Below are 57671 nucleotides of genomic sequence, written 5' to 3' on the forward strand. Positions count from 1 at the left end.
CACCTAGCACCTAGCACCTAGCACCTAGCACCTAGCTCTGGCCTCTTAGTTAAATGGATATAACGGCCCCCTCCTAAGGGGCAGTTACAGGTTCGATTCCTGTAGGGGCTACCAATAAAGTCAATGGGTTACGTGTTTTGTTTTTCTTCCGCCTGTTTTTTATAGCACATTTATAGCATCGTAAATTGAAATATAAAGAATTTAGCGTTGTCTTTTCATTAAAATAGCCAAATTACATTCAGGCTGCTTTGTGCCATCTATAGTCTTTGAACCTTAATAATCTATACTTTGAATTGTTGAGGTTATGTGCTCTTTACTTACGAATATTGTGCCAGCATCATTTAATGATCACCGCTTTTCTTTCGAAGTATTGAGTTACTTTACTCAAAACGAATACTCAGGGCTTGCCTTACAAACGCTGTCTATATTTCTTTCGAAGAGTAAAGAATGCATAACAAATTTCAATAATCGGAGATTTGGCATGAATACTAAAAATGATAACTTTTCTGCATATGTTGGCCTTGATTGGGCTGATAAAAAACATGATATATGTGTGCAGGTTAAAGACGAAGAGTCTCGGGCGTTCAGCGTAATTTCTCACTCACCTGAATCAATTAATGATTGGGTTGAGGCATTACATAAAAAAGTAAAAGGCAATATTGCTGTTGCAGTTGAGTTAAATAAAGGACCTATAGTATACGCCTTGCAAAAATATAGCTTTGTTACAGTTTATCCTATTCATGGATTAACCCTTGCTCGATACAGACAAGCTATGTTTCCCAGCGGTTCAAAAGATGATCCTTCAGACGCTGAATTAGCATTAGATATGATGCTGAATTATCCAAAGAAGATTACCCCCCTAAAACCAAGCAGCGAGAAAACGAGAACATTAGCCCTTCTTGTCGAACAACGTCGATTACTTGTAGACGACAAACGCAGGCATGCGAACCGAATCATTAATGCTCTAAAGCAATATTATACACAGCCCTTAGAGTGGTTTTCACATAGAGATACAGAGCTATTTTGTAATTTTCTAATTAAATTCCCAAACTTAAATGAATTGAAACGCGTTAGAACAAATACAGTTGCCAAACTATTAAACTCCAGAGGAGGGCCCACTGTTAAGAAGACCCCAGAGCGCATTGCATCTATAAAAGAGGCAATTCCTCTTACTAACGACGAATCTTTAATTATACCTTATCAAACGTTTGTCATCGCATTGGCTAAACAGATGTTGGTATTAATTAACAATATTCGAGAGTATGACTCACAAATAAGCTCAATTTTTACCAGTATGGATGACGCCTCAATATTTGCTTCACTTCCCGGCACAGGCCCTTGCCTTGCTCCTAGGCTTTTAGCTGCTTTAGGGGAAGATAAATCTCGTTTTAGTAGCGCACAAGAAATACAAAACTATGCAGGCTTATCGCCAGTTACAGAGCGTAGTGGTCAAAAGAGCTGGGTACATTGGCGCTGGCAATGTTCTAAATTTGTCCGTCAGAGCTTTATAGAGTGGGCTTCGAAAAGCGTAGGGCAATCTTATTGGGCGGGCATTTATTACGCACAGCAAAAAGCGAAAGGTAATTCACACCAATCGGCAATAAGAGCGTTGGCCTATAAATGGGTAAGGATCTTATTTAGGTGCTGGAAAACAGGAAAAGCTTATGATGAATCAAAATATTTAAAAGCACTAAAAGAGAAAGGTTCTCCTCTTTTAGTGGTAGAAAAAACTTGTTGAATGCCTCAGGGCGTGAAGCAGACATTGGTAACGCCTCGTTATACGCCAAATGCACTTATCTAAAAGCTTTAATTGCCTCATTAAGCTGCACATCTTTTCCGCTTTCAATATTCTCCACATCAAGAAATACAAATTCATGATCTACAGGCAATCCAATGTTTTCATAATTATCCCCATGAGAATTGAGATATCTTTCATTTGATAGTGTGATCCCCCAACCATTGGGCAAAGCTTTTGTTAACGCATCGCTAAAAGCTCCGTAGCTTCTTTCACCAATAAAAGTAACGTTGCCTCTTGCTTGTAAACCTAAAAGAAATACTTCAGCCGCACTAGGTGTTTTTTGACTAGTTAAAACAACAATGCTTCCTGTGTAATGATTAATTTTTGATGGGGCGACAACAATTTTTTGAAGTTCACTATAACCTGTCGATGTTTTAAATTGTTTCCCCCCCAAGGCTAATTCTGAATCTATTAAGTAAGATAAAATAGAAAATGCTACTAAGTCACTTCCACCCATACTAAAACGTAAGTCAATAATTAAACCATTGCTTTGTTTGATGATAGGCGTAAATATCTCCATAACCTCTTTTGTTGCTTTTACGTCATTATTTGAGAAATCATCAAAGTTACTTATTTTGAAATAGGCAATATTTTGAGGCGTTTTTGCTAAGGTAAAATTATCGTGATATTGAAGAGTGGAATAGTTTTTATCAATGTAATTTTTAATGTTTGCCTGAGACTTTTCAATTAATGCGGTATGTAATTCCCAGTAAGTTGAGTATTCAGGGTAGTTTTCTGAGTGCGCTTTTAATTCATCCCAAAATGACCACTTTCTTGGTGAGTAATGTGAAAGCCTATCAAGATCTTGATTGAGTAATATGGCATGACCGTCGCGTAATTCTTTAAGAAAGTCATCTATGATACTAAATAGCTCATCTTGCGTAGTTTTTGAGGTTATTCTTTTTTGCCAAAGTTTTCTCTGCTCAACCCAATTAATACTTTTATCTTTTGAAAATGCATAGTGCTCTTCAAAATTATTCATTAGAACGTCAAGAACAATACTGGCATTAAATTCATAGTTTTTGTCTTTAATACTAACAATTTTTTCGGATTGACATTGAGCGGGTAAACTATCTAATTTCGTTAGCTTTAACGGAAACAAACCACCAAAGTTAAGTAAGCGAGTATCTTTATTCACTTTTTTTGTTTCTTCAATGAACGAGATTTGTTCAAACTCATCGGTGATAAAGTGGTTTTCCAAACAATGCTTAGTTGTTAAATCAAAGGCTGTTGTTTTATTGTCCACAGTATGAAAAACGTAACCATAACCTTGGGTTTTCCAAGTTGTCTCAGTGGAGTTCGCAGAATTAATGGTACAAAGTACGGTGAGTAGAAATAACAAAATCCCTTTATTCAAAGTTTACTCCTAATAGTGAATCACAACCGAACTAGACTAAGCGTAGAATGCTGTCTTAAGCGGCAAATTGCTGTTGGCTAAAAGAACTGAGGTCCACCATTTTTAAAATTTGTAATTAATAGCTGATTTTACTGGTCGTCCACCTTAGGAGTACAGTTATTTACAGAACTCCAGATAAGACACTCTTTGCCAATGTTGCAAATGGCTAGCTAAAGGTAATTTTTGGCTTTGTATTGGTGTTTGATATGAGCTTTGCGAGCATTCGCCAGCCTCTTCATTTACATCGTAATGAAGTTTGATAGGTCTATTTTTTATCAATTTATCAGCCTCAGGTGTTTGCTTACTACATATTCACTATAGTAGAGCGGCAGGACAATATATTCCTTCTCCAGTGGTGATGAACCTTGCGTGCCGGTGAGTTTAATTGTTTTGATGGGCTGGCATTTATTTATGTACGATTGTAGTGATTTTGCTTTGGTGCGTTTACCACTTTTTACTTCGATAGGCAGTATGTTGCCTTCGTCATCAGAGGCCACAAATTCGATCTCCGCTCTTGCATCACCCCATGAATATGTTGGGTCAATGCCTTGTGCAGCAAGTTCTTGTTGTACAAAGTTTTCCGCCACAAAGCCTTTGTATTCATAGCCTTGTTGTTTTATTTCTTTATACCCAATATTTAGCATATGATTTAATAAGCCTACATCATAAAGAAATAACTTAACGATATTGTCTTTTTTATATGCTGCTAATGGGCTTTTAGGTGTACCGTCAATAGGGTGGTTTTTGAGTATCAAGCGGCACTTATTTAACCAAGAAATAGCGCTTTCAAAATCACTATAGCGAGATTTTTTATCGTGCATCCCTTTAAATTTAAAGCGATTAACCGATTCATCCATCACTGATGATAGCTGTGCTGGAACATTATTAAATACAGCTTCGATTAAACCTGCATCTACTTTTCCTGAGTATTTGCCGAAGTCTCGTTGATAGCCCAGTACTAAATTTTTATGAATGTCTGTTACAGCTTGAACGCGGTCAATGATACTGTGATCAGATAAATCGAACCATGTACTTACAGCCTCTGGCATACCACCCGTAAAGTAATAATCAGTGAGTTTTGAGAATAATTTACTATGTGCTGCACTTGAGTTTGTTTGTGCTGCAAATGCCTTAATTAGAGCGGTTTCTTTCGAGGCGATCAGAAACTCACGAAATGTGAGAGGGCGCAGATTATGTTGCTCCACTTTACCTACAGGAAAGGAGTTTAATAAACCGATATTAGAACCACTGGCGGCAATATGCATATGCGGCGCTTGTTCAGCAAAGTATTTGAGAGATGTGACTGCTTTAGGGCATTCGCCTATTTCATCAAGGATCAGTAGATCTGTATTAGGGTCAAACGTTTTTCCTGTAAGTAGCTCTATATTAGATAGTACGTTTTCGGGGGATAATGAATCTGCGAATGCTTCACTCATTTGCGGGGACTCTAAAAAATCGATTCGAATCACGTTTGCAAAGGTACTGCCTAATAGAGTTTGTAATAAATAAGTTTTACCTGTTTGGCGAGCGCCATCAATTAATAATGGTTTTCGTGTTGGTTTAGATTTCCAATCTAATAACTTTTCTAAAATTAATCGTTGCATGGCAGGTCTCACATTACTCATTAGATGATTAATTACACTTTATTGCGCGAATAAATGCAAGTTTTTACACTTTTACGCGCGAATAAATGCGATTTTCCACACTTTTATGCGCGAATAAGTGTAGTTGTGTTGTATGAATTAAATTTACTACCAATTTAAACGGTGATGTTTTACCTTGTTGTGTAGTAGCTTTTAAGGGATAGCGAAGATATGGCAATGCCTATTTCAGTCGATAACGCTGAACATTATAACTGGGGTGATGACTGTGATGGCTGGCATTTAGTGAAAAGTGCGGCATTGAGTGTGATCCAAGAGCGAGTGCCGCCGGGCTGTTGTGAGCAGTCGCATAAGCATGAGTTTGCAGAGCAGTTCTTTTTTGTACTTAATGGGCAGGCGACTTTGGTAGTCGACTCTGTTACCCATATATTAAACCCGCAGCAGGGCTTGCATGTGCCAGCAGGGGCTGTTCATCAACTATGTAATTATGGCCAAGATGACCTTGTGTTTATTGTTACTTCAACGCCGCCAAGTCATAGCGATAGAGTTAACCAATAACCCAGGTGGCCTAGACCTCCTGGATTATTGGTTATATTTTTATCCTAGCAAACTAGCTTCTAATTCCCTGGGCCACATTCCATACATTGATTAATGATGTCTGGGCCAAATTTAAGCTTGGCGTTTAAATCACGCAGTGCGGTACGTAGGCCTTCTTCTATCACTGGGTGATAAAATGGCATGTCGAGCATTTGTGGTACAGTCATTTTGTTTTGTACAGCCCATGCCAGTAGGTGGGCGATATGCTCAGCTTGCGGGCCAATAAACTCAGCACCTAAAAATAAGCCTGTGCCTTGCTCTGCGTATAAACGCATATGACCTTTATTTTTCAGCATTACGCGGCTGCGGCCTTGGTTTTCAAAGCTGACTTCACCAACTTCAAAACAACCACACTCACCATAACGAGCCGTTATTTGTTTGTACGTTTCACCGACCATAGCAATTTGTGGGTCGCTGAAAACGGCTGCAATTGGCGCTCGGCGCAGGCCAATACGTACATCAGGAAAACGGCCTGCATTTTGCCCTGCGATGGAGCCTTGGTCGCTCGCTTCGTGCAGCAGTGGGATCATGTTACTGGCGTCTCCGGCGATAAATATATTGGAGTCGCCACATTGCATTGTGTGTTTATCAGCGATTGGTACGCCACGTTCATCAAGCTTAATGCCGGTGTTTTCAAGACCGAGTTTGTCGGTGTTTGGTACGCGGCCCGTCGCGGCAAGTACGTAATCAAATTGCTCGGTTTGTTTGTTGCCGTTTTTGTCTACATAGGTAAGCTGCGCTTTATCGCCTACTTGTTTCATATCGGATACGTTTGAATCGGTATCGACAAAAAACTCTTCAGCAAATACGGTATTTGCGTAGTCTTTTATAACTGGGTCGGTAATTGGGCCAATCGCGCCACCCACACCAAATAGTTTTACCTTAACACCTAAGCGATGCAACGCTTGGCCAATTTCGAGGCCAATAACACCAGGGCCAAATACAGCAACTGACTCTGGCAAGTCTTGCCAATCGAAAACGTCATCGTTAATTATTAATCTGTCGCCAAAGTTATTAAATACGCCAGGGTAGGCAGGACGTGAGCCAGTGGCAATAACAAAACGCTTAGCGGTAATAATTGTATGGTCGTCAATTTGTACGCGATTGGTATCTAAAAACTTAGCATAACCTACAATTTTGTCATCAGCGGGTAACTCGTCTACGGCCTCAACCACAAAGCCTGCAAAGCGGTCGCGCTCGTTACGTACGCGCGCCATTACTTCAACACCGTTTATAGTTGGTTTTGAGCTGTGCACACCAAAGGCTGGCGCGACGTCAATTGCGTGGGCGGCTTCTGCGGCAGCAATCAGTAATTTACTTGGCATACAACCAACACGCGCACAGGTTGTGCCGTATGGGCCTGCTTCAATCATTAATACGTTAGACGTGTGTTGTTTTGCATTGCGGTAAGCGCTTAAACCTGCGGTGCCAGCACCTATTACAACAACGTCTGTGTTTAGTTCTTTCATGGTGATGTCCTCAATACCAATTTTATTAAAAAACTGGTTCATAAATAAGTTAATAAAATGGGTACGTAAAAAGGTAAAAGTAGGGGCATTAATGCCCCTAATTATGTGCTTAAGGTATTAGTTAATTAAGCAAAGTATTTTTCTAAATCGTCAGAGCCACCAATGTGCTTACCGCCGATAAATACTTGTGGCACGGTCTCACGGCCTGAAATAGCTTTTAGGCTAGTCAGTGATGCGCCAGCACCCATAGTGATTTCTTCGTATACTAGGCCTTTCTCTGTTAATAATGCTTTCGCTTTTTTACAGAAAGGGCAGCCAGGTTTAGTGAAAATGCTCACCGGCTCTGGTTTAACTTGTTTCGGGTTGATGTAATCAAGCATAGTGTCTGCATCTGATACTTCAAACGGGTCGCCAGGTAAATCTGGTTCGATGAACATTTTTTCAATTACGCCATCTTTAACCAGCATAGAGTATCTCCAGCTGCGTTTGCCAAAACCTAAATCGTTTTTATCAACTAACATGCCCATGCCGTCAGTGAATTCGCCGTTACCGTCTGGTAATAAGGTAATGTTTTGTGCTTCTTGATGCTCAGCCCATGCATTCATTACAAAGGTATCGTTTACTGATAAACACACAATGTCGTCAACGCCGTTTTGTTTAAGTACACCAGCTAATTCGTTGTAGCGTGGTAAGTGAGTTGATGAACAGGTTGGTGTAAATGCACCGGGTAGTGAAAACACAACCACTGTTTTACCTTTAAAAATGTCATCGGTAGTTACTGATTTCCATTCGTCATTTTGACGTGTTGCAAATGTAACCTGTGGAATTGTTTGACCTTCAATATTCTTTAACATGTTTTTTAGTTCCTCTTGATTTGTTGATAGCCATTATGTCGTGAAAGTTATAATAGCTCCAATCGTTTGTTTATATTAGTATGATAGGTATTACCGATTAATTGTGAGTTTGCAGTGAATTTAAAAGATCTTGAATACGTAAAAGCGATTGCGCACTTTAAGCATTTTCGTAAAGCCGCCGATGCATGTTTTGTCAGTCAACCCACTCTCAGTGGACAGGTTAAAAAACTTGAACAAGAGCTTGGTGTTACTTTATTTGACCGCTCCACTAAGCAGGTTACTTTAACGACTCAAGGTGAACGTTTGTTGACACAGATCAAAGTGATCTTAGAGCAAACCCAAATATTAAAAGAGCTAGCAGCAACGTCATCGTCGCCACTACAAGGTAAAGTAAGAATAGGTATTATTCCAACGATTGCACCGTATTTATTACCCACCTTACTCACCTCGATGAAAGAAGCGTTTGCTGATAGCCAATTTGCTTTTGTTGAGATGCAAACCGCGACTATATTAAGCGCACTGGATAACGGTGAGTTAGATATAGCTATATTAGCAGATGTGCCTGAACTTAAACTTTATCATACAGTTAAATTGTATAAAGAAGACTTTTTGGTCGCTATGTCAGCGCAAAATAGTTTAGCAAAACGCAGTAAAATAGCGTTAGATGAGCTACAAGAGTGCAGTTTATTGATGCTCAGCGATGGTCATTGTTTTAAAGATCAAGCCCAGCAATTTTGTTTTGCCGCTGGGGTTGATGTGTCCAATGAGTACCGAGGTAATAGCTTAGAAACCTTATTAGCATTGGTGGCTATGGATGATGGGGTAACCTTTGTGCCTAAGCTTGCGTGCACAGAGCGTGCAGGTATTAGCTACTTGCCAATCTTCCCAACTCAACAGCGAAGTGTGGTGTTGGCCTGTCGTAAACATTACCCGCATTTAGCGGGCATTGAATTACTTGCTAATTGGCTTATTGAGCACCCAAGCTTACACCAACAATTGACTAAGGCTCTAAATTAGTCAGTTCTACTACATCATTTATTTGAATATTAGGCAGTGGTTGTTGGTCAATACTGACGGCAACCGCACTTTGTTGATATACCTGCTCAACTTGTATTTGATTGAGCGTGGTGATCAGGTGTGGCATTTTATTTCCCGCTGCATCGGTTAAATAGTTATGATGTGCAATATTTAAGCGTTGGCCTTTTTCAATACCATGGGCTTTGCCTAAATTAATAATTAGCTTATTGTTTTCTATATGTAATATTTTACCTTGGGTTTCAAGGCAAGCCATTGCGGCTTGTAAGTCGTAACTAACGGTTTGGTTTATGTCAGCTATATTTTGGCCGTAATCTGAATTCCAAAATTTATCACTAAACACGTCAATAATTGCAGTTTTTTCAAATGGCCAGATAGCTTGACTGCGATAACTTTTTTGCCACATTCGCTCGTAAGTGGTGCCATCAAATAAGGCAAAATCTATTTTATATGAACGTTGGTAGGTTTCGTCCTGCCAAAAAGCATAACTGTTATTGAGTTTATCGCCATTTGAGATATCAACAATTTGACTTAACAATACATACTGAGAATTACTGCGGCTCGATATTTCTTCTAATAGGGCATTACTGTAATCGTATTGTTGATTAAAAAATTCGCCAACGCGGATCGGAAAGTTAAAATAGGCAGTTGGTTTAGCATTCATAGCTGATTGATTTAACGTTTTGTAGAGTGCTTCGCTGGTGGCTTTGTTAATGTCAAATATTTGACCCATCTTCGCTTGTTCGCGATTATTTAATTGTGTTTGGGTGATCGCAACAAATTTAGTAAATTGGTTCGCAGGGCAGTGTTCTTGTTGAGGGAAGATATCTAAGCGCAAAGTAATTGCAAATTGATCGGCTTTACGATCTTCGCTGATCATCTCTATTTTTTGAATTTCGCCATGGCTGTTTATTTTTAGCTGATCTTGAGTTAACACCCCATCTACTAAGGTTTGCATTGAGCTAACGCGTGCCCCTGAGAACACTAAAGCTTGGGTGATAGCATCTTTTATTGCCGCCGATTTTGCCGCACTTATATCATCATTTTTAATGCTTGCATGGCCGGTTGATTCATACCATTGAGCAACTGTATGGGAGGAAAATAGGCTAATACTCAGCCAACTGCTGGCGATTACTACCATTGATAAAATTCGCTTCATTACCCTGACCCCATGAATATACATTTGCTATTAACAGTGACAGAGCAAGGACTGTACCAATTGTTTTGTAAGGTTGCTTTAAAACCGTCATAGCAGTTAATTATGGCATTGATCGTGCATTGAGTTAGTTATTAATGTCTCTTTTAAAGCGTGAGAAAAGCCATGCGTATTGTGATTTCAATTTGTATATTAGCAAGCTTAGGTCTAGCTGGCTGTAGCAGTATTTTTGATAAACATGTGGAATATAAGTATATTGAGCCAGATAACTACCCAATTCTAAAAGCCGTGGGTTATGCGCCGATCAGTGCGCAACCGGGTGATAACCAATCACAACGCTCATTAATGGCGATTAAAGCATCAAAACTAGAAGCGTATCGTGAGCTTGCAGAGCAAGTATATGGGCAAAAAATTACCGCAGGTACCACAGTGCAAGGCAGTATTGCACAAAACGATCACTTGCAAGGGCAAGTACAAGGGATTATTAAAGGCGCACAAGTAATTAAAACCTATGCCGTAGGTGATACCTATGCCACTGAGTTACAACTTGATATGAAGCGGGTGCATGATTTATACATAGGTGAAATTAAACCACGCGAAGTTAAAAAAGTAACTTATTACTAAAACGCTTGATCTAATAAATTCGTTGTTATTTACGTTAGTAACTAACAAAATACACGCTAAAATATCTCACAGTGAATACTTCAGTGCTATGCTTTATTTAATGTTTTTTATTGAATAAAGCTTGTGGCACGTAAAAAAATAACTCGGTTTTTATTAATATACTTATGGTCGCGTCAGTGAGCGTTTTACACCTTGGCTGCGTGCTTTTGCGAAAGTTTAGTAACTGCCCGTTACTGCATTTTGCGCTATTGTTTATATTAGTTACCAGTGTGGTTTTTGCCGATCGTCTCCCCATCCAGTTTAATGTCTTTTTAGAAAAAATGAACCTGCAATTTGGACCAACGCGCTTAGCGATAGCACGTAATTGGCAAACGATGTTGGTTCAGTCACAGAATCAAACTGGCAATAAAAGTATCTAGCGAAAGGTAGCTATAAATGCAGGGTAAATCAATTAATCAGAAGTAGGCACAGGTGAAGCTCAAAGAAGGGGTTATGCTTTTAAGTTATGGACGATTTTACTGTTACCGTGAACAACACTACCACCTTGGTCATATGTTGTAGAGGTTGGCACACCAATTAAAATGTCTTTTAATTGTTTGACGGTTAATTGTGCATGGTGGGCTGCATGAGCATTAACATCATTTTTCTTTTTACATGACTCTAATAATTTACGCACATCACTAATTAAGTTTGTCACTTCGTCAGATTCAACGTCATTATTTGCAAGTAAGGTTTTGAGCTCTTTGTCTAAAGTTTGAATTTGACTCAAAAAGGCGAGTTTTTGTTTCGCGACATCTTTTAGACCCTCACCACGACGGGAAGCTATAGCGGTTAATTCATCTTCTAAGATATCAGCAAGGGATGTTAAGCAATTTAGCTGCATAACAAGTTTAGAACTGATCAGACTGTTGTGATCAGCCATACACATCAAACTCAAATGCAGCGATATTTTTTGCTAACTTTTCAGCATCAATCTGATATTTACCTTCAGTAATTGCTTTTTTTAGCTCAGCCACTTTGTTGCTATCAAAACCAGAAGACTGCTGTGCTTTGTCTTGCAAAGATTTTAACTGTTGCGCTTGTGGTGTTAAGCTTACTGAATCAGCAGTCGCTTTTGGCGTAGTTGCTTGCGCAGTATTAGCATTATTGTTTTGTAAATCAACTTTTTGCTGTTTTGCATTGGTCAACACATTAGCCTGTTGCTGACCTTTATTTACTTGGCTTACCATGATTTCAACCTATACATTATCCAACACATGCCTTGTTATCGGCAACCATGCTAGAAACTTTAGCATAAATACGAAAGTTTAAATAATTACCTGCACAGACTCAACACCGTCAACACGGGCATTTAAAACTTTCCCTGATTTTGCATTTTTAACTTTTACTTGCTCCCCTAAAGTACCATCTTCTAGGGCTAAACCGGAAGTTTTTATTTTCAATCCTCGAATTATTGCGAAAATAGTGACATTATCCCCTTTGCAGACCATACAGATTTGATTTAAAGCAACAGGGTAACCACTGCGGATATTGCGTTTGCTGCGGCTACCAATCAACAGTTCTTCATCTTGTAAGTACTGTGCTCTTACGAAATGTTTTGGTTTCATAATCAAACGTAAATGATGGGGTTCGATAACTTCACCCCGACTTAAATTTTCAGTGGCTATAATCACAGGGGATAGTTCAATCATACGTACATGAACATATTGACTCCAACCATTTAGGTCATCACATTTTATTTGTACGGTTATTTGGCGATTAAATGGCGGCTCAGTAGGAATATTAAATGCAAGGTCGCTGTTACAGCCACGATCTGGGATCCGGCTATCCAATGTTAAGGCGTTGAGTTCCTTATCATCGGCAGTATTAGGGTCTAGTTGATCATAGACATGAGATACAGCAAGTTCTTGCAATTGTTCTTTGCTATATGTTTGCGCATACAGTGGAGTTACTAGGCATAAGCTAGCAAGAAAATAAAAAACACTGTATCTTCGGCTTTTTTTTAACAAACTCATAATGTTTCGACTATGCTTATGGTTGAAAACAGGGTATAAATATTTAGCGTCAATAAACAGACGCTCCCGTGTAGTTATGTAGCTTTACAGAAAGAAAGCAATTATTGTTCCGTTCTTATTCGCTTTCTTCAGGAGATTGAAATGGCAGGCATTTTAGACTCAGTTAACCAACGCACTCAATTGGTTGGGCAAAACCGTCTTGAATTATTATTATTCAAGCTAAGAGGGCGGCAGCGCTTTGGCATCAATGTGTTTAAAGTGAGAGAAGTACTGCAATGCCCTCCTTTGACAAACATGCCAAAGTCAAATGCGTATATAAGAGGTGTCGCACATATACGCGGGCAAACTATTTCTGTTATCGATTTATCGATGGCCGTGGGTGGTCCTGCGATCGAAAATATTAAAGATAGTTTTATAATCATTGCTGAATATAACCGTTCCGTACAAGGGTTTTTGGTTGGTGGCGTTGAGCGAATTGTTAATATGAATTGGGAAAAAATAATGCCGCCACCGTCAGGGGCTGGCAGATATTCATATTTAACTGCAGTGACAGAAATTGAAAACGAGTTAGTCGAAATTCTTGATGTAGAAAAAATATTAAACGAAATTTGCCCGGTGAATACCGAAGTCAGTGCTGCAATAGCTAATGATGGTGAAATTCAAAAAGACTTAGGTGAGCGCATTGTGTTTATTGCCGATGACTCTGCCGTTGCTCGTAATCAAGTCAAACGTGCATTAGAGCCGTTAGGCGTGCAAACAGAGCTGGCTAAAAATGGTAAAGAAGCATTAATACGCCTTCGTGAGATTGCTGCACTTGATTGTAAGCATGATATTACCGAGCGAGTAGGATTGTTGATTTCTGATGTTGAAATGCCAGAAATGGATGGTTATACCCTAACCGCTGAAATAAAAGCAGATCCAAAGTTAGCCCCCTTACATGTTATTTTACATACATCGCTCAGTGGTGTATTCAATCAAGCGATGATTGAAAAAGTGGGTGCTGATGACTTTATAGCTAAGTTCAATCCGGATGAGTTAGCTACAGCAGTGAAAAAATGGGTTCATTGTGACTAATTTGAAAAGGCGGTGTTACTTTGGAAAATAAGCATTTACAGCAAAGCGAGTACGATCAGTTTCGCTCTTTTTTAGAGCAACAATGTGGCATTGTTCTGGGAGATAATAAGCTTTATTTAGTCAAAAGCAGGCTTGCTCCGCTAATGGTTCGTTTTAATGTTGAATCATTGTCACAATTGGTTAGTAAAACACTGAGTCCGCATGAGCGGCAGTTACGTGCCGCAGTCGTTGATGCTATGACGACCAATGAAACTTTATGGTTTCGGGATCAATACCCGTTTGAACTATTGCAAAGTAAGTTATTTCCGGAACATAAAGAGTTACGTCGTCCGTTGAAAATTTGGTCTGCGGCAAGTTCATCGGGACAAGAGCCATATTCTATTGCTATGTCGGTTGCTGAGTTTCAAGCTAAACAGCCGGGTGTATTAAAAATGGGCGCGCAGATAATCGGCACTGATATTTCTAATACTATGTTAGATATGTGTAAGCATGCAGAATATGACTCCCTTGCTCTAGCTAGAGGGCTGTCGGTAGAGCGCAGGAAAAAGTTCTTTAAAGATAGTGGCAACGGCATGGCGCAAGTAAACGACTCAATAAAAAAATTAGTGAGTTTTAGACATCTTAACTTATTAGATTCATACGCGCTAATGGGCAAGTTTGATATTATTTTTTGCCGCAACGTGCTGATTTATTTCGCACCAGAGGTTAAAGCTAAAATTATTGCTCAGTTTGCTCAAGCACTAAATCCTAAAGGGTATTTATTTTTAGGCGCATCAGAGTCTATGTCAGGGTTAAGTGACGAATTTGACATGGTACGCTGTAATCCAGGTATTATTTATCAAAAGAAATAGCTTACCAGCGTATTTAACGCGCTAAAACACAAGTTACTCAAATCTCATCGGTGGTAAAACCGAATCTTGAATACTATAAAACGATGTGGCTCCACATCGTTTTTCTTTTTAAATCAAATGATTAAACGAACCATAAAACATCAACCTAATTGGCTCAACTTTTGCATTAATCATCTTAAGTCAATTTTTTGGAGATGGTTATGGCTATCAGTTTTGATAAAGCATTTGGGGTTCATCCTCATGCAATGTTGATCCGTTCGCAACGTGCTGAGTTATTAGCAACCAATATCGCTAATGCTGATACGCCGGGCTATAAAGCGAAAGACATCGACTTTGCCTCAGCATTGAAAGCGGCAAAAAGCCACCAACAAGGCGGCAATAACATGGTAACAACTAACCCAAACCACATTGCCGGTGGCAGTCGTTATGTTGGTAATAGTGAAATGTTTCGCTCGCCAAATCAAGCAGATACAGGTGATGGCAACTCGGTTGACATACAAGTGGAACGAAACTTGTATACAAAGAACTCATTAGAGTATCAGGCAAGCCTGCAATTTATGAGTAGTAAAATTAAAGGCCTTAAAAAAGCCCTCGGTAGTCAAGGAGCCTAAGCATGAGTTTATATAACGTTTTTGATATTTCAGGTAGTGGTATGAGTGCGCAAAATGTGCGTTTGAACACAACCGCGAGTAATATTTCAAATGCTAATAGCATTAGCTCAAGCCAAGACAAAACTTACCGGGCGCGCCACCCTGTTTTTGCAGCTGAACTGATGAAAGCATCAGAATCAAGCGGTAATGTTCAGGGGTCGTCTGTTGGCGTTAAAGTGTTAGGTATTGTAGAGAGTAATAAACCATTACAAATTGAATATAACCCTAATCATCCTAGTGCGGATGAAAACGGTTATATCTACAAACCTAACGTTAATGTCGTTGAAGAAATGGCTAATATGATTTCTGCCTCACGCTCTTATCAAACCAATGTGCAAGTTGCTGATGCAGCGAAGCAAATGTTAAGTAAAACACTGTTGCTTGGGCAGCGGTAATTGAGGAAAGATTATGAGTAACGATATCAGCAGCACATCGTCAACTTATTTAGATTCGATTAAGTGGCAAGACAAACAGGTTAGCAGTGATAAGAAAAGTGATGCGTTAACCCAAGAAGATTTCTTCTCATTGTTAACACAGCAACTGTCGTTTCAAGATCCCAGCAAACCAGCTGACAATGATCAAATGATCGCGCAGATGACAAGTTTCACCATGGCTGAAGGTATCTCAAACCTTAATAGTAATTTTCAGTCATTAGCCGCATCGATGACATCTAACTCAGCACTACAAGCATCGACTTTAGTGGGTAAACAAGCATTACTAGAGTCTAATACATTAGACCTAAACGATGTTGGTAGCGCTAAAGGAACCGTGGTTGCAGAAGAGCCTGTAGAAAACTTATTTCTACGAATTGAAGATTCATCTGGTCAGTTGGTGCGTAGTATTGATTTAGGTGCGCAATCAGCGGGCGCTGTCCGTTTCGAGTGGGACGGCATGAATGATAATAAAGAACGTTTACCACCAGGTGAATATAAAATTAAAGCTGAAGGGCAGTTAAATGGTGAGTACACGGCTTTACCTATAGCTACTTTTAAGAATATCGAGAGTGTTAATATTAATGGTGCAAACGGCATTATTATAAATACTAAAGAAGGTGCGGTTAGGCTAGCTGACGTTGCAGAAATCGCGTAAAAATTTTAATTATTAGTTAGCCACAGGCTAAACATTGACAGATTAGAGGTGAATTATGAGCTTCAATATTGCATTAACTGGCATTGCTGCCGCACAAAAAGACTTAGATGTAACAGCAAATAATATTGCTAACGTAAATACGGTAGGCTTTAAAGAGTCACGTGCTGAATTTGCTGATGTATACGCATCTTCGGTATTTAGTTCAGGCAAGACAAAAAATGGTGATGGTGTACAGACAACTATGGTGGCACAACAGTTTCACCAAGGTTCACTAAAGTTCACTCAAAACTCATTAGATTTAGCTATCACAGGTGAAGGTTACTTTGCCATGAGCCAAGATTTAGGGGCACAAGATTTTACTTATTCGCGTGCAGGCGCATTTAAACTTAATAAAGATAACTTTATTGTTGATGCTAAAGGCAATTACTTGCAGGGTTTTCCTGTTGATGAAGCTACAGGTGATACAACATCGGTAAGTTTAAGCACGTCATCAGCGTTACAGATCCCTGATTCATCAGGATCACCGCGAGCTACGACGAATGTTTACTCGTCGTTTAACTTAGACTCGCGTGCAACCTCGCCGTCAATAACTACTTTTGATCCTACAACGAGCGCATCATATAATAGCTCAACATCAACAACAGTATACGACTCGTTAGGTGAGCCGCATGTTTTACAGTTTTTCTTTGTTAAAACAAATTCTACAGTAACGGGTAATGACAATGAGTGGCAAACTTATGCGACCTTAGATGAAAAGCCATTTAGCCCTGCAGGTGTTCAAGAGACTGCTCCTCCTTACACACCATTATCAACCTTTCAGTTTGATTCTAGTGGTAAGCCATTAAACACAGATGGTGTCGCGAATACAGATAACACATTCAATCCATTAGCAATTCCAAGCGGTGCTGGTGCGGCAGTAGGGCTATCTGATTTATTAACAAATGGTGCCAGCTTCCCTGAAAATGTTACTGTTAATTGGCGCGATGAAGCGGCCACCGATAATAAAGTCCCGACTCAATATGCTAGTCGTTTTGAAGTTAAAGCACTTGAGCAAGATGGTGCTACTGTTGGACGTTTAGCCGGTATTGATATTGGTAGTGATGGTAAGATTGTCGCTTCATACAGTAATGGAGATACCTCATTCTTAGGACAAGTAGCCATGGTGCGCTTTTCTAACTCACAAGGCTTACAACAAGCTGGTGATACAGGTTGGAAAAAAAGTTTGACGTCTGGTGAGCCAATCGCTGGCGAACCAGGTTCTGGTACTTTAGGTTCCATTAACTCTACAGCGCTTGAGCAATCAAACGTGAATTTAACGAATGAACTCGTAGATTTGATCAGTGCACAGCGTAACTTCCAAGCAAACTCACGTGCGCTTGAAGTGAATTCAACACTACAGCAAGCTATTTTGCAGATCCGCTAATCTCGTTCTAATATTTTTTATAATCCGACACCTAGGCTGCTATTTATTAGCAGCCTTTTTTATTTGCGATTGATTATTTTTTGTAACTTATCACGTCAGTTTATTGTGGCACTTATCTTGCATTTGTCATGTTATAGATTTTTAACGTGAGTCGATGTTATGGACAAGATGGTCTACATTGCAGCGTCTGGAGCTAAGCAAAGTTTGCGGGGCCTAGAGCTTAAAGCAAATAATTTAGCAAATGCCAATACCACAGGCTTTAAAGCTGACTTCGCACAAGCGCGTTCGATGCAAGCTTTTGGCGAAGGCCTGCCGACACGTGTATTTACCATGCAAGAGCGGCCTGGTTCCAATATGACTTCCGGCGGTATTGTTGAGACTGGACGTGATCTAGATATTGCTATGAGCGATAAAGGATGGCTTACGGTGCAAGATGCTTCAGGTAATGAGGCATATACAAAAGTCGGTACGTTGAATATCACTCCTGACGGCGCTTTGATCACCAGTCACGGGCGTCAAGTTATTGGCGAAGGTGGACCAATTATTTTGCCATTGCCAGTGGAGAAAATTGAATTTAGTGAAGATGGCTCTATCCAAGTTCGCCCGCAAGGAGCTCCAGCTAACTTTTTAGAAGTTGTTGATCGTTTGAAGGTGATCAAGGCAAATAATTCAGAGCTTGAAAAAGGTAATGATGGCTTATTTCGGCCAAAGCCTGAATTACTGGATAATGATATATGTGGATTTTGTGACATCTCTAATGATGTGAAAGTGATGAGTGGCACTTTGGAAATGTCAAATGTGAATCCGGTACACGAGATGGTGGATATGATAAACCATCAACGCCAATTTGAATTACAAGTTAAGTTAATGAAAACGGCTGAAGAAATTGACGAACGTCAAACTCAATTGCTGCGTATTGTTTAACTTTATTGAGAGGATATTAATATGAATCCTGCATTGTGGATAAGTAAAACGGGGCTTGATGCCCAACAAACTGACATTTCGGTTATCTCAAATAATTTAGCCAATGCCAGTACCGTTGGTTATAAGAAAAGCCGTGCTGTGTTTGAAGATTTACTTTATCAAAATATTAATCAGCCGGGTGGACGTTCATCACAAGATACTGAAATGCCCTCAGGTTTAATGCTTGGTGCTGGTACCAAAGTGGTTGCTAATCAGAAAAACTTTTCTCAAGGCAATATGTTAACCACCGAAAATTCATTGGATTGGATGATATCAGGGCCCGGTTTTTTTGAAGTTTTACAGCCTGATGGCAATATCGCTTACTCTCGAAATGGTCAATTTACCACGGATGAAGACGGCCGTATTGTTACTGCCGGCGCTGGTTTTCCCGTACAGCCAGAAATGAATGTACCTGATGACGCACAGTCCATTACTGTATCGCAAGATGGAGAGGTATCAGTACGTATCTCAGGGCAGCCAGAGAATGTGGTAATAGGTCAGTTAACGATCAGTGATTTTATCAATCCATCAGGTCTAGAGCCGGTAGGTCAAAACTTATATACCGAAACGGCAGTCAGTGGCGCACCTGTGCAAGGTAACCCTGGCCTAGAAGGATTAGGCACTGTTGTGCAAGGTGCACTTGAAACCTCTAACGTAAATGTAACTGAAGAATTAGTTAACCTGATTGAAACTCAACGGATCTATGAAATGAATTCAAAAGTGATTTCAGCGGTTGATGAAATGATGAGTTATATCAGTCAGCAACTTTAATTAATTCGGAGCAAAGTTATGCGTAATTTATCTATAGTCTTAACGGGTGCATTTATATTGAGTGGTTGTATGACAACTCAAAACCACAGCGTGGTTCAAGATGATCCATACTATGCTCCCATGTATCCAGAGCCTGCCGCAGAGCAAATCGTGCCGACAGGCTCATTGTTTGATAGTAATTTATCAAATGATTTATATTCAGATAAAAAAGCCTTACGTACTGGAGATATTATTACAGTTAAGCTGCAAGAATCGACGCAATCATCAAAAGCAGCTAAAACTGAAACGGATAAACAAAGTGATGCCAGCTTAGACCCTGTCATTGGGTTAGGCGGACTACCGGTTAATATTGGTGGTGATAGTATTCAGTTTGGTGTGGGCAGCGGTGCAAAATTCAAAGGTGATACTAAGTCAAACCAATCTAATAGTTTATTTGGTGATATTTCCGTGAATGTTATGCGTGTATTACCTAATGGTAATTTAGTGATCCGTGGTGAAAAATGGCTGACTTTAAACACCGGCGAAGAATTTATTCGTCTGGAAGGACTTGTGCGCCCACAAGATGTTACTGCAGATAATACTGTGACCTCTAATAGAATCGCGAATGCTCGGATTCAATATTCTGGTAAAGGGCAAATGCAAGAGACTCAAACGGCAGGGTGGTTAACTCGATTCTTCACCAGCTCTCTGTTCCCTTTTTAAAGGATGTTGATATGAATAGCTTGAAAGCGTTGCTGTGTATATGTTTATTAAGTTGGCACTTTAGTGCAAGCGCTGAACGTATTAAAGATGTCTCAATGGTTGAAGGCGTTCGCTCAAACCAGCTGGTTGGTTATGGTCTCGTGGTTGGTTTACCTGGCACCGGTGAGCAAAGTCGTTTTACTGAACAAAGCTTTAAAGCCATGCTAAATAGTTTTGGTATTACCATGGCATCGAATTTAAAACCCAAAATCAAAAATGTAGCTGCGGTTGCTGTGCATGCTGAGTTACCTGCATTTAGGAAGCCAGGGCAGACAATCGATATTACTGTATCGTCAATAGGTAGTGCGGGTAGCTTACGTGGCGGAACATTACTACAAACCTTTCTAAAAGGGGTTGATGGGAATACTTATGCTATCGCACAAGGTAGCTTAATTGTTGGTGGATTAGGTGTTGAAGGAGCCGATGGTAGTAAGATCGTAATGAACACGCCTACGGTAGGGCGTATTCCTAATGGCGCAACGGTTGAACGGGCAATTAAAAGTCCTTTTATGCAAGGTGATTACATAACCTTTAATTTAAATCGTCCAGATTTCACTACCGCTAAACGTTTAGAGCAAACTATTAATGAACTTATCGGCCCAGACAGTGCACATGCACTTGATGCCGCTTCAATACGTGTTATTGCACCGCGTGATGCGTCGCAGCGTGTTGCTTATTTATCTACGCTTGAAAATTTAGAGTTTAAACCAGCGGATACTTCGGCAAAAATTATCGTTAATTCACGTACTGGTACCATAGTGATCGGTAAAAATGTAAAGTTACAAGCGGCGGCAATTACCCATGGTGGCTTGACTGTTACGATTGCGGAACAGCAAAATGTATCTCAGCCTAACGCATTAAGTGAAGGGGAAACGGTCGTTACTAATCAAAGTATTATTGATGTTAACGAAGATGATTCTCGAGCCTTTGTATTCAACCCAGGTGTTAGTCTTGACGATTTAGTACGGGCAATTAACGAAGTCGGCGCAGCGCCCGGTGACTTAATGGCAATACTAGAAGCATTAAAAGAAGCGGGGGCCATCAGCGGTCAACTCGTGGTTATTTAACCATATTGACCCCCTAAGTTTGCGTTAACTCGCATTTAGGGGGGCTTGACTTGCATAATTAATCAACGCTTTTATACCTTCGCAAACTCGCAAACTCGCATTGGCTCAATTATTGCATTGTTAATAATATTATTAATCACTGTGTCAAATTGCTGATGGATACTAATCATCTCGATAAACAAAACTTCTTTGATTTAGGCAATCTTAATACGTTACGTCAAGATGCCTTAAAAAGTGGTGCCTCGCCTGAAGCATCGAAAGAAGCGCTAAAAAAAGCAGCGGCACAATTTGAATCTATTTTTACGCAGATGCTTCTTAAAAGTATGCGTAAAGCAAATGAAGCGTTTGAAGACGAAGACAGTCCTTTTAATTCCAGTGGTGTAAAGTTTTTTGAAGAAATGCATGATCAACAGTTATCAGTTGATTTATCTTCAAAAGGGTCATTGGGTTTAGCCGATCTCATAGTGCAACAACTTTCTCCTGATGGAAAAAACTTTACCCCTAGTTCAGTGCTGCGTACTGTTGATGATTTTACCAGTGATCAACGTGCAACAGGTACGAATACTGAAAACACGGCTGACACCAAGGCTGTTAATAGCAGCCCATCAACAGCGCAAAAACTTCAGTTTGAAAATGCAGAAGATTTTATTAGTAGTGTTTGGGAGCATGCAAAAACAGCAGCTGAAAAAATTGGTTTGAACCCTGCTGTGATGGTTGCACAAGCAGCTCTTGAGACTGGTTGGGGTAAGCATATTATTAATAAAAGTGATGGCAACAGCAGCTTTAACTTATTCAATATCAAATCAGATAGAAGCTGGCAGGGTGAGAAAGCCAATAAAATGACACTCGAATTTGAGCAAGGTACACCAGTAAAAAGACAAGCCAGCTTTAGAGCATATGATTCGATTAAAGACAGCGTGAATGACTTTGTGCAGTTTTTAACGGAAAACCCACGCTACCAAGAAGCATTACAAAATACCGCAAAACCGGCCGCTTTTTTAGACTCTTTACAAAAAGCCGGTTATGCCACAGACCCCAATTATGCCGAAAAAATTAAGCAAGTACTTAATCGTACAGAACTTAAAACACTGGCGACAACATTGGTTCGCCAAGGAGTAAATTAAGATGTCGTTTAATTTATTAGACATTGCAAATTCAGGCGTTCGCGCTAATTCAGAATTGCTACAAACGACCAGTAAAAACATTGCCAATATAAATACAGTTGGTTATGTACGTGAGCGTACAGAGCATATGACCATGATCGACAATCAAGTTGGTCGTGGTGAAACATATCGATTATTGAATGAATTTGCTCAAAAGCAGCTCAATCGCGATACTTCAAATAAAACCTTTTTTGATCAATTTGTTACAGAAGCAGGCCGGGTTGATAGCTTGTTTTCTCAAGAATCCAATAGCTTATCGAGCAGTATGAATTCGTTATTCAACAATGTGCAGGAAAGCTTAAATCAGCCATCATCAACAGTTGCACGTTCGTTGGTTATGACAGATGCAGAAAATTTGATTGATCAAATGGATCGTTTGTCAGGCATTGTATTTGATCAAAAAAACATCGTGAATGAGCAGTTAGAAATTTTTTCTGATGAAGCGAATACATTGATTCAAAATATTAGCAGTTTGAATAAGCAAATAGCTACGGTAAATGGTACGCGCAATGAGGCAAACTCAAGCACCATGTATAACGAGCGAGACCTTGCTATTCGTAAGTTATCGGAATTAATAGATGTAGAGACTCTTGATGGCCCCAACGGTGAAAAGCTGGTATTTATGGGCACCGGTGAATCACTCGTAATGCAAGACGGCGCATTTAATTTGTTTTCGATGGCGGGTGATCCGGATCCTAATTTTAAAGAATTACGTTTAGATATAAATGGCGGCAAAGCTGTGCCGCTTGATGTTGATGTAAGTAAACTTAAAGGTAAGATTGGTGGGTTACTAGCATTTCGTGATGATATTTTAGTGCCAGCACAAAACCAGCTTGGCCAAATGGGGCTTGCAATTGCTGATGCTTTTAACCAACAAAACCGTTTAGGGATGGACGGCAACGGTGAACTTGGTGGGGACATTTTTACAATTCCAACGGTTGGCGGTTACGCCTATCAAGCTAATACAGGTAACTCAAGCATGACGGCTACCCTAGAGCCTGGTAAAGGCAGTGAAATTCCTGCTAGTGACTTTATTGTTACTTATACCAGTGGTACAACGGTAGAAATACAACCTGTCGATAATAAAGGTGAACCATTAGGCTCTCCCTCAACCGCCAATATAGTTGCTGGCGTTATTGATTCATCGACTATGACCGGTGGGGAATCTTTTGGTTTACAATTAAATGTTACAGGAACCGGTAATGTTGGCGATCAATTTGCTGTAAAACTTAATGCAGAGGCTGCATCGAGTTTAACACTTGCCACCGATAGGCCTGAATCGTTAGCGCTTGCTTCACCAATCCGTACGGCTGATAACATAAACAACACTGGCAATGCCAATATTTCAGTAGGTAGTGTAAGTAGTGTGACTTCAGGTGGTTTTACAACTACGACACCTCCGGATCTTGCTAATGGCGATATCACGATAGTGAAAACTGCTAACCCAGATGAATACACAATATCAGATGGGGTCAATACAAGTACTTTTACAGTCACTCCGCCTGCTGAAAATATGCTTTCACAAGCTGGGAATGGTTTCGAATTATATGGCTTTGACTTTAATATTGAAGGCATACCAGCAACAGGCGATAGTTTTACACTGGAGTTTAATGAAGGTGGTTTTGATGATAACCGCAATGGCTTAATGTTGGCTGGGTTACAAAGTGGTGAGTTAGTTCGACAAAATGTGACCACAACTTCAACTGCAGATAATCATAAAACATTTAATCAAGCCTATGCAGGGTTAGTTACTGATATTGGTGTTGTAACCAATCAAGCGAAGACTAATGGCGCTGCTTTTGAGGCATTAGCTCAACAGTCTGAAGCCTGGTATGAGTCACTCTCGGGAGTAAACCTTGATGAAGAAGCAGCCAATTTATTACGTTTTCAACAATCTTATGCGGCGTCTGCACAAGTGCTATCAACAGCCCGTACAATTTTTGATACTTTACTTAATGCTGCGAGGTAATTATGCGTTTATCTAATAATTTGATGTACCAAAACAGTGTTAATTCGATTTTGAATAATCAGCAAAATGTCAATAAAGCACAAGAGCAAGTTAATACCCAAAAGCGAGTGCTTACAGCTTCAGATGATCCATCGGCAACAGCACGGGCGTTACTGTATACCGATCGTATACAAGCGAATGAGCAATACAGTAAAAATATTACTATGCTGACGAGTCGTTTAAATACCCAAGAAAGTGTACTTGAGAATATTAAAGGCTCGCTTGAAAAAGCACATACATTAGCAATTCAAGCTGGTAATGGTGTTTATACAGATATAGATCGTGAAGGTATTGCTGAAGAGATTAAATCTATACAAAGTAGTGTGCTTGATTTAATGAATGCTAAAACTGAAGATGGGAAGTATATATTTTCAGGTTATCAAGATAATACCCAAACCTATTCGCTTGATTCTTCAACTGGCAAATATGTTTATGGTGGCGACCAAGGCCAGCATAAAATTAAAGTAGCGGAAGGAGTTGAAATTAAATCCAGTGATAATGGGGTTGATACGTTTGAAAAGGTCAATGCACGTTTAGACGTCGCCTCGAATGATGGTGTTGCATCAGGAGGGATCACTAGTGCAAAAGTGTATGTGCGTGAACAAGCTCAGTTTGACTCTTTTCATAAAGCAAATTATAACGCTGATCCTGCTGCCGCAGTCGGAGCAAATACGTTTAATATTATAACGACAGCAGGTACACCTAATACTTATCAGGTTGAACAAGGTGGAAGTGTGATCAGCTCTGGCAGCTTTGAGGGATCACAAATTAAATTTGCAGGGTTGGAAATCGACATTAGCCCCGTGGCAAATGGGCAGGTAGACTTTACTTTAGAAGCACCGCAAAAAGAAAATATTTTAAACACCTTAAATGATTTGATCGCAGGACTGACTGATCCAACAATTAGCCAAGAAGATTATGAGCAAGTATTGGCAGCGGCCATGATCCAGATCGACAATAGTAAAAATCAGGTCTCTTTAACGCAGGCTGGTTTAGGTGGGCGGTTAAATACAGCTGAAAAAATCACGCAATCTAATAGTGACCTTGATGTAAATAACAAATCTTCTCGTGCAGATTTAATTGAACTCGATATGGCTGAGGCCATTACTGAACTCACGAAGCAAGAAACTGCACTACAAGCCTCGCAGGCAACTTTTGGCCGCTTGGCTAAATTATCACTGTTCGATTACTTATAAGTAAGTAAAGGAGTAAGGCAATATATTGCCTTACTCTCGTATTTCTCCAGCCTTTTAAGATCATCTCCTTACTATTTAACAGCTTAATAATTTCCTGAAGAAAAAGACCTGTACAATAATCTTTTATTCGTTTAATGGAATTCATTAATTAAACAATTTAAAAATTCATTAAATTACAAGAGCTTAAAAAATAAAGTTAAAAAAATTAAAAAAAAGCTAAAGGATTTTTTTGCTAGACCGATAACTTAATTAACCAAGCAAAGCGTTGAAAATAACAACCACTGCTTAATCTAGTAAGTTTGAGAGTAAATGATAAGTTTACTTCTGGAGAGACATCATGGCTTTATATGTAAATACAAATGTTAGCGCGTTAAACGCACAAAGACAATTAAATAATTCTGGTAATGCACTGGATACATCATTCCAACGTTTATCATCAGGTTTTCGTATTAACAGTGCGAAAGATGATGCGGCAGGTCTACAAATTTCTGACCGTTTAACATCACAAATTAACGGTTTGAACCAAGGTAACCGTAACGCGAACGATGGTATTTCACTAGCACAAACAGCTGAGGGGGCATTAGATGAAGTCACATCAATGTTCCAACGTGTACGAACTCTAGCACAGCAAGCCGCAAATGGTTCAAATACTGATGAAGACCGTTTAGCAATTCAGGAAGAAATCCGTTCACTATCTGAAGAGGTGAATCGTGTTGCTGCTGATACTACTTTTGGTGGGCAAAACTTACTTGATGGTACTTATGATGCTAAGTTTCAAGTAGGGGCTGATGCAGTGCAAACAATCGGCTTCAGCATGAAAGATATAGGAACAAATACGGCGAATACCGATGGTAGTGGTTATTCCATTGCAGGTCAGGGCGGATTTACACTTTCAGGTATTGCAGGTGTTGCAAGCTCTGTAACTGGAGATGGTTACAAAGATTTAGCTGCTGGTGTAAGCTCTATGGGGGGCGGTTCAACCGCTGCTTCAGCACTTACTTTTGCTAGTGTATTCACGGCTGATAAGATAAGCGTTTCATCACAAGCGAATGCACAAGCAGTATTTGCGGGTATGGATGCAATGATTGCTGTGGTTGATAAAAAGCGTGCAGAACTCGGTGCGGTACAAAATCGTTTTCAATCTACGATCCGTAACCAATCAAATATCTCTGAAAACTTAAGTGCTGCACAATCGCGTATTAAGGATACTGACTTTGCTCAAGAAACGGCAAACTTAACAAAAATGCAGATTCTACAACAGGCTAGCCAAACAATTCTTAGTCAGGCTAATCAACGTCCACAGGCTGCATTAAGTCTTCTAGGATAATTGGTTGGGAAGAGTCAATTAATTGACTAAGAATGTAGCGCCTTTGTCTAATGGGGTATTAACAAAGGCGCTGAAACGGATTGATAAAGCGGAGGTGCTTAAAAATCCTGTATTGTTCTAACATTTGTAAGAACATAATTGTTAAAGCACAAACTATGCCAATAGTAAGTGTTATACATACCCACTCTCAAACTTATCTTCAAAGGGCCTTATAGGCCCTTTTCTCGTTTTTTATAATTCAATGCAACTCTATCTATAAAGTTGGCCTAAAGATTGCTGAATACTTATTAAGTTTTTAAATTAACCTGCAAAGTGGCAGTTTTTTGCCCCAGGCCAACTTTAGTTTGCCACTGTAACGAGTCACTTTGTCAAAACACCATTCATTACAAGAATGGCTTTAATTTGACAGATAAGAAGAGAGTTTATTATGGCTTTATATGTAAATACTAATGTTAGTGCGTTAAATGCACAGCGTCAGCTATCAAATACGGGAAATGACTTAGATACGTCATTTAAACGTTTATCATCAGGGCTACGTATAAATAGTGCTGCTGATGATGCCGCTGGCTTGCAAATATCGGATCGTTTACAATCGCAAATTTTAGGCTTAAACCAAGGTAATCGTAATGCTAATGACGGTATTTCTCTAGCACAGACAGCTGAAGGTGCTTTGGAAGAGATTACTAATTCATTCCAACGAATAAGAACACTCTCACAACAAGCTTCGAATGGTTCTAATACCGATGAAGATCGCCTAGCTATCCAAGAAGAGATCAAGCAATTATCTGCCGAAGTAAACCGAATTGCCAGCGATACTACATTTGGTGGTCAAAACTTATTAGATGGAAGTTATTCGGCAAGTTTCCAGGTTGGTGCTGATGCTGTGCAAACGATTGGCTTTAGTATGCAGTCTGTAGGTGAAAATAGTGCCGGAGCTCCTAACTCAATTGTGGGTAATGATGGTTTTACGCTTTCAGGAATTGCGGGTATTGCAAGTGCTGTTAGTGGGAATGGTTACGGTGTATTAGCTGCTGGCATCAGCTCTATAGGCGGGGTTGCTGCTACAGCAATTACTTTTGCTGATATATTTACGGCTGATGGAATTACTGTTTCATCACAAGCTAATGCGCAAGCAGTGTTTGCTGGTATGGATGCATTAATTGCTGTTGTTGATAAAAAACGCGCTGAATTAGGTGCTGTACAGAATCGTTTTCAGTCAACCATTCGTAACCAAGCAAATATATCTGAGAATTTAGCATCAGCAAAGTCGAGAATTAAAGATGCTGATTTCGCCGCAGAAACAGCTAACTTAACGAAAAACCAAATTTTACAACAAGCGAGCCAAACAATATTAGGACAAGCAAATCAAAGACCTCAGGCAGCATTAAGCTTGTTACAGGGTTAAAATAGCATAACGTTGTTAAAAATTTATAAATAAAGCTAAAGTTTCCGTTTTATCTGACGATAACTGACTTAGAGAACTAAAAATCTAGGATTCTCAGTCTGGAGTAATAACAGGGTAGGGGTATCCCGTTGTTATTCTATTTAAAATGATAAAGCGGAGGCTATTATGGCTTTATATGTAAATACTAATGTGAGTTCATTGAACGCACAACGCCAGTTGATGAAATCTGGTAACTCGCTCGATACATCCTTTCAACGACTATCTTCAGGTTTTCGCATTAATAGTGCAAAAGATGATGCTGCAGGTATGCAAATATCGAATCGTTTAACTTCTCAGGTTAACGGTTTAAATCAAGGTAACCGAAATGCAAATGACGGTATTTCTCTTGCTCAAACTGCTGAAGGCGCCCTTGATGAAGTAACATCAATGTTTCAACGTGTTCGAACGCTTGCGCAACAAGCGTCTAATGGTTCGAATACCGATGAAGATCGTTTAGCGATCCAAGAAGAGATTCGTTCGCTATCAGAAGAGGTGAATCGTGTTGCTGCTGATACTACTTTTGGTGGGCAAAACTTACTTGATGGTACTTATGATGCTAAGTTTCAAGTAGGGGCTGATGCAGTACAAACAATCGGCTTTAGCATGAAAGATGTAGGAACAAACACGGCGAATACCGATGGTAGTGGTTACTCCGTTGCAGGTCAGGGCGGATTTACACTTTCAGGTATTGCTGGGGTTGCAAGTTCTGTTACTGGAGATGGTTTCAAAGATTTAGCTGCTAATGTCAGTACTATGGGGGGCGGAGTAACCGCTGCTTCAGCGCTTACTTTCGCTAGTGTATTCACGGCTGATAAGATAAGTGTTTCATCACAAGCGAATGCACAAGCAGTATTTGCGGGTATGGATGCAATGATTGCTGTAGTTGATAAAAAGCGTGCAGAACTCGGTGCTGTGCAAAATCGTTTTCAATCAACGATTCGAAATCAATCTAATATCTCAGAAAACTTATCTGCTGCTCAGTCTCGTATCAAAGATACTGATTTTGCTGCCGAAACAGCTAATTTGACTAAATCACAAATATTACAACAAGCAAGCCAATCTATTTTGAGTCAAGCAAACCAGCGTCCACAAGTAGCATTATCGTTACTAGGCTAGACGGTTAATTAGGTCATTATTGAGATATTGTCTCGATAATGACTTATACTTTGTTTGTATTTTGAAGGAGAGCTACTATGGCTGACTTAGGTGGAATAATTAAATCGAGTGAAAACGTCACCGCTAATTCATCTTTTACAAATAAAAATGAGTTAAACGAAGCAAGTAAAAAAGCAACTGTTGAACAAGCTGGTACAAAAATTGCTGGTAGAGAGCCCGCACTTGTTGATGATAGTCAGCAACTTGATTCTGAAAGTGAAAGAAAAGCACTGATCGACGAAGTGAAAGAAAACTTAGAGAAATTAAATAAATATATACCTGTGACGGCAACAAATTTGAAGTTTGAATTTGATGAGCAGGGCGATCCGCCAATAATCAAAGTGTTTGATAAAACAAGCGAAGAAGTTATTCGTGAAATTCCAACTGAAGAGTTTAGAGAAGTTGCTAAAGCTTTAGATGAATTTGCCGATAAACTTACTAGCAAAGGTTTGTTACTAAATCAAACCGTATGATATTTTTTGGAACAGATAGTAGGAGAGAAGTATGCCACTTATAACATCTGCAGGTATTGGATCTGGACTGGATCTCGAAAGTATCATTAAAGCAACTGTTGATGCCGAAAATGTTCCAAAAATGAATGCTTTTGCAAAAAAGGACAAGTCGTTAGAAGTTGAATTATCTTCAATAGGAGAGATCAAGTCTGCGTTATCCAAGCTACAAGACACAATAAAAAAGCTAGCAGATCCTGATAATTTCAATAAACGCATAGCCAATATTAGCCAACCGACTAGTGACGACGGCGATTTAATTGCTGTTACACCGACAAAAGATATTACGCCTGGTAATTTTAAAATTGAAGTTGTAGCACTTGCTCAAGGCAGTCGCGCAACGTCAAACGATGCCGTACCTCCTTTGTTTACATCTACTGACGATGTGGTCACTGCTTCTGGAGGCACCTTGTCATTTGCTGCTGGAGACAAAAGCTTTGATCTAACTCTCGATGCAGGTGCAACATTAGCTGATTTGCGTGACGCAATTAATGACTCGGATGATAATTTTGGTGTAACAGCAAATATAATAAATACTGGTACAGAGTCAAAGTTGGTTCTTACTTCGAGTGTAAGTGGCGCTAATAATGATTTGGTAATCACCAATGATAATGCTGAGCTTGATAATGTATCCACTGATGCTAATGGTGGAGCTCCTAATAGCGGTGGTATTGGTATAGCAGATGAAAATAAAGCAAAAAGCGCAGTAATTAAAGTTGATGGTATTGAGATTATTAATGACACAAATACCTTTAAAGATGCTGTGCAAGATATGACGATCACTGCTAAACGACAAAGCGTTGATGGAGAAACGGCAAAGTTGGCTGTTAGCTATGACCGTGAGAGCGTTACAACATTAATTGATGAATTTATTGCTAATTATAACAATGCTATAGGGCAGCTAGGTCTGCAATCGAGAGTCGGTAAACCTTTAAATAGCGATGCAACCATTCGTACTTTGAGCTCGCAAATGGTCAATATGCTTTCTACAAATTTAACGGATGCAGGGCCTTTCACAAGTATTTTCGATATTGGCTTGGGTGTTGACAAGAAAGGTTATCTAGAAAAATCAAGTTTAGTCCGTAGTTTAAATACAGCAATGGATGAGAATTTTGATGATATCGGAAAGGCTTTTGCTGGTGAAAATGGTGTTGCTAAACAGTTCGAATCTTTTTTAGATAATTACGTAAGTTCAAAAGGTATTTTAAAGCAAAGAGAAGATAATTTAAATACACAGGTCACTGATTTAGAAGATGATGTGCTAAAGCATGAATTTAGAATGACCGAATTAGAAGGCAGACTTAGAAAGCAATATGCGGGCTTGGATGTATTACTGGCGCAAATGCAATCAACACAACAGTACTTAGGAGCGCAGCTTGCAAGCTTGCCTGGATTTACAAGAAACAAATCATAAATGAATTTTGATTTAAAAGGGTTTTAATATGTATAACGCCAAAGTAAAAAATTATCAGAAAGAAGCACTCAAGACCCGTGTTGCCGGTGCTGATCGCTATGAAATAATTCAAATGTTAATGGCGGGTGCGATTGAAAAAATGGTGATGTCTAAAGTTGCTATTGAAAGAAAACACATGGAAGCGAAGGCCGAACATTTATCTAAAGCGACTGCTATTATTGAAGCCTTAAGGGGCTGTTTAGATTTTAAAGTTGGTGGTGAAGTGACTGATAATTTATATGCACTTTATTCTTATATGATAGATCGCTTAGTTGATGCAACAATAAAAAATGATCCTGCAATTGTTGACGAAGTATCTAATTTATTAAAAGAAATAAAGTCTGCTTGGGATGCTATTCCTCATGATGTTCGAGAAAAAACACTTAGTGAAAATGGTATAGATGCTAATGTCGGCTAGTTTATTGTCTCAGTTAGTCCCCGATTTGTCAGTAATTAATCAATATTTAGCTGAAGGTGATATAGAGTCAGCTCAAAGCAAGTTACTATCAATTGATAGAACATTGAAAGCACTCTTTGCCTCACCTGAGAACCTTAGCGAAAACGATATGTTATTTTTATCGGATTTTTCAATTAAACTGAATACTACGGTATTAGAAATAAGCCTCAAAAAACAGCAGGCTGCAAAAGAACTTGGTGTTCATATTAATACGCAAAAAAAAATAAATGTGTATAAAAATATCAAGTAGGTAACCGACATGATAAAGAATATAGATATTAATAACGAGCTTGAGCACATCTCAGAAAAACTTGAAAAAACTATAAAACATCAAGAAAGAGAGGCGATTTTTGCCACCGAAGCAAATGAGCGATTTGAAAAGAATTTTGAGTGTTTTGCTGATTTTTTCCCTGATATAGCAATAGCAATAAAAAACTTTAAAACCAAAAATGACTTTTGCTTACATGTTACAGATTCTGGGCATGGTAATTTTATACCAAGTGGTGGAAGTACTTTACTTTATTCACAAGACCCAATGGCCCAAACTAAAAAACAAATACATATGCAAACTTCAAACCCCGCGTTCAGTTTTACTGATTACACGGGCTATCCAGAAAACGATGATGATACTCGTATTCATATTCGATACATGACCAAATTAACTCAATTTATGAAAAATGTTAGGGCTGAAGATAAGCCTCGACTAGGTAAATTACCCTCTTCGTTTCCTTCTGCTATTATTTTTGGTATTGGACTCGGTTATCATGTTCCGCTTCTTTTGGAGCAAACTCAATTTGATTATACCTTTTTAGTTGAACCAGATTTTGAACAATTTTTTGCGAGTTTATTTTGCACTGATTGGTTTGAAGTTATAAATAAAGTCGATGCTGATGGGGGATGTCTATTTTTTCACTTAGGTGTAGATCATGAATCCTTTATAACGGATATTGAAAAAATAGCTGAAGATATCGGGGCGTTTTCCTTAGTTCGTAGCTTTTGTTATCAACATACACCAGGGGTTGAATTAAACGATTTAATTAAGCAATGGAGTAATGATTACTTTCGGTTTCAGTTTGGTCATGGTTTCTATAACGATGCAATAACAGGTCTAGCCCATTGTATCCACCATATTCGAAATAAAGCTGCGTTACTAACGAAGACGGCCCAGGAAATGGACTTTGATACGCCTATATTTATCGTTGGTAATGGTCCATCACTGGATGAGGCTGAAGTTTTTTTAAAAAATAACCATCAAAAAGGGATCGTAATTGCTGCGGGAACGGCCATAGCGTCATTATATAATAAGGGTATCCCAGTTGACTTCCACGTATTAGTTGAACGGCCATATTCGAACTACAAAATTTTTGGTGATATTTTCCCTGCTGATGAATATAAAAAAGTGAATTTGTTGGGTCTGAATACCTTATATCCCGATACCAATAAACGTTATAAATGGGCAGGAATAGCGGGAAAAGGTAATGAGGCGGGGACATGTTTAATGGAAGTTTTATGTCTTACCCATATATATCAAGGCTTGCCGCTAATTCCTTTTTGCAACCCTGTTGTGGCAAATGCAGCTCTTTCATTTTTTTTACACATGGGGTTTCGTAATATTTATCTGTTTGGTGTTGATAACGGCAAACAGTTATCTGGTTCTCATCATAGTAAAGATAGCATCTATAAAGTAAATAACGATGATGATACGCTAGGGTATACATGCTTAGAGTTCGATGGAAGATTGTTGAAAGGGAACCTAAGTGAGAGTGTAATAACAAATGATTTGTTTTTTGTGGCTCATGTGCAATTGGAGAAATTGTTAGCACATTATAAAGTAACAAGCTGTATTAATGTTGGTCATGGTGCCAAGCTTCAAGGGGCTATTCCGACAGCGGTAGAACATTTGATAGATATAGAAAGAGAGATAGATAAAGATCTGGCTATAAGCAATATAAAGAATGATTTTTTTACAGAATTGCCAATCGATGATGTTGAAGATAGGTTTATTGCTATTGATAAGCTTGAAGAGATCTGTGAACATTTATTATCAATTATTGATGAGAATATTACTGGACGTGCCACTGCGGCTAAACAGCTACAGCGTCAAGCAAGATATGTTTATTCGTTAAAAGGCACTACTCTTGGGCACATTTTTCACATTATAAAAGGCTCACTGTTATATTATCACTGCCCGATGATTACGCTTTTGTATCAATATGAAGACGAAGTATTTTGTTTAGAAAAATATAAACAGCTAAATAAGTTATGGAAATGTTATATCCAAGAGATAATGGCTGATTATAAAATCCACTATGATGAAAAATGTGACTTAGGAAAGGAATAATAGTGACAGATTACCAAGAATCAGAGGCTTTCTACAGTGAGTTATTTGATGAGCTTTTCCCTATCCTTCGTTCTATAACAGGTCCAGGCTTACGACAAAGTTATAGTATTCTCTCTCGGTATATGCCGCTTAATATTTCTTCAATTACTTCTGGTGAAAAAATATTTGATTGGACTGTACCTCAGGAGTGGCATTGTGAAGATGCTTATTTATTAGGGCCTGATGGAGAGAAAATTGCTGATATGCAACGATTGAATATTGAGGTCGTTAATTACTCAGAATCTGTAGAAAGAGAGCTTAGCCTTGAAGAGCTTCAAAAGCACTTATATAGCCTACCTGAGCAGCCAACGGCAATCCCTTATGTTACTAGCTACTATAAAAAGCGTTGGGGTTTTTGTATCGCTCATGAAATACGTGAACAACTTAAAGAGGGAACATACAAAGCTGTAATTAAGAGTCAGTTTGTAGATGGTTCGTTGGATATCGGCCAATCAGTTTTAAATGGTGAATCTAAACAAGAAGTATTATTAAGTTCATATCTATGTCACCCATCAATGGCGAATAATGAGCTGAGCGGCCCTTTAGTTCTTTTAGGCTTATTTAATCGTATTAAAAAATGGCCAAAACGTCGTTACTCCTACCGTTTTGCATTACACCCTGAAACAATAGGTAGTTTAGGATTGCTTCATTTAATGGGGGAGCATTTTAATGCAAACATGGTTTCTGGACTGGTTATTAATTGTATGGGTGGAGAACCTGAAAAATTAGTTTTTAAACATAGTCGGAATGATAATGGTATGCTAGATAAACTTCTATATCATCTAAATCAACATGATTATAACCATGAAAACATACAATTTAGTCCTTTAAGTGGTTCTGATGAAAGGCAATATAATTCTCCTGGCTTTCAATTGCCAGTGTGCTGCGTTAGCCGTAGTTTTCATTCTGGCTACCACCAGTATCATACTTCCCTTGATACTAAAGCGTTTATGGGAATAAAACCACTGCTTGATAGTATTGATAAATTAGAGAAAATATTTTTGGCGTTTGAACAAGCTGCGACTTTTGAGAATACACTACCTTTTGGTGAACCTAACTTAGGTAGTAAAGGGTTGTATCCAACGTTAAGTTTTTTTAGTAAAGAGCGTGTAAGCCAACTCGATGAGCTTAATCACATTAAGATGTTATTAAATTATAGTGATGGAGAGCATGACTCTATTGATATTGCGGATAAATATGGATGCAGTGTTTTAGATATGGCGTCTGCAATTGACAAGCTAGAGCAACAAACACTCTTGGTCATGAAGTGAAATGGGTAATTGGCAGAATATTTATCAGCAGGGCAGGCAATTAAATAAATACCCTTATGATGCAATCGTATCATTGGTGATGCGATTAAAGCGCACTAATTCAAGTTTAAGCGCATTAGAGTTAGGCTGTGGTGCTGGAAATAATATCGTTTTTATGGCTGAAGAGGGAGTTGATGTTGCTGGTATTGATATATCTTCAGCTGCTTTAGATTTTGCTCAAGAGCGTCTAACAAGGTTACAACTTAAAGCTGATTTAGTTAATGGTCATTTTACTCAGTTGCCTTGGCAAGATAATTCGTTCGACTTAGTGATAGACAGAAGCGCTTTAAACTGTGTTCCTCGCTCAGATATTTTAGTTGCCCTTAGTGAATCTTACCGAGTGTTAAAACCAGGTGGTTGTATATTTTCTATTATGTATGCTGATGCTCATCCTGCATTTATAAACTCAGAATATCAGCATGATGGGTTTGCGCGACAATTTTCGCCGGATTATTTCTCTGACATTGATGGCCTATTTTTTGCTTCTAAAGCAGATGTTTGCGAACTATTCAGTAAATTTACAATAACGCAGCAATCGTATGATGTTTCTTATGATCAGAACGATAAGATCACTTCTGCACAAAGAAGTATCGTTGCATATAAATAATCTATTGCTCAAATTACGTAATCATGAGTGGTTATTATATAGCTACTACTTAGTAGTTTCTGGAGAATTATTATGCGAGATTCAGCTATCGTTGTTGGTGGTGGGGTATGTGGTTTAATGGCGGCATTACTGCTCAAACAGTCTTTTAAAAAAGTTACAATAATTGAGCAAAGTGAGCGTGTTGGGGGATTATTTCGTTCTATAAAAGATGAGTTAGGTGCATATTATGATATGGGATCACATATACCGAACGCAACGGGCATAGAAGCGCTTGATACTCTGTTATTTGGCGAGCTAGAAAATCGTGATTACTATTGGCATGTAATAGAAAAGTTGCAATCTGGTAATTACTTTGCCGATGAATGGGATTTAAACTCTCCGTTTCCAGATAGTCACAAACTGCCAAGCGAAGAGTATTATCAAGGTTGTGCTGAGCTTATTCAAGCAACGTCCTCTAGTTGCAATCCACTGATACTTCCTTATTGTGAAGAAACATTGGGAAAAACGTTTACCCAACATATCATCACGCCTATTTTGTACAAGCTATATGGCAAGCACACAGATTTAAACACTTTAACAATGGCTGCAGGATTATTTGGCTTTACTCGCATACTTGCTTTTGAGCCCGATGTTGCAAATGCACTGAAAAATATCCCTACTTTTGATGCTAAAATTGGATATCAAACGCAAGCGCATTTTCATGAACGACAAACTAAAGACAACTCAAAAACCCCAAATTACTTTTATCCATTAGAAAATAAAGGGATTGAGGCTTGGGTTGAGTATTTAGTAACTAAACTTAAAAGCGCTGGAGTTGATATCATACTTTCTTCATCAATAGAAAAGATAGAAACTAATGAGCGGCAAATCACGGGAGTAAAGCTTACTAATAAAACAGAAGTCCTTGACGGTCAGTTGTTATTTTGGAGTGCCCCTCCATTTATTGCTTTAAAAGCATTAGGCTTACCTTTAATTTATAACAAGCCAGAACTTAGAACCGCTATTGTATTTCACCTGAATTTTGACTTGCTTTTACTTGACCAAAAATCGCATTATTTATGGGTGTGGGATCATCAAACGGATATATTTAGGTTGACGTTATACCCTAACCTCAGCACTAAAAGTCAGCATGCGAACTTGTCGGCAGAAATATTATGCAGGCCAGAAGAGGTGGAGCAGTATGACGTGGATGAAATTGTGAATACATTAAAGAAAATGCAAGTTGTCGGCCAAGATGCTACATGTATCAGTCATATTAAACAGGTCATACATGGCACTTTTCCTGTGCCAACTTTAGAATTTGAAAAAAATAATCAAGCTAATTTTGATACATTAAAAAACAGTGTCGATAATATGATTATTTCAGGCAGATCAGGCGGTAAACAATGGCGACAAGCTGATGTACTTGTTGCCGCATATAACGATATAAACAATTATTTATCGACAGAATAAGAGACTTCTTTTCCATTTTCAAAACGATATAGTTCAGATGGGTTACAGTTGAGCAATGCAAATTGGTTATCAGCAACAAAGTCTTTTACAAAATGATAAAGTTCTTTCATTTTTATTGTATAGATAAATGATCTTCCAAGTTGGGCTTGTTTCATAACCCCTGATTTTAATAATACAGTTTCTAATTTGGAATAGTCTTCCCTATAGGCATTATTTATAGGGAAGCAAAAGTGGTAAAAAGTACCGTTTGCTTCTTCTCCATTTGTGAGTGTTGTCACACCGGTAAAGGGCTTATTAAAACGATAGTTCAAACCTAACATTGCTTCTATTTGAACAATCACCGTGGCGACTCTAAGACCAATGCCTTGCAGTACAAGCACTGTATCTTGTTCTATTAACCTACTAAACGTTGAGTGCTCTGCAAAGGCATAATATTCAGGCTTTTTGGGTAAACAAATTTTTGCCGCATCAGGGCCTAAACCGCATATAGAGAACAAAGGGTGTCCAGAGCGTACTACATTTTTTTGTTGTCTAAACCACTCAGGCCAATACCCTAAGACACATTTTTGTGAGCGTAAATCTTCTTTGCGACTGCGTGGAAATTGATAATTAAACGCTGGCATAAATATATTACCGTTATCACCAACTGCAGTTTTAAAGCAGTTTAGGAGCGCCTTAGGCACTTCTTTTACTGAGTGATTTTCTATAGCGCCAAGTGTAAATAATGAAGAATGTATAAACACACTGTCATTCATGTTGATACCAACTGAATGTAATGTTGCAATAATTTGTTCTTGGCTGATACTTCTCACAAAAAGTCCTCATTGCCGAAAGCTGCTTTAACTTCGTCGTAGATAGTATCAATTCTTTTTGAAAACGCGGGATCTTTCCAAGGCTTGCCTGACAGAATCATCCATTCATATTTAGCAATAAACTTTTTTTTCTGTGATTCATCTAAGGTATCAATGAAGCCCCCCATTTTTTCTTTGAGGCGGTCTACAAGTTCCTTTAAACATCTAAAGATAAACACAACTTCCGGATCACGTAACAGTGGTTTCATAGAAACTGTAAGTTCACGTTTCAACTTTATGGCTTGCTCTCTAACTAGCGTACACTTATGGTTATTATCAGGATCACGGTAAAAAAGATCCATTAAAGCGGAGTACTCAAAGTCAATAACAGTACCAAACGCATCTACTATTGGGAAATAGGGATATATTCTGCAAACTAAGGGTCTGTGTCCATGGGGTTCGCATAAACCGCCACATTGGCAAGAGAGCAAATAGATACTGAAGCTTTTACCGTTTGAAAGCGTAAATGTACGCTTTTTAGCAGGTGTAGTAAGATTTTTAATACCGCCAATAGATTTATAGTACTCATACTCATTTTCGAGAAGAGGTAAAGATACACCACTTTTGTCTAGGATATTAAAATGCTCTCCGTAAAAATTTTTACAGCAGTAGCCACCGCATGTTTTCCAACACTCTGGGGCATTCACATATTCCGTATTATATATTTCTTGCCAATTCACTTTGTTAGGCATTAGTAGACTCACTAAGTAGCTTTATTAGGCCACTGTAAGATGTAAATTGCACAGGGTCAGCTTCTTCGAAATCAATATCAAGGTTTAAGCTGTTTTCTATTTCCATTAACATACTAATAAAATCAAGCGAATCTAAAAGACCTAAACTTATTAAACTATTTTTTTTATCTAATGATATGAGTATGTCCTGACCATGCTTTTCTATTAATTTATTATTGATAGCTTGTTCAATCGAATTTGTTAAGCTCATTATTTCTCCATCATGGTATGTAGGGCGCTTTTATCAATTTTACCATTACTATTTAGTGGCATGGAATCGATCCATATGATCTTTTTAGGCACCATATAACTAGGCAACTGCTGCTTTAAGTAATTAATTAGCATTTGTTCAACTTCTTTATCGGCTGGATTACAAATAAATAAAGTCAAACTTTGAGGTTGTTGCCTCGGAGTTGCGATAGTGTGTACTAAAGGGTTTGATAAAAAGTCTTGTGCTAATGTATTTACTTCAGATAACTCAACACGGTATCCCTGAATTTTAACCTGGTCATCTACACGGCTGATATAATGGAATATCCCCTTATTATCACACTTTACCAGATCACCACTACGATAATAGATAATATTATTTGTTGTAAGTAAGCATTGCTGAGTTTTAATACTATCATTCAAATACCCAGAAAATACTTGAGGCCCCGAAATCAAAAGCTCACCTTGTGCATCTAAATCAAAGCTCATGTTTTTAAGTGCTTTACCCAGGGGAATATAGCTACTATCACTATCATCATTACAATCAAATACATATCTACTGCATGCTATTGTAGCCTCAGTTGGTCCGTATAAATTAATAACCTTGCTGTTTGGTGCTGCTTTTTGCCATTGCAGAGCGAGTGTTCTAGGTAAGGGCTCACCACAAAACTGACTCACACGAAGGCTAGGATAGGCATCATTTTTAAGCATTCCTAGTTTAGCCATAATTGATGCAGTAGAAGGGACACTAAACCACACTGTAAGCCCGTGTTGTTTAATGAATTTACCTGGCGCAAATATAGCGGTTTCAGGCACTACATAAAGACAAGCACCTTGCAGCCAAGTAACAAATATATCATGCATGCTTAGATCAAACGTTGGATCAAATACTTGGCTTACCTTATCTGTATTACTGAGGGGTAAAGACTCACACATAGTATCAAGATAAGACTTAAGATTCGCAATGCCAATAGGCACACCTTTTGGTGAGCCTGTAGAACCTGAAGTAAATAAAACATAAGCGATATTGGATAGGCTGCGAGCTTGTAGTGATTTAGTTGATACAATGCTTTTATTGACTATATCGTCCAAACATACAAATACTCTATCTGGGAGTGCTTTTATTAATGCTTGGCTGATCGACAAATATTTTTTACTGTATAAAACATACTTTAAGTTGCCTTGCTTTATGATAGAAGCCAATCTAGCTATTGGCAGTTTTACCCCAAGCGGTATAAATGTTCGTGAATCTAAAGCGCAGGCAAGTACGGCGCTATAATAGTGAGTATCTCGGTAACTTAAAATTCCAACTTGCTCAGCTTCACTTATTTCGCTCGTGTTAATATTATTAGCGTAACTTGCAAGCTGTTTATAAGTAATGTATTGATTATCAACAAAAATTGCAGGAAGTTTTGCATGGCTTGCAATGCTGTTTTTAAGTTTTTCAGATAACTTCACTTTATATCCTAGTTTTTATTTATCTTAATATTAAGCAGGTTTGTTGATAGCCAGCAATTCAGTTTGAAGTTTATTATAAGCTTGTGGAGTGCCTATATCTATATATCTCAGATGGGTTTTATAGCTATAAAGACTGCCCAATAATAAAGGCACCATGTCGTGGCTAATTTCATAGAAGCTTTCCTGTTTAAAGTGTGAAAAGTATTTTTCATACACACCTTCAGAGAATAAAAACAGTGCACCGCTTGCTAGATTACTTGGTGGATTAGATACTTTTTCATGAAACCTTTGGATTGTATCGTCTGAATCAAGTTCAACAATACCACATGAGGAGGGAGAAGCCGATTCAAAAAGTAAAAGCGTAGCATCACACTTTTTAGGCCTTTTGTTATGGGCTTCTAAAAAACGAGTGAGGTTATCTTCACAATAGTTATCAGCATGAATGACCATTGTGGGACTACTCCGCCAAAAGTCTTTATTACTAATCAAAGTGCCGCCGGTACCGAGTAATTTTGTCTCTCTAACAATTGTTATTTTATCACGGTATTCGGAAGTTGATATAAATTCTTCAACTTGTTCAGCGAAATAATGTACATTAATGAGTATGCCGTTGACACCAAGTTTATCGAGCTTTTCTAACCAATAAGCCAATAAAGGCTTGCCATTAATAGGCACTAAACATTTTGGAATTGTATTAGTCAAAGGTTTTAACCGAGTGCCTAATCCTGCTGCTAGCAATATCGCTTTCATATATTTTTGAATGACTCCAGTACTCGTTGCTGGAGCGTGTTAAAAGACAGTGGCTGATTTCCTAGTGTATCTACTTGGCAAGCGGCTGCAATACTTGCAATATAAAATGCCTGCCACGGTGTCGCACCTGAGCACAAAGCAAGGCTACTGGCAGCTAAGAAGCAATCACCAGCTCCCGCAGGATCAACCGCATTACGGTTAATCGCAGGAAGCATATCATTTTCCCATTGGCCATTTTGATCTGGTAGATGGATAAAAATACCTTCTCCCGCAAGGGTAATAACCAACGACATCGGATTAGCTTTTTCACACAGTTTTTGCGCTAAAATAGGTAGACCATCATCAATGTTATTCAGAGCAACACGGACTTCTTTTTCTGTTGGTGTTATTAGCATCATATCTTTATAACGGGCAATGTCACCAACTTGAGAAGAAGTTTGGCTGTCTGCGACAACACGTACATTGTTTTCTTTGCATAAAGCAATGACTTTATCGACCAGAGTTTGAGGTAATAATCCATAATTAAAATCAGAAAATACCAGTAAATCGAAGTTGTTAATACTACTTTCAAGTTGCATGTATAAATCGGTTTGAATTTCTTTAGAAATTTTATGCTGTCGAACTTGATTGACCCTTAGAAGTGTTTTATTCCCAGCTCTATATCGTGATTTTAATGGTGTAGGGCGACTGCCATCATCGAAAAGTATAGTATCAATATTGTATGCGTTAATATGATTTTTTACGTAATCAGCTTTATCATCTTTGCCAAGTACCGAGAAAAGCGTAACTTGATTAGCTCCTAGCCCTTTTATATGACCTGCTGTAATTGCTGCTCCGCCTAAAAATGTATCCGTTCTATCTGGTGTCATCACTATGGTAGGATCCTCCTGAGATAAGCCTACCGCAGTACCTTGGATATATTCATCGACGATTATTTCGCCAATTACAGCAACACGGTTTTCACTAAACTGAGAAAATACCGTATTGATTGATTGATAATCAAACTGATGCCTTGTTGCATAACTTTGGCATTTTTTGTAATCAAAGTTATGACCATGGCTTATTGTTCTTGTAATATATTGTTCGGAATTAGATTCGAACTCACCAGAGCCAAAAATAAGCTTTCCTCCGTACATTTCAACAAGAGCATGCTCAGGATTGTGCCTACTTTCAAACTCTTTACCTTTCACGACAATATGAGGCTTGAGGCTCTTTACGGTTTCTGCTGGAGTTAAATCTGATAAAAATGCTTCATTCACACATTCGAGGGATTGAACCATCTCTAGGCGATGTTGTTCGTTTACCCGACTCTTTAACCCCATAGATTTGTCGCTGTTAACAGCAACAATTAGTTTATCACCACACTCTTTTGCAAAACGAAGTAAGCGAATGTGGCCAGGGTGTAAAATGTCAAAATTTCCTTGAACAAGGACTTGCTTATTCATACTTCAATATTCTCAAAAGTAATGATGGCTCTGGTAATTTCTCTTCGTTCGAGCGCCGATATTGCTTCATTGATTTGATTCAAAGAATAGCGATGGCTTATCAAAGAATTAATAGATATTTCAAGTTTTTGAATAATATCTGCAATCGATTTTAAATCTTTGTCTGGATTACAATTACCTCCCCAAGTTCCAAAAATTTGCTTTCCACAAATTAGTTGATGAGGATCTAACTTTATAAAATCGCCAGTTTTTGGATGTGAGGCAAAATAGCATTTACCGCTGTTATGTATATTATTAAAAGCGAATTCTATGGTTTCACATAGTCCAGCACTCTCAATAGCATAATCAAAGCCATTAGGGTGTTGCTCTTTGAGTAAAGCTAGGCTTGCTTCTTCATATAAATAAGCTTCATCGGCGCCTAGTTGTAGTGCTAAGTCACATTTAGATTGTTCAATATCTACAACTATGATTTTTTTTGGTCTGAAATGTTTAAGCATTAATAGTGCACTTATGCCTATACCACCTAGTCCGATTAATATCACATTACTATTAGAGTGTGGTTGTATCTGGTTTAGAACCATACCGGCTCCTGTGGGGAGGGCGCAACCGAGTAAAACAGCTAACTCATTTGAAATACCTTCAGGGCAAATGGTTACTCTATTCTCAGATATAACAGAGTACTCTGAAAAAGTCGTAACTGGACCTGCATTGATAATTTGACCCTCTTTGCTAATTAGATGTGTCCCACCGGAATCGATTCCACTGCCTTTTAGCCAACCAAGAACGACACGATTTCCTTGTTTAACCTTGGTAACACTATTGCCAACTGCTATTACTTCACCTACACCTTCATGACCCATTAAGTGGGGCAAATACTTGTCTTCTCCTCTAAGGCCTTTACTCTCCATCAGCTGGCTTCTACACAAGCCAGCCATATGCATTTTCACCAGAACTTGATTATCTTTCAAATACGGTATTTTTAAATCGAGTAGTTGAAGGGGCTGCTCTATATCTATTAATACACCTGCTTTAAAATAAGTTGGAATATTCATATTTTACCAAGGCATCTTATTTTTACTAGAAAGGAAAACACTACCTTCTCTATGACTTAGGGGTAATTCGGCAAGAGAGTTCACTTTTTTCCAATCATTTTTTTGAAGAAAAATATTTAAGCCGACTTGTAAACTGTAGTCGAAAATAGTTTTTGCATTTTTTTCGCCATTAATTTCCATCATAAAATCAATTTTTAAAGCGTCCTCCGAAGAAATTGAAGTTAATACATCTGCTTCTTGACCTTCAATATCAATTTTAATTAAGTCAAATTCTTTAGCTATATTACCTATGTTATTAACTTTAACTTCAAATTTATCTAGCTCTCCATAGGGATTACTTTTTGCGCCGCTCAAATGACTTCCAGTTAAGTTTCCACATACTCGTGTAAATTCAGCTTTGCCATCAAAACTTGCCGCGGCTTCATTTATTGGCTTAATCTTTTTACAATTATTTAATTCTAGGTTTTGTTTTAAAACGCGGAATGTTTCAGGGTCCGCTTCAAAACATGTAACTTGATAATCTAATAAGCTCAGCACTATTGAATGCAGACCGATATTAGCGCCAAGATCTAACACATTCTTATAGTTATTTTTATTTTTCAAGTAAAAGCTTAAAATGATTAGCTCATCAATACCAAACAAATGAGTCGTATTAATATTGCCCATATCGTAATACGGAAGAGAAAATGTAATATTATCCGTTAATAAAAATGTTGGTGTTGATGTCGTGTTATAAGCGCTGGCAATTACTTTTGATAGTTTTTTGTTAAGAAGCTGGTAATCACTGCTTGATTGTACGTGTGATTGTGTATTCCTAGCTAGCATAACCAGCTCTTGGTGTAAGTTTATCATTATAGATTTTCCTTCAAACTGGGTATAAGCATAGCTTTTTTTTGTTTTATGTAAGCAAGTTCAGGGCTCATATTCTCTAATGGATTGCCATACTTGATAATCGGTTCATATCTAAAGTTTGGGTTAATTACTAATTCGATAAGCTTTGGCCCTTCTTGATCCATGCGAAGGTGTAAACGTTCTACTAATAATTTTAATTGCTCATTATTTTCAACTTTTTCAGAGTCGATCCCATAAGCTTTAGCAACTTCAGAAAAATTTATGTGAGGCAAGCCATTATTACAATCAGCAGAAAAATAATTTGAGTCTAGCCAATCATCTTGGGTTTGTTTTATCATACAATGACCACTATTGTTAAATACAATAATAATGACTGGAAGTTTCAAGTGATTTAACGTTGAAAGTTCTTGGATATTCATTTGCAAACCACCATCGCCAACTATACAAAATACTTCTTTTTCTTTTGCTAGGGCAACACCAATCGATGCAGGTAAAGCATAGCCCATGGGGGTATTATTATATGAAGAAATATACTGCTGGCCTTTTTTCTCTTTACCGTAGACAAGAGTTAAAGGTAAGCAAGTACCTGTATCCACACATATATTTTGGTCATCACAGAAAGCACCACTAAACAACTCAACAGCTAAATATGGGTTTACACCACCGTAATTATATTCAGGTATGTAGTTAAACTCTTGTGTGACATCCGTAATATAATTTAGCCACACATCGTTATTTTTAAATATTTCAATTAAATCTTCACAATGCAGTGAAAAAGCATCTAAAAAAACTTGAACAGATACAGGAAATTGATAGTTGATTACTTTGCCTAATTGGGCAAATTTCTCTATTTCATTATGGTCAATATCCACCATTGCGATTTTAGCTTCACGTGCAAAAGTATCTAATTTTGCTGTGGCTTTTGAATCTAGTCTGCACCCAATAGAAATGATAAAATCACAATTTTGTAAAACGATATTATTCCCACGTAAAGAATGAGTTCCAAAATTCCCTAGATTTAGCTCGTCATCATGATTTGCAATCCCTTTGAGCGGCCAAGTCGATAGAAAGGGGATTTTTAGTTTTGTTGCAAGTGAAATTAACCGTTCTGCTGAGTTATGGCACCCAGCACCAAGAATAAATAAAGGTTTTTTCGCTTGTTTTAATGACACTATGAAGTTATTAAATATGTTTTCTTGAATTACTTTATGGTTTACAGTTGATTGATTAAAAGCTTCAAATGGTATTTTTTTTATATCTAATATCTCTCGCTGAAAGTCATCAGGAATATCTATTAACACAGGCCCTGGCCGGCCACTTAATGCTGCTTTTATAGCTTCAGGTAATACAGTGATAATGTCATTAGGTCTTTTTAATTGTATTGCGTACTTTGTTATTGGCTTTGCCATAGAAACAATATCGGTTTCTTGGAAACCATATTGGCGAACCCCTAATTTATGCGATTGCCTAAATGAAGCTACATTTCCAGTTATATGTAAAGTAGCTACAGAGTCAAAGTAGGAGCTTGCGATACCTGTTAATAAGTTTGTAGCGCCTGGGCCTGATGTGGCTATAGTCACGCCTAGTACATGGTGTGTTTTTGCATAACTATCAGCAGCCATCGCACATGATTGCTCATGTTGCATTGCAATAGCTGAAAGCGAAGGGTGTTTTTCAATTGAGTCAATTAAATGTAAAGCAGCACCGCCTTGCAGAACAAATACATGCTTGATATCTAATTGAGCAAGGTAAGATGCGATATAATCCGTTAGTTTCATTTATGTATGCTCTTTATTGAGTCTACGCAATTTGTAGATATTTGGGTTTTCAAGAGACTCCAAAAAATCCTCATGAAAAATTTCTTTGGATGCAATGCTATAGTTTCGTCCACTAAACTTACTATTTGCATTATCAAGAAGAAAAATTAAGGAGTCGATGACCAGTTGCATAGACACAAAGTCATTTTCCTCATATCTTCTGGCTGTTTCCTTATATGCTTCCGGCACTATTTCTTTTGCGTGGAGTGTTTGTTGGTGAATAGGTGTATCTACCCAGCCAGGACCAACATTTAGAAAGATTAAATCGGGATATTCAGCAGCTAAAACTTCAGTCATTTTTATTAATGCTACTTTCGCATTTATATAAGAGTTGAACTTCGTCGGGGCGCTATTGACGCCTCCGCCAGCAAAAGTCAGGATTTTGCAGTTTGATTTCATTTTTAGAACTGCTGAACTTAACACTTGCACTATAGATAAGTAATTAATTCTATATGCATTTTCCCAATCGTCATAAGAGCAATCTGATAGAGAACCGATTGGCTCGAGTGTGCCATGAACAAAAATTATACTATCATATATTGAAAAGTTCGTTTTATGGCACCAATCGTCAACGTTTTTTTGTGAGCTAAAATCAACTTTTGTTAGTTCAGCAAAATCTAAGTTTGATTTTCGCCCTCGATAAGTACCGTGAATAATCGTATTTTGGCTTAAGCGCTCAGCAAGTGCTTGCCCAATACCACTATTTATTCCTGTAATTAATACTCGATTCATTAAAACGGGCCTTTAAACCAGTTACCAGGAACATCGTGAGGAAATTCTACATCTTCGGTCATAAATATTTCCCTATCAAGGAGTTCAGATACAGCTTTAGTAATCTCAGTTCTGGTTTTGTAGTATTTTTTTGTTAATCCAAAGCTCGTAGGTTCAGGGTAAGAGGGGAGTGCTATTCGTTTTATTGGTTTTTTTAAGGAAGTAAAGCATGCTTCATATATTTTTGCTGAAATTTCACTAGAGACAGAAAATGAGTTATGTCCTATATCAGTGCATATGCAGGTTTGAGTCTTATTGACCGAGTTATAAATAGTTTGCCAATCAATATTTGTCGGTTCAGATACCTCAATTACCTCGCAGTTAACACCTTGTTTTTTTAGAAAGTTGTGGCAGTGTATGGCTTCTAGGAGCATATAGCTATTAGCGATGATAGTGACATCTTCACCTTCTTTGATGACTCTCGTTGTTTGCATGTTTGAGTTGTAATCGACGCACGTTTCTTTGTCGATGTTTTGGTTATGCAGCCATCGATGTTCAAGGAAAATAGTTGGATTATTATCCATTATACTTTGATAAAGTAGCTGTCCTACATTATCAGTTAAGCTTGGAGTAACAACTTTAAGTCCAGGGATATGTGCAAACCATGATTGCAAGCTTTGTTGATGAGTGGGTCCTTGACCCCAACCCCTACCTATGATTAAACGTATTGTTAAAGGTACAGTCATTTGCCCATTAAACATGTAGTGCCACTTAGCGGCATTATTTACAAGTTGGTCCATGGCAAGCAAGAAAAAATCGACTCGTTGATGGGTCATTAATACACGTGTGCCAGTAATAGCTGCGCCAATCCCTACACCCGTCATTGCATTTTCAGATGTTGGCATATCAAAGACACGGTCTGAGCCAAACTTTGATTGTAAGCCTGTAGTTGTACCAAAAATAGCTTTTGGATCATTAATACCTAATCCCATACAAATCATGCTATCGTCTTCAGCCATGGCACAGTGCTGTGCTTGGTTTATTTCTTCAGCGAATGTTGTTGTTTTATTTTGCATAAAGAAACTCTTCGTTTAACTGTGGATTTGGAAAAGGGCTATTTTCAGCAAAAAGAAAAGCATCTTCTATTTCATTTTTTATTTTGATAATCATTTCGTTATGAGTTTTCTCGAAATGTTGATCTGCTGATAGTTCCGCGAATAATAATTTTAACGGATCTTTTTCAAGCCATGTTTTGACTTCACCTGCGGCTCTGTAGTTTAAGTCATCATCAAAATTAGGACCGCAATGCTCTCTGTGACGATATGTATCAAGCTCTAAGAGTGCTGGGGCATTATTCTTTCTAATATATTCAATAGCACTCTCAACGGCATGGGTTAGTGGTATTAAAAGATTTCCATCAGCGTGAAAGCTTTCAACTCCAATTGATTGCGATAAATCCGTAATGCTTCTATTAACCGGCTGGCGAACTTCTAATGGGCTATACACTGAATAGCGGTTATTCTCACATATGAATAATATAGGAAGAGATTTAACTGCTGCAAAATTTAACGACTCGTAAAAAGCGCCTTCTTCCGTTGCACCGTCACCAAAATAACTTACGGTCAAAAAATTGCTATTTTGTAGTTTTTGACTTAACGCACTGCCAACCGCCAGTGGTATACTATTACCCACAATTGCAGTGCTAGCTATAAAACCGCAATCCAAGTCTGTTAAGTGCATAGAGCCACCTCTGCCACCTGTGCAGCCTGTCGCCTTGCCATATAATTCAGCTATCATTTTCTTTAATGATCCGCCTTTGGCTAGATAGTGGGCATGTGCTCTATGTGAACTGAAAGCCTTATCATCTTTAGATAAAAAATTAGAAACAACAACAGGTACTAGCTCTTGACCTATTGACAGATGTGTTGGGCATCTCATTTCTTGCTCAGGGTAGCGTAAGGCTATCATTTCTTCTATTTTTCGAATTCTTAATGATTCAAAATATGCATCAAGTTTTTTCATTAGGGTATAAACCAATAAAAATCGCCAGTGTAGCCTGTATCTTTGAAAAACTCTTTCCACTGATCAACATGCATCATTGTTTTGGCTGTTAGATTCCAGGCTTCCATGCGTTCTTTTTCTTGTTCATTTCTATATGCATCAACAGTAATAAATGCTTTAGCTTTAGAAACTCGCTCTATTTCTTGCAGTGCTTTTGCACAATTATTAAGATCTAAATTATGAATAGTGTTAATTGATATTACAGTATCAAAACTATTGTCTTCGAAAGGTAATTTAGTAGCGCAACCTTGTTGTAATAAGTGCTTTACTTCCTGTTTGGCATTGTCTAATGCGTAATGGGATATATCTATTCCACTTAATGTCATTGTTGGTAGCTGTTGTAAAATATCATAAAGCATAAATCCTTTTGCACAGCCTACGTCTAATAAACTGCTATTTTCTTGCAGGCCAAAGTGCGTAATAAAGTCAGGCACGACTGGCTGCCAAAATCTTGAATGATAGTTAAAACCACCATAGCCGTGCTCTCTATCACCATCAAAGAATTCCTCGTCAAATTGGCGCGCTATAGCTCTAACTGCTTCACTTTTGGCTTCTAATCTACCAGAAAGATCACGCTTAGACTTAGGGTAATTTTTTAGTAAATCTATTTCTTGTCCTATCATGATTACCTCAAGGTTTGTGAATATAGTCATGTTCTTGCTTGGCGAGTACATCTAAATTTTGCTTCATCCAATAAATTGTTCGTTCTAAGCCGTTTTCTAATGAAATAGAATCTTGCCAATTTAGCTCGGAGCGAATTTTTTTTGTGTCTAATAAATATGCTGCATCTTTTCCTAATCGATCTTCAGTCGATTGGCACACTTGTTCAAATGGGAGCTTAAGCATATTGCAGATTGTTTCAACGAGTACTCGAATAGAGATCATTTGCTCTGTTGAAATATGGTAAATATCACCATTTTTACCCTTTTCGCCAATAAGTTGTGTCGCTGAAGATACATCGTCAATATGTATAAATGATCGTGTTGAATGCCCTCCGCCATGCAGCTGTAATTTTTTGCCTAGAAGGGCATATAAAATAGTACGAGGGATTATGCGATAAAGCTGTTGGCCTTCACCATAAACATTGGCAGCTCGTGTAAATACCACTGGAAAGTCATAAACATCTGCAAATGTATGTAGACTCATATCTGCAGCAGCACGGGAGACTGCATATGGTGTACTGGGTTGATAATTAGTATGCTCTGGTACTAATCCGTTACAACTACCATAAACTTCGGGAGTTGATATATGGATGTATTTTTCAAGGAAATCTAATTGTCGGAGAGAATTGTGTAACTTGATCGTTGAAACAGTGTTAGTCATAAACCAATGTTCAGGATGTTGCCAGCTTTGACCAACCATGCTTTGTGCAGCAAAGTTATAAATTTTTTTAATTTTTTTCTGTTTAACAATATCAATAATTTTTTGCAGATGATGATTTATATCCAGTTGGCTAAATTGCAATTTATCTGCATTTTTTTGCCAACTATATGGTAGTAATGCTGAATTAGGTTCTGATGAGCGACTAACAGCAACAATTTGCTGATCATTTTTTAGCATATGCGCACAAAATGATGCCCCTGAAAATGAATTGCTTCCTAAAACTAAAATTGATGAGTCATTCATAGTTTAGATTGCCGCCTTATTTATTTTATTCTCAAGAAGAGAAAATTGAGTTTGAATATTTTCAAATGAATCATCCATCCATGCATTTATTTGAAATTCATTATCATTAAAGTAATGATTTTTTCCAACTTCAAAGCCGTGCATGCTATTTGTTCTGTCTGATAGATTTGGAATATCATTCGAACACCATCTAAAAATGATTGAGCGAGCCCCTTCAAGATAGCTAATCGGATAAAGAGGACCACTGTCAACACCCATATTTATATACGCTTCATGGTATAAGGCGAGCCTGATACTTAAATCTACAGCTGCAAGGGGATACGTTGTAAGCGATTGATATTTTTCTTCAAGGGGCTCACTTACTTTATAAGTATCTCTAATAATTAGCGGAAAGTATTCATTGAGGTCTAGTGATAATGCAAAATCAAGCCATGCCGTTGTATTGCTATTTCTGTGCTCGGAATTTGCCCAATATTCTCTCAATGTAATTGTTATTAGCTTTTTTTTGCCCACGTTATGTCTTATGAAGTCATTAACAATAGTATAAGCTTGTTGTGGAGGTGCTAAGTTACTTAATTTAATATTTTGCTCGGCATAAGATTTTAATAATTTAAAATCTCCAGCTGCTTGTCTAGGGTTTTGAAAGTAGTTATTTGGATATATGCTAGGGTTCAAGCTTTTATAGTATACAAGGCTACTTTGCGAAATCGGCTGATCAATACCTATGCATGAGGCAAGACAATTAAACATGGGTTTAATAACCTTTTCGATACGCCATTTAGCATCAACGTTATCGTGATATACATTTAATCCTGGAGTATCGTCACTATGGCTAGGGATAATTACAAATTGAATATTTTTTTTATTTTGTTTTTTTCGTTCTATTTCAGCTAAAACGATAAAAGTAGTTACATCAAAGCAGGGCAAATTATAAGAGAGATCATAAAAAGCATATAACGTTGATTTAGTATCAATATCAAATTGCATTTGTATACAAGGAATGAGCTTACCGCTCATGTGGTTAAAAAAAGAACATTGATTAGTGGTAATACCAATTTTATTTAAAGATTGTAAGATATCAAAGACAAATTCAGAACAAATTACTACTTGGAGCGTTTGTTTTTTTTCTAGTTTTGATAATTCTTCTAATGATTTTGCAGGCGTGCCTTTGTATGATTCGCCACCATTTGTACAAGCAAAAATATTATTGTCAGTATTATATTCTGATCGGATAAACATTTCTGTTGAGGCTGTAATTCCGTAGACAATGGTGGTCATTAATTAGCCTCACGTAATGCATTGTATAGAGCTTTCATTAAGATATGCCCGACAATAACTTGAGTATCTTCTGATATCTGCATATCTTGGACTTCGAAATGGAAAACTTGGTCAAGCATCGGCTTAACTTTACCGCCAGAAAATCCTAAAATGCCCACTGTTTTCATGCCAATGTCGAGTGCTTGTTGAGTCGCTCTAATTATATTTTCAGAGTTACCGCTACCAGATAAAACAAGTAAAATATCATTGCTGTTTGCTTTAACTTTTAGCTGATGTGCAAAAATATTTTCATAACCAATGTCATTGCCTAGGCAAGTTAAAACAGAGCTGTTTGCTGGTAATGCTTCAACTTTTAATGCATTACCTTCTGGGCTAATACCAAATGTAAAGTCATTTGCAAGGTGGATTGCATTTGCTGCTGAGCCGCCATTGCCACATAAATATAAAGTGCCGTTATTTGCCTTCATAGTAAGTAAGGTATCAACAAGACTCTTAACTTGTTCACTATCTAACTGTTTTAATACATCCGTTAGGGTGTTCACATAGTTTGTTGTCAGGTTTTTCACTGAATCCTTGGCTATAGTGGTTGCAGATTGGTTGTTAGTCATAAAACTTCTCTTTGCATCCATTTAAGGTTGTAAAAATGGTCTTCATCTTTAAGTAAGTCTTGTTTGTAAGCTGTAATAATTTCGGTAATGGCTGTGTCGACATTTTTATTGGGTGTAAAACCGGTAGATAGTAACTTATCTGAATTAATACGGTAACAACGAGGGTCATTTGAAGGAGTAACCTCAATCTCACATGCTATTTTAGCCTGTACCATTTTTGCTATATCCATAATTGAGATATTTTCAAACCCTGCATTAAAGACACCAGAGACTTTCTCTGGATTATCCAGCATATAAATATAGAGATCAGTAATATCGTCAATATGAATATTTGGTCTGACTTGATCGCCGCCAAACACTGTGATTTTTCCATTTTTTAGAGCTTGCATTGTCAGCATATTGACAGAAACATCTAAGCGCATTCGTTTAGATAAACCGCATACAGTTGCTGGGCGTACAATTTGTACCGCCATGTCGTCGGCATAACTAAGAAGTACACGCTCTGCAACCATTTTCGTTTTGTTGTATTCAGAAATAGGCTCAAGCGTTAAGTCCTCAGTTACTTGCTCTTCATCTTTAACGCCGTATACGCTACCCGATGACGCATAAATAAACTGTTTTATTCCACAGCGCTTTGCTTTATCGGCTAAGCGCATAGTTGCTAACGCACTCACTTCCCATGTTAATTTAGGGTTTAAATCACCACAGGGATCGTTTGCGATAGAAGCAAGATGAATAATAGAATCCACACCGTCTAAGTTAATCGTATCAGTGTCGCGTACGTCACCTTTAATGACTGAGAGGTTGTCATGAGAGGGCAAAAAATTACCAAACCATTGGATGTCAAACGCGATTACGCGATGGCCTAAAGCCAGTAGTTTTGGAACCAGTACAGTTCCTTTATAGCCAGTTGCACCGGTAACTAATATTGTTTTTGGATTCATTTAATATTCTCTAATTCTTTGGTAGTCATAAATATAATGTTCAATGACATACAATTATTATGCCTAACTTAAGTAGATTTTTGCTCTACATGTTTATTTATATCGGTGATGTGAGGGTTTTCCTTTAATGTTTTTATTAAATCATTATAGGAAAAATCTACTTTATTCAAAAAATGCTCATAAACAGCGGTAATTGCTTTGTAATCGTCTGGTTCATCAAGTGTTAGGCGAAAGTGGCTATAATCTTCATACGCACTGAATGTGTGAGTCGTTATAGTATTAAATTTTGCCATGCCTAACGTAACATGCTCACGATCGTCCGGTGATGTTGCTTTTAGATGGGTATTCTCTAGTAAATCAAATGAAAATGCGCAGCAGTCAAGTCCTCTAGGGTAACCACTATGAGGACCTAAATTAACCATGTCATAGGTTTGAGTCACTCTTTCATTAATCACTTTGTTACATAGCTCTTCATCAATCAGTGGACAATCACTCGTTAGCCTAACTATGGTTGTAGATGATTGAGCATTATAATGTTTAGCAGCCAGATAATAGCGGCTTAGTACGTCTTGTGTATCCCCTTGGTAGGTTTTAATATTCAGCTGTGTGCATAAATCCAAGATAGGCTGCTCAGTGCCATCATTAGTTGTTGCGACAATGATTTGATCGTGCCAGTTTGGTAAGCGTTCAAGCATAATTTGTAACACTGGTTTGCCACACAGCGGCAACATCACTTTGGCAGGCAATCTGGTTGATGTCATACGTGCTTGAATTATTATTAATACATCAGACATGGTCACTGGTAATCGTAATTATTATTGAGATAAATATAGCAAATCATTACACTCTTGCACATAACTTAAAAGTTAAAATCCTTTTGGATCAATATAGTTTATCAAATTGTAAGCTATTGTAGATAATTAGGTATGAAATTTGCTTTGATTTAATGATTTTTTGACAGTGCAATTTAAGGGGCGCAAATGGCGTTTAATTCTGAAATTACCATCGATGGTAGAAAAATTGGGCCAGGTCATCCTGTGTATATTATTGCCGAAATGTCAGCAAACCATGGTCAAAATTTAGAGCAGGCGAAAGCGTTAGTTAGAGCCGCAAAAGAGGCCGGAGCTGATGCGATAAAGTTACAAACTTACCGCGCAGATACTTTAACAATGGATTGTAAATTACCGCATTTTGAAGCAACAGGTCCATGGCAAGGACAATATTTATATGATTTATACGAAGGGGCATATATGCCATGGGATTTTCACGCCCCTTTAATTCAGCTGGCGAATGAAATCGGTATCACTATTTTTTCTTCACCATTTGATGATTCTGCAGTCGATTTATTGGAATCTTTTGATTCACCTGCATATAAAATAGCTTCGCCAGAGTTGATCGATCATGACCTCATTCGAAAAGTTGCTGCGACTGGAAAGCCGGTGATTATGTCAACAGGTGGAGCAACGCTTGCTGAGATTGACGAAGCTGTGAAAGTTGCTCACCAAGCAGGAGTAACAGATTTAGCTATATTGAAATGTACAAGTAGCTACCCAGCTCCCCCGCAAAGCATTAATTTAAAAACAATCCCTCATTTAGCAGATGTTTTTAAAGTACCAATAGGCTTATCGGATCACACATTAGGTAACCATATACCTGTCGCCTCTGTAGCTATGGGGGCGACAATTATAGAAAAGCATTTTGTGATGAGTAAAGAAGATGAAACGGCTGATAGCTTTTTTTCCATGACACCAGATGAACTTGAAGATTTAGTTCAAGGAGTTAGGCAAGTTGAGTTGGCTATTGGCAGTGTACATTTCCCTAGTGAGCCCAGTAAAGCAAGGCGTTGCCTATTTGCAGTGAGGGATATTGCTGCTGGTGAAGTTTTGAACAAAGAGAATGTGGTCAATCTAAGGCCTGGTGTAGGTGAGCTGATGCCAAAGGATTTAGGATTTATAACGGGCAGACTCGCAACGAAAGCGATTAAAAAAGGTATGCCTTTGACTTGGCATCACGTTGGAGCGATTAAATGAACTATCTAATTTACGGAGCGGGTCATTTTGGAGAATGTTTTTATAGAATTTTAGTAAAGCAAAAGCTACAAGTTAATGGGTGGATCGATCAACGTTTAGTTAGCCAGATGAAGTATAATTTACCTATTTTTGATGAGCATACAGCTGATCGTAATATGACAGTCATTGTTGCTGTAACGCCGTTAGTTAACTCTAATAGAGGGCAAATCAAAGAGCGCCTACAAGAGCTCGGTTATAATAATGTTCTTGGCTTTTTTGAGGCTGCACGAGAGTTCCCAGAAGTGTTTAAGGAATATGCACAGCTAGAGCATTTATGGATGCGCACAAGTCATCATGATATGTTGAATTTACCAAGTATTAAGTGGTTACGAGCGCGTTTGGGGGATGATAAAAGTAAAAATATATTAGATAAATTGTGTGCTTTTAGGGCATCCCTTTCTATTGATGACTACCCTGAACCGGATAGAAAAATTGAGTACTTCCCAGATGATATACCTTTCAATTTTCAATCACCAATTCGTTTTATCGATTGTGGTGCTTATACTGGGGATACAGTAGAGGCGTTTGTAGAACTTCATAAAAAAAATATTATAACACTTGAGCATATTTCCTCATTTGAACCCGATACAAATAATTATCAAACACTTACAAATACACAAAACAGGCTAAAGAAAAATAATCCTGAAATTTCTTTTCAAGCATTCCCTTCGGGGGTTTGGAAATGTGTTGATTTACTTAATTTTAATCAAGGGCAAACAAGCTCCAGCAATATTATACAAAGTGAAGTTATAAATGATTCTTCAGTATCTGTTGTTGATTTAGACTCAACTTGTCAAGCTATGGATATAAACTATATAAAAATGGACATAGAGGGGGCCGAATTAGCTGCTCTTGAAGGTGCCAAAAGTTTAATTCAAACCCAACAGCCTGTGCTAGCTATTTGTGTTTACCATAAACCGAAAGATTTATGGGAACTCCCTCAATTTATCGATCAATTGCAGCCTAATTACGATATGTATTTACGAGTACATGAACATTTAGGGTTAAGCACCGTTTTGTATTGTATTCCAAAAGGTTCTCATTAATGAAAAATCAACTTATTAACTTTTTATATCAGTTTTTTACAGACAGAGGTTGCGCTGTTGATATTGATAATATTTTAGAGCTTTCATTCAAAGATGATATAGCTTTGGATTCATTTGAGATTCTGACATTAGTAATGCAGATTGAATTGACTTTCGGTATAAAAATTGAACCTCAGGAATTGCTTGATCCAAAGACGAATTATGTGAGTGGATTTGTTGATATGGTTATGGCAAAGCAATAATTATGTTTGCAATTCGTATCACTAATAAGCAAGACAATGGCATTGGTCATTTAATGCGAATGAAACATTTGGCTTCTGCATTAAAACAGCATCAATTAGGTGTCCACATAATTCTTGATGATTTATGTAAGTTTAGCCAAACGCTGTATGCAGATTTTAAAGTGGCTGATGTTCATTGGCAAAATTATGAAGAGGACGCACTTTTAACAATTAATTATATGCATCAGAATAGTTTATCGCATTTAATAGTTGATAGTTATACTTTACCGCATGAATACGAGCAGT

58 protein-coding genes and 1 tRNA gene (1 of these 59 running past the window's edge) are annotated in these 57671 nt (G+C 38.1%); 33 read left to right on the forward strand and 26 right to left on the reverse strand.

Annotated features, from left to right (window positions below; all coding sequences use genetic code 11):
- Positions 1-39: 39 nt before the first annotated feature.
- Together H5203_RS05160 and H5203_RS05165 are read left to right on the forward strand one after the other, a co-directional pair.
- Positions 40-114, forward strand: a tRNA-Arg gene (locus tag H5203_RS05160).
- Between the two features lie 367 nt (positions 115-481).
- Positions 482-1738: an IS110 family transposase gene (locus H5203_RS05165; RefSeq protein ID WP_145239608.1), complete on the forward strand. Its 1257-nt coding sequence runs from the start codon at positions 482-484 to the stop codon at positions 1736-1738.
- 55 nt (positions 1739-1793) lie between these two features.
- Here the strand turns inward: H5203_RS05165 and H5203_RS05170 are convergent, their stop codons facing one another.
- A complete protein-coding gene (locus H5203_RS05170) occupies positions 1794-3155 on the reverse strand; it encodes a S41 family peptidase (protein WP_145239588.1) in 1362 nt (453 codons plus the stop codon).
- 314 nt (positions 3156-3469) lie between these two features.
- Positions 3470-4798, reverse strand: coding sequence for an ATP-binding protein (locus H5203_RS05175; RefSeq protein ID WP_182819460.1), 1329 nt, complete (start codon positions 4796-4798; stop codon positions 3470-3472).
- Positions 4799-5008: 210 nt separating this feature from the next.
- On the opposite strand from H5203_RS05175, the gene H5203_RS05180 reads away from it, so the two are divergent.
- Complete coding sequence (locus H5203_RS05180; protein WP_182760575.1) at positions 5009-5353, forward strand: cupin domain-containing protein; 345 nt, start codon at positions 5009-5011, stop codon at positions 5351-5353.
- Between the two features lie 59 nt (positions 5354-5412).
- On the opposite strand, the gene H5203_RS05185 is transcribed toward H5203_RS05180, so the two are convergent.
- Together H5203_RS05185 and H5203_RS05190 are read right to left on the reverse strand one after the other, a co-directional pair.
- Positions 5413-6861, reverse strand: a complete 1449-nt coding sequence (locus H5203_RS05185) for a dihydrolipoyl dehydrogenase (RefSeq protein WP_145239579.1) — start codon at positions 6859-6861, stop codon at positions 5413-5415.
- Positions 6862-6986: 125 nt separating this feature from the next.
- Positions 6987-7715 (reverse strand): glutathione peroxidase, encoded by a 729-nt coding sequence (locus H5203_RS05190; protein ID WP_145239576.1) that lies wholly within the window; start codon positions 7713-7715, stop codon positions 6987-6989.
- A gap of 114 nt (positions 7716-7829) precedes the next feature.
- On the opposite strand from H5203_RS05190, the gene H5203_RS05195 reads away from it, so the two are divergent.
- Entirely contained in the window at positions 7830-8732 is a 903-nt protein-coding gene (locus tag H5203_RS05195; protein ID WP_145239573.1) for a LysR substrate-binding domain-containing protein, read from the forward strand.
- Here H5203_RS05195 and H5203_RS05200 read toward each other — a convergent pair.
- Entirely contained in the window at positions 8716-9909 is a 1194-nt protein-coding gene (locus tag H5203_RS05200; protein WP_145239570.1) for a flagellar assembly protein FlgT, read from the reverse strand. The two genes, H5203_RS05195 and H5203_RS05200, sit on opposite strands and share 17 nt — an antisense overlap.
- Before the next feature lie 162 nt (positions 9910-10071).
- On the opposite strand from H5203_RS05200, the gene H5203_RS05205 reads away from it, so the two are divergent.
- Complete coding sequence (locus H5203_RS05205) at positions 10072-10530, forward strand: LPP20 family lipoprotein (protein WP_145239567.1); 459 nt, start codon at positions 10072-10074, stop codon at positions 10528-10530.
- Between the two features lie 490 nt (positions 10531-11020).
- On the opposite strand, the gene flgN is transcribed toward H5203_RS05205, so the two are convergent.
- From flgN to flgA, 3 genes are all read right to left on the reverse strand, one after another.
- On the reverse strand, positions 11021-11452 hold the full coding sequence (gene flgN / locus H5203_RS05210) for a flagellar protein FlgN (RefSeq protein WP_145239564.1): 432 nt from the start codon (positions 11450-11452) through the stop codon (positions 11021-11023).
- A complete protein-coding gene (flgM, locus tag H5203_RS05215; protein WP_145239561.1) occupies positions 11445-11759 on the reverse strand; it encodes a flagellar biosynthesis anti-sigma factor FlgM in 315 nt (104 codons plus the stop codon). Before flgM ends, flgN begins: the two co-directional genes overlap by 8 nt.
- A 78-nt stretch (positions 11760-11837) precedes the next feature.
- Positions 11838-12545: a flagellar basal body P-ring formation chaperone FlgA gene (flgA, locus tag H5203_RS05220; RefSeq protein WP_145239558.1), complete on the reverse strand. Its 708-nt coding sequence runs from the start codon at positions 12543-12545 to the stop codon at positions 11838-11840.
- 141 nt (positions 12546-12686) lie between these two features.
- On the opposite strand from flgA, the gene H5203_RS05225 reads away from it, so the two are divergent.
- From H5203_RS05225 to H5203_RS05340, 24 genes are all read left to right on the forward strand, one after another.
- The gene (locus H5203_RS05225) at positions 12687-13619 is read left to right on the forward strand and encodes a chemotaxis protein (RefSeq protein WP_145239555.1); all 933 of its coding nucleotides are present in this window, start codon (positions 12687-12689) and stop codon (positions 13617-13619) included.
- A gap of 20 nt (positions 13620-13639) precedes the next feature.
- Positions 13640-14470, forward strand: coding sequence for a protein-glutamate O-methyltransferase CheR (locus H5203_RS05230; RefSeq protein ID WP_145239552.1), 831 nt, complete (start codon positions 13640-13642; stop codon positions 14468-14470).
- 200 nt (positions 14471-14670) lie between these two features.
- Positions 14671-15081: a flagellar basal body rod protein FlgB gene (flgB, locus tag H5203_RS05235; protein WP_145239549.1), complete on the forward strand. Its 411-nt coding sequence runs from the start codon at positions 14671-14673 to the stop codon at positions 15079-15081.
- Positions 15082-15083: 2 nt separating this feature from the next.
- Positions 15084-15515, forward strand: coding sequence for a flagellar basal body rod protein FlgC (gene flgC / locus H5203_RS05240; RefSeq protein WP_145239546.1), 432 nt, complete (start codon positions 15084-15086; stop codon positions 15513-15515).
- Positions 15516-15528: 13 nt separating this feature from the next.
- On the forward strand, positions 15529-16209 hold the full coding sequence (locus H5203_RS05245) for a flagellar hook assembly protein FlgD (RefSeq protein ID WP_145239543.1): 681 nt from the start codon (positions 15529-15531) through the stop codon (positions 16207-16209).
- 55 nt (positions 16210-16264) lie between these two features.
- Entirely contained in the window at positions 16265-17632 is a 1368-nt protein-coding gene (gene flgE / locus H5203_RS05250) for a flagellar hook protein FlgE (RefSeq protein ID WP_145239540.1), read from the forward strand.
- 159 nt (positions 17633-17791) lie between these two features.
- Complete coding sequence (locus H5203_RS05255; RefSeq protein WP_145239537.1) at positions 17792-18556, forward strand: flagellar basal body rod protein FlgF; 765 nt, start codon at positions 17792-17794, stop codon at positions 18554-18556.
- Positions 18557-18577: 21 nt separating this feature from the next.
- Positions 18578-19366 carry a flagellar basal-body rod protein FlgG gene (gene flgG, locus H5203_RS05260; RefSeq protein ID WP_145239534.1) on the forward strand — a complete coding sequence of 263 codons (789 nt, stop codon included), beginning with the start codon at positions 18578-18580 and terminating at the stop codon, positions 19364-19366.
- 18 nt (positions 19367-19384) lie between these two features.
- Positions 19385-20068 (forward strand): flagellar basal body L-ring protein FlgH, encoded by a 684-nt coding sequence (gene flgH, locus H5203_RS05265; RefSeq protein WP_145239531.1) that lies wholly within the window; start codon positions 19385-19387, stop codon positions 20066-20068.
- Between the two features lie 11 nt (positions 20069-20079).
- Complete coding sequence (locus tag H5203_RS05270) at positions 20080-21174, forward strand: flagellar basal body P-ring protein FlgI (RefSeq protein ID WP_145239528.1); 1095 nt, start codon at positions 20080-20082, stop codon at positions 21172-21174.
- A 155-nt stretch (positions 21175-21329) separates the two neighbouring features.
- Positions 21330-22298, forward strand: coding sequence for a flagellar assembly peptidoglycan hydrolase FlgJ (gene flgJ / locus H5203_RS05275; protein ID WP_145239525.1), 969 nt, complete (start codon positions 21330-21332; stop codon positions 22296-22298).
- 1 nt (position 22299) lies between these two features.
- Positions 22300-24306, forward strand: a complete 2007-nt coding sequence (gene flgK / locus H5203_RS05280) for a flagellar hook-associated protein FlgK (protein ID WP_145239522.1) — start codon at positions 22300-22302, stop codon at positions 24304-24306.
- A gap of 2 nt (positions 24307-24308) precedes the next feature.
- Positions 24309-25541 carry a flagellar hook-associated protein FlgL gene (gene flgL / locus H5203_RS05285; protein WP_145239518.1) on the forward strand — a complete coding sequence of 411 codons (1233 nt, stop codon included), beginning with the start codon at positions 24309-24311 and terminating at the stop codon, positions 25539-25541.
- 337 nt (positions 25542-25878) lie between these two features.
- Positions 25879-26868: a flagellin gene (locus H5203_RS05290; protein WP_145239515.1), complete on the forward strand. Its 990-nt coding sequence runs from the start codon at positions 25879-25881 to the stop codon at positions 26866-26868.
- A gap of 427 nt (positions 26869-27295) precedes the next feature.
- Positions 27296-28273, forward strand: coding sequence for a flagellin (locus H5203_RS05295; RefSeq protein WP_145239512.1), 978 nt, complete (start codon positions 27296-27298; stop codon positions 28271-28273).
- A 165-nt stretch (positions 28274-28438) separates the two neighbouring features.
- Positions 28439-29428, forward strand: coding sequence for a flagellin (locus H5203_RS05300; protein WP_145239509.1), 990 nt, complete (start codon positions 28439-28441; stop codon positions 29426-29428).
- Positions 29429-29505: 77 nt separating this feature from the next.
- The gene (locus tag H5203_RS05305; protein WP_211183613.1) at positions 29506-29940 is read left to right on the forward strand and encodes a flagellar protein FlaG; all 435 of its coding nucleotides are present in this window, start codon (positions 29506-29508) and stop codon (positions 29938-29940) included.
- A gap of 31 nt (positions 29941-29971) precedes the next feature.
- Positions 29972-31390, forward strand: coding sequence for a flagellar filament capping protein FliD (fliD, locus tag H5203_RS05310; protein WP_145239507.1), 1419 nt, complete (start codon positions 29972-29974; stop codon positions 31388-31390).
- Positions 31391-31418: 28 nt separating this feature from the next.
- The gene (gene fliS / locus H5203_RS05315) at positions 31419-31847 is read left to right on the forward strand and encodes a flagellar export chaperone FliS (protein ID WP_145239504.1); all 429 of its coding nucleotides are present in this window, start codon (positions 31419-31421) and stop codon (positions 31845-31847) included.
- Positions 31837-32136 carry a hypothetical protein gene (locus tag H5203_RS05320; RefSeq protein ID WP_145239502.1) on the forward strand — a complete coding sequence of 100 codons (300 nt, stop codon included), beginning with the start codon at positions 31837-31839 and terminating at the stop codon, positions 32134-32136. Before fliS ends, H5203_RS05320 begins: the two co-directional genes overlap by 11 nt.
- A gap of 9 nt (positions 32137-32145) precedes the next feature.
- The gene (locus H5203_RS05325; RefSeq protein WP_145239499.1) at positions 32146-34227 is read left to right on the forward strand and encodes a 6-hydroxymethylpterin diphosphokinase MptE-like protein; all 2082 of its coding nucleotides are present in this window, start codon (positions 32146-32148) and stop codon (positions 34225-34227) included.
- A gap of 2 nt (positions 34228-34229) precedes the next feature.
- Positions 34230-35537, forward strand: coding sequence for a DUF4910 domain-containing protein (locus H5203_RS05330; protein ID WP_145239496.1), 1308 nt, complete (start codon positions 34230-34232; stop codon positions 35535-35537).
- A 1-nt stretch (position 35538) separates the two neighbouring features.
- On the forward strand, positions 35539-36183 hold the full coding sequence (locus H5203_RS05335) for a class I SAM-dependent methyltransferase (RefSeq protein ID WP_145239493.1): 645 nt from the start codon (positions 35539-35541) through the stop codon (positions 36181-36183).
- A gap of 72 nt (positions 36184-36255) precedes the next feature.
- Positions 36256-37635 (forward strand): FAD-dependent oxidoreductase, encoded by a 1380-nt coding sequence (locus H5203_RS05340; RefSeq protein WP_182819461.1) that lies wholly within the window; start codon positions 36256-36258, stop codon positions 37633-37635.
- On the opposite strand, the gene H5203_RS05345 is transcribed toward H5203_RS05340, so the two are convergent.
- From H5203_RS05345 to H5203_RS05430, 18 genes are all read right to left on the reverse strand, one after another.
- Positions 37617-38447, reverse strand: coding sequence for an AAC(3) family N-acetyltransferase (locus tag H5203_RS05345; RefSeq protein ID WP_145239485.1), 831 nt, complete (start codon positions 38445-38447; stop codon positions 37617-37619). The two genes, H5203_RS05340 and H5203_RS05345, sit on opposite strands and share 19 nt — an antisense overlap.
- Positions 38444-39178, reverse strand: coding sequence for a hypothetical protein (locus H5203_RS05350; protein ID WP_182819462.1), 735 nt, complete (start codon positions 39176-39178; stop codon positions 38444-38446). The genes H5203_RS05345 and H5203_RS05350 overlap by 4 nt, the downstream gene beginning before the upstream one ends.
- Complete coding sequence (locus H5203_RS05355) at positions 39171-39428, reverse strand: hypothetical protein (protein ID WP_145239482.1); 258 nt, start codon at positions 39426-39428, stop codon at positions 39171-39173. The genes H5203_RS05350 and H5203_RS05355 overlap by 8 nt, the downstream gene beginning before the upstream one ends.
- Positions 39428-40885, reverse strand: coding sequence for an AMP-binding protein (locus tag H5203_RS05360; RefSeq protein WP_182819463.1), 1458 nt, complete (start codon positions 40883-40885; stop codon positions 39428-39430). The genes H5203_RS05355 and H5203_RS05360 overlap by 1 nt, the downstream gene beginning before the upstream one ends.
- A gap of 30 nt (positions 40886-40915) precedes the next feature.
- Positions 40916-41635: a nucleotidyltransferase family protein gene (locus H5203_RS05365; RefSeq protein WP_182758298.1), complete on the reverse strand. Its 720-nt coding sequence runs from the start codon at positions 41633-41635 to the stop codon at positions 40916-40918.
- The gene (locus H5203_RS05370; protein WP_182758299.1) at positions 41632-43080 is read right to left on the reverse strand and encodes a PfkB family carbohydrate kinase; all 1449 of its coding nucleotides are present in this window, start codon (positions 43078-43080) and stop codon (positions 41632-41634) included. Before H5203_RS05370 ends, H5203_RS05365 begins: the two co-directional genes overlap by 4 nt.
- The gene (locus H5203_RS05375; RefSeq protein ID WP_145239471.1) at positions 43077-44132 is read right to left on the reverse strand and encodes an alcohol dehydrogenase catalytic domain-containing protein; all 1056 of its coding nucleotides are present in this window, start codon (positions 44130-44132) and stop codon (positions 43077-43079) included. The genes H5203_RS05370 and H5203_RS05375 overlap by 4 nt, the downstream gene beginning before the upstream one ends.
- A 3-nt stretch (positions 44133-44135) precedes the next feature.
- A complete protein-coding gene (locus H5203_RS05380; RefSeq protein WP_145239468.1) occupies positions 44136-44984 on the reverse strand; it encodes an FkbM family methyltransferase in 849 nt (282 codons plus the stop codon).
- A complete protein-coding gene (locus tag H5203_RS05385) occupies positions 44984-46762 on the reverse strand; it encodes a thiamine pyrophosphate-binding protein (protein ID WP_076923528.1) in 1779 nt (592 codons plus the stop codon). Before H5203_RS05385 ends, H5203_RS05380 begins: the two co-directional genes overlap by 1 nt.
- Complete coding sequence (locus tag H5203_RS05390; protein WP_145239465.1) at positions 46763-47533, reverse strand: SDR family oxidoreductase; 771 nt, start codon at positions 47531-47533, stop codon at positions 46763-46765.
- Positions 47533-48588 (reverse strand): alpha-ketoacid dehydrogenase subunit beta, encoded by a 1056-nt coding sequence (locus H5203_RS05395; RefSeq protein WP_076923526.1) that lies wholly within the window; start codon positions 48586-48588, stop codon positions 47533-47535. The genes H5203_RS05390 and H5203_RS05395 overlap by 1 nt, the downstream gene beginning before the upstream one ends.
- Positions 48578-49534: a thiamine pyrophosphate-dependent dehydrogenase E1 component subunit alpha gene (locus H5203_RS05400; RefSeq protein WP_169019240.1), complete on the reverse strand. Its 957-nt coding sequence runs from the start codon at positions 49532-49534 to the stop codon at positions 48578-48580. The genes H5203_RS05395 and H5203_RS05400 overlap by 11 nt, the downstream gene beginning before the upstream one ends.
- On the reverse strand, positions 49534-50226 hold the full coding sequence (locus H5203_RS05405) for a class I SAM-dependent methyltransferase (protein WP_253188782.1): 693 nt from the start codon (positions 50224-50226) through the stop codon (positions 49534-49536). Before H5203_RS05405 ends, H5203_RS05400 begins: the two co-directional genes overlap by 1 nt.
- The gene (locus H5203_RS05410; RefSeq protein ID WP_076923524.1) at positions 50204-51199 is read right to left on the reverse strand and encodes a GDP-mannose 4,6-dehydratase; all 996 of its coding nucleotides are present in this window, start codon (positions 51197-51199) and stop codon (positions 50204-50206) included. The genes H5203_RS05405 and H5203_RS05410 overlap by 23 nt, the downstream gene beginning before the upstream one ends.
- Before the next feature lie 3 nt (positions 51200-51202).
- Positions 51203-52477, reverse strand: coding sequence for a hypothetical protein (locus H5203_RS05415; protein WP_076923523.1), 1275 nt, complete (start codon positions 52475-52477; stop codon positions 51203-51205).
- Positions 52477-53085 (reverse strand): SIS domain-containing protein, encoded by a 609-nt coding sequence (locus H5203_RS05420; RefSeq protein ID WP_076923522.1) that lies wholly within the window; start codon positions 53083-53085, stop codon positions 52477-52479. Before H5203_RS05420 ends, H5203_RS05415 begins: the two co-directional genes overlap by 1 nt.
- Entirely contained in the window at positions 53082-54029 is a 948-nt protein-coding gene (locus H5203_RS05425; protein WP_145239453.1) for an NAD(P)-dependent oxidoreductase, read from the reverse strand. Before H5203_RS05425 ends, H5203_RS05420 begins: the two co-directional genes overlap by 4 nt.
- 68 nt (positions 54030-54097) lie before the next feature.
- On the reverse strand, positions 54098-54823 hold the full coding sequence (locus H5203_RS05430) for a cytidylyltransferase domain-containing protein (RefSeq protein ID WP_076923520.1): 726 nt from the start codon (positions 54821-54823) through the stop codon (positions 54098-54100).
- Between the two features lie 186 nt (positions 54824-55009).
- On the opposite strand from H5203_RS05430, the gene pseI reads away from it, so the two are divergent.
- The 4 genes in view from pseI to H5203_RS05450 are tightly spaced (at most 2 nt apart) and all read left to right on the forward strand, a layout consistent with a single transcriptional unit that may run on beyond the window.
- A complete protein-coding gene (gene pseI / locus H5203_RS05435; RefSeq protein ID WP_182718191.1) occupies positions 55010-56059 on the forward strand; it encodes a pseudaminic acid synthase in 1050 nt (349 codons plus the stop codon).
- A complete protein-coding gene (locus tag H5203_RS05440; protein ID WP_182718190.1) occupies positions 56056-57144 on the forward strand; it encodes an FkbM family methyltransferase in 1089 nt (362 codons plus the stop codon). The genes pseI and H5203_RS05440 overlap by 4 nt, the downstream gene beginning before the upstream one ends.
- Complete coding sequence (locus H5203_RS05445; RefSeq protein WP_076923517.1) at positions 57144-57386, forward strand: acyl carrier protein; 243 nt, start codon at positions 57144-57146, stop codon at positions 57384-57386. Before H5203_RS05440 ends, H5203_RS05445 begins: the two co-directional genes overlap by 1 nt.
- 2 nt (positions 57387-57388) lie before the next feature.
- Positions 57389-57671 carry the 5' portion of a hypothetical protein gene (locus tag H5203_RS05450; RefSeq protein WP_182758306.1) on the forward strand. The gene runs 1301 nt beyond the window's last position, so 283 of the gene's 1584 nt are visible here — the first part of the coding sequence; its start codon is at positions 57389-57391; its stop codon lies beyond the right edge, outside the window.

Source organism: Pseudoalteromonas sp. SG41-1 (assembly GCF_014164575.1).
Lineage (GTDB): Bacteria > Pseudomonadota > Gammaproteobacteria > Enterobacterales > Alteromonadaceae > Pseudoalteromonas > Pseudoalteromonas rhizosphaerae.

What these genes read in the sequence shown, in the direction of transcription:
- flgG (WP_145239534.1), top strand. Translation starts at nt 18,578, where the DNA reads ATGAATCCTGCATTGTGGATAAGTAAAACGGGGCTTGATGCCCAACAA.
- H5203_RS05200 (WP_145239570.1), bottom strand. Translation starts at nt 9,909, where the DNA reads ATGAAGCGAATTTTATCAATGGTAGTAATCGCCAGCAGTTGGCTGAGT.
- H5203_RS05380 (WP_145239468.1), bottom strand. Translation starts at nt 44,984, where the DNA reads ATGATAAACTTACACCAAGAGCTGGTTATGCTAGCTAGGAATACACAA.
- H5203_RS05430 (WP_076923520.1), bottom strand. Translation starts at nt 54,823, where the DNA reads ATGTCTGATGTATTAATAATAATTCAAGCACGTATGACATCAACCAGA.
- H5203_RS05415 (WP_076923523.1), bottom strand. Translation starts at nt 52,477, where the DNA reads ATGACCACCATTGTCTACGGAATTACAGCCTCAACAGAAATGTTTATC.
- H5203_RS05425 (WP_145239453.1), bottom strand. Translation starts at nt 54,029, where the DNA reads ATGAATCCAAAAACAATATTAGTTACCGGTGCAACTGGCTATAAAGGA.
- H5203_RS05180 (WP_182760575.1), top strand. Translation starts at nt 5,009, where the DNA reads ATGGCAATGCCTATTTCAGTCGATAACGCTGAACATTATAACTGGGGT.
- H5203_RS05350 (WP_182819462.1), bottom strand. Translation starts at nt 39,178, where the DNA reads ATGCCTAACAAAGTGAATTGGCAAGAAATATATAATACGGAATATGTG.
- H5203_RS05205 (WP_145239567.1), top strand. Translation starts at nt 10,072, where the DNA reads ATGCGTATTGTGATTTCAATTTGTATATTAGCAAGCTTAGGTCTAGCT.
- fliD (WP_145239507.1), top strand. Translation starts at nt 29,972, where the DNA reads ATGCCACTTATAACATCTGCAGGTATTGGATCTGGACTGGATCTCGAA.
- H5203_RS05175 (WP_182819460.1), bottom strand. Translation starts at nt 4,798, where the DNA reads ATGCAACGATTAATTTTAGAAAAGTTATTAGATTGGAAATCTAAACCA.
- H5203_RS05270 (WP_145239528.1), top strand. Translation starts at nt 20,080, where the DNA reads ATGAATAGCTTGAAAGCGTTGCTGTGTATATGTTTATTAAGTTGGCAC.
- pseI (WP_182718191.1), top strand. Translation starts at nt 55,010, where the DNA reads ATGGCGTTTAATTCTGAAATTACCATCGATGGTAGAAAAATTGGGCCA.
- flgB (WP_145239549.1), top strand. Translation starts at nt 14,671, where the DNA reads ATGGCTATCAGTTTTGATAAAGCATTTGGGGTTCATCCTCATGCAATG.
- H5203_RS05165 (WP_145239608.1), top strand. Translation starts at nt 482, where the DNA reads ATGAATACTAAAAATGATAACTTTTCTGCATATGTTGGCCTTGATTGG.
- H5203_RS05400 (WP_169019240.1), bottom strand. Translation starts at nt 49,534, where the DNA reads ATGAAAAAACTTGATGCATATTTTGAATCATTAAGAATTCGAAAAATA.
- H5203_RS05300 (WP_145239509.1), top strand. Translation starts at nt 28,439, where the DNA reads ATGGCTTTATATGTAAATACTAATGTGAGTTCATTGAACGCACAACGC.
- flgL (WP_145239518.1), top strand. Translation starts at nt 24,309, where the DNA reads ATGCGTTTATCTAATAATTTGATGTACCAAAACAGTGTTAATTCGATT.
- flgA (WP_145239558.1), bottom strand. Translation starts at nt 12,545, where the DNA reads ATGAGTTTGTTAAAAAAAAGCCGAAGATACAGTGTTTTTTATTTTCTT.
- flgK (WP_145239522.1), top strand. Translation starts at nt 22,300, where the DNA reads ATGTCGTTTAATTTATTAGACATTGCAAATTCAGGCGTTCGCGCTAAT.
- H5203_RS05320 (WP_145239502.1), top strand. Translation starts at nt 31,837, where the DNA reads ATGTCGGCTAGTTTATTGTCTCAGTTAGTCCCCGATTTGTCAGTAATT.
- H5203_RS05185 (WP_145239579.1), bottom strand. Translation starts at nt 6,861, where the DNA reads ATGAAAGAACTAAACACAGACGTTGTTGTAATAGGTGCTGGCACCGCA.
- H5203_RS05445 (WP_076923517.1), top strand. Translation starts at nt 57,144, where the DNA reads ATGAAAAATCAACTTATTAACTTTTTATATCAGTTTTTTACAGACAGA.
- H5203_RS05305 (WP_211183613.1), top strand. Translation starts at nt 29,506, where the DNA reads ATGGCTGACTTAGGTGGAATAATTAAATCGAGTGAAAACGTCACCGCT.
- H5203_RS05225 (WP_145239555.1), top strand. Translation starts at nt 12,687, where the DNA reads ATGGCAGGCATTTTAGACTCAGTTAACCAACGCACTCAATTGGTTGGG.
- H5203_RS05325 (WP_145239499.1), top strand. Translation starts at nt 32,146, where the DNA reads ATGATAAAGAATATAGATATTAATAACGAGCTTGAGCACATCTCAGAA.
- H5203_RS05395 (WP_076923526.1), bottom strand. Translation starts at nt 48,588, where the DNA reads ATGCAAAATAAAACAACAACATTCGCTGAAGAAATAAACCAAGCACAG.
- H5203_RS05375 (WP_145239471.1), bottom strand. Translation starts at nt 44,132, where the DNA reads ATGAATATTCCAACTTATTTTAAAGCAGGTGTATTAATAGATATAGAG.
- H5203_RS05365 (WP_182758298.1), bottom strand. Translation starts at nt 41,635, where the DNA reads ATGAAAGCGATATTGCTAGCAGCAGGATTAGGCACTCGGTTAAAACCT.
- H5203_RS05295 (WP_145239512.1), top strand. Translation starts at nt 27,296, where the DNA reads ATGGCTTTATATGTAAATACTAATGTTAGTGCGTTAAATGCACAGCGT.
- H5203_RS05355 (WP_145239482.1), bottom strand. Translation starts at nt 39,428, where the DNA reads ATGAGCTTAACAAATTCGATTGAACAAGCTATCAATAATAAATTAATA.
- H5203_RS05405 (WP_253188782.1), bottom strand. Translation starts at nt 50,226, where the DNA reads ATGACTATATTCACAAACCTTGAGGTAATCATGATAGGACAAGAAATA.
- H5203_RS05410 (WP_076923524.1), bottom strand. Translation starts at nt 51,199, where the DNA reads ATGAATGACTCATCAATTTTAGTTTTAGGAAGCAATTCATTTTCAGGG.
- fliS (WP_145239504.1), top strand. Translation starts at nt 31,419, where the DNA reads ATGTATAACGCCAAAGTAAAAAATTATCAGAAAGAAGCACTCAAGACC.
- H5203_RS05385 (WP_076923528.1), bottom strand. Translation starts at nt 46,762, where the DNA reads ATGAAACTAACGGATTATATCGCATCTTACCTTGCTCAATTAGATATC.
- H5203_RS05440 (WP_182718190.1), top strand. Translation starts at nt 56,056, where the DNA reads ATGAACTATCTAATTTACGGAGCGGGTCATTTTGGAGAATGTTTTTAT.
- flgM (WP_145239561.1), bottom strand. Translation starts at nt 11,759, where the DNA reads ATGGTAAGCCAAGTAAATAAAGGTCAGCAACAGGCTAATGTGTTGACC.
- flgN (WP_145239564.1), bottom strand. Translation starts at nt 11,452, where the DNA reads ATGGCTGATCACAACAGTCTGATCAGTTCTAAACTTGTTATGCAGCTA.
- H5203_RS05340 (WP_182819461.1), top strand. Translation starts at nt 36,256, where the DNA reads ATGCGAGATTCAGCTATCGTTGTTGGTGGTGGGGTATGTGGTTTAATG.
- H5203_RS05335 (WP_145239493.1), top strand. Translation starts at nt 35,539, where the DNA reads ATGGGTAATTGGCAGAATATTTATCAGCAGGGCAGGCAATTAAATAAA.
- H5203_RS05290 (WP_145239515.1), top strand. Translation starts at nt 25,879, where the DNA reads ATGGCTTTATATGTAAATACAAATGTTAGCGCGTTAAACGCACAAAGA.
- flgE (WP_145239540.1), top strand. Translation starts at nt 16,265, where the DNA reads ATGAGCTTCAATATTGCATTAACTGGCATTGCTGCCGCACAAAAAGAC.
- flgH (WP_145239531.1), top strand. Translation starts at nt 19,385, where the DNA reads ATGCGTAATTTATCTATAGTCTTAACGGGTGCATTTATATTGAGTGGT.
- H5203_RS05420 (WP_076923522.1), bottom strand. Translation starts at nt 53,085, where the DNA reads ATGACTAACAACCAATCTGCAACCACTATAGCCAAGGATTCAGTGAAA.
- flgJ (WP_145239525.1), top strand. Translation starts at nt 21,330, where the DNA reads ATGGATACTAATCATCTCGATAAACAAAACTTCTTTGATTTAGGCAAT.
- H5203_RS05390 (WP_145239465.1), bottom strand. Translation starts at nt 47,533, where the DNA reads ATGAATCGAGTATTAATTACAGGAATAAATAGTGGTATTGGGCAAGCA.
- flgC (WP_145239546.1), top strand. Translation starts at nt 15,084, where the DNA reads ATGAGTTTATATAACGTTTTTGATATTTCAGGTAGTGGTATGAGTGCG.
- H5203_RS05190 (WP_145239576.1), bottom strand. Translation starts at nt 7,715, where the DNA reads ATGTTAAAGAATATTGAAGGTCAAACAATTCCACAGGTTACATTTGCA.
- H5203_RS05255 (WP_145239537.1), top strand. Translation starts at nt 17,792, where the DNA reads ATGGACAAGATGGTCTACATTGCAGCGTCTGGAGCTAAGCAAAGTTTG.
- H5203_RS05245 (WP_145239543.1), top strand. Translation starts at nt 15,529, where the DNA reads ATGAGTAACGATATCAGCAGCACATCGTCAACTTATTTAGATTCGATT.
- H5203_RS05370 (WP_182758299.1), bottom strand. Translation starts at nt 43,080, where the DNA reads ATGAATAAGCAAGTCCTTGTTCAAGGAAATTTTGACATTTTACACCCT.